This is a genomic window from Kitasatospora sp. NPDC053057, assembly GCF_044546945.1.
GTDB lineage: Bacteria > Actinomycetota > Actinomycetes > Streptomycetales > Streptomycetaceae > Kitasatospora.
The window spans coordinates 1-57671 of sequence record NZ_JBITZP010000046.1; the positions used below are offsets into that span (position 1 = coordinate 1).

Genomic DNA, 57671 nt, shown 5'->3' on the forward strand with positions numbered 1-57671 from the left:
CATCGCCCTCGTCATGCTCTGCCTCGGCGGCAACCGACCCACCCTGCCACGCCGCCAACCCGCATGATCACACCCACAGGTACATCAGAAGAGCCTCAAAACGCCCCTGTGTCGACGCGATGGACCCAGCTGTAACAGTGGAGGGCCGATCAGGGCGCCGTGTCCGGCGGGGTGTCGAGCGGGCTTCGGGCGGGTCGGGGGCGGCCGGGTGTCGAGCGGGTCGAGGTCGGCCGGGCCCGGGTGGGTCAGTGGGCTGCCGACGGCGGAGCGCCGTGCTCCCGGGCAGCCGCGTCCTCCTGCTGCCGCAGCCAGGCCGTGTACACCGGGTTGCGAGTCACCGCGTCCGCATGCACCGCCCTGGCGTAGCACAGCACTTCGTCCGCGAGCCTCCGCGTGAGCGCGCGCGGACGCCAGCAGATCAGCTGACGCCAGCTCAACTGGGCAGGTGTCAGCGGAATCACCACGACTCCCGGTGGCGGAGGGAACGTCGCCCGGCACAGCGCGGCGGCCCGGTTCGAGCGGACGAGGTGAAGGCAGGAGGCCGCGTCGGCCTCGTACACCGTCCGGGGCAGGAAGCCCGCGCGCACGCAGGCGGCCGCGAAGCACTCGCCGAAGCAGCCCTCACCGGGCGGCAAGGCCCAGCGCTCGCCCGCGAGTTGTTCGAGTCCAAGCTCCCGTTCCCGCGCCAGCGGATGATCCTCGGAGAGCAGGGCGAACACCGGGTCGACGGTGATCTCGCGCCATTCCAGTCGTTCGTCCCCCGTCGACTTGCGGTGCCCGCAGCGCCCGGTGAGGGCGACGTCCAACCGCCCGTCGACCACGCGAGTCACCAACTCCGAGGCCGAGGTGGACGACTGGGTGCTCACTGTCAGCTCGGGCCGGGCCGTCACCAGTCGGTCGACCAGCGCGCCCAGGAACGGACCGTGGGTCGCCCCCAGGCGTAGCTCGCTGTCCTCGCGCGCCGCGGTCGCGAAGCGCAGGGCGTCCTCCTGCAGTTGACGCATCGCGGGCAGCAGCACCCGGCTCCGCTCCAGGACCAGGACGCCCAGCGGGGTCGGTTGCACGCCCTCCCGGCCGCGCTCGAACAGCCGCCCACCCATGGCGGCTTCGATCCGTTTCAGCTGGGTGGAGAGCGCCGATTGGGCGAGTCCCAGGCGGTCCGCCGCTTTGGTCACGCTTCCGGCGTCGGCGATGGCCCGGATCATCCTGAGATGACGAAACTCCAGCTCCATGACGCAGAACCTATACGGCAGGAATGGCGGAGAATAGTCACCGAAGTGAAGATCCGACGGAAGTTCTGGATTGCGGCGAATTCCGGGGAAATGGTGGGACCCTTCCGGTCGCCGCCGGGAGGAGGGCGGCCGCCAGTGCCTTCTCACAACGGGGGAGTGCGGGAAGGGACTGTCAGAAGACCGGAAGGGGCCCGGATTCGGGCCCGGCGGCCGACTTCACGACCGGCAGTCCGGGGTCTTTTCGGAGCCGGACCGGAGTTTCCTCGGCAGTGGCATCCGGCCCCGACGATACCACGTTCGCCGAGACTGATGTTAGCGATAACATTGCGCTCGTCATTACCTTCGCCATACCTGGGGCCGACCGGCGGGAGGCGGAGTGCCGAACCCTGCTCCGGGGAGCTCGCGCCGCCTGCCGCGGCGACTCTCCGGCGACGCGTTCCAGCAGGATGCGGGCGGAGGTCTCGCCGGCCGTGCTGGTCATGTAGTCGGCGACGATCCGGCGGGCCTCCGCCTTGTCCTTCTCGGGTACGGCGTCCGGCATCACGAAGCCCGGATCGGCGCGCCGCATGTCCTCCAGCACCGCGTAGTACTCGTGTCGCAGCAATGACCAGATCACGGCGTCGTGGTGCTGTCCGTCCAGGTAGAAGTACTCGCGCAGGATGCCCTCCAGGACGAATCCGCCGGGTGCCCGCTACGCCCCGCCTGCGACGCGCGCGCAGCGGCGACCGCCTGCCGGTTCAGGCGGCGGCGGCCAGGTCGGCGCGGCCGAAGAGCAGGGCGTAGCCGCGCGGGAGGCGGGTGAGGAGGCGGTCGGTGAGGTCCTGGTCGGCGACGGTGGCGAGGGCGGTCAGCACGGAGGAGGCGTCCCAGCGGGCGGCCGTCAGGGTGGTGCCGAGGGTGCGGGCGAGGGCCTCGACGAAGGCGGGGGCGCTGACGGGTTCGGGCAGCGGGATCTGGGCGGCGAACACGGCTCGGGCCCGTTCGGGCAGGGCGGCGGCCAGGTCGCAGCGCTCCTCGCCGGTCAGCTGGGCCCCGAGCTGGGTCAGGACGGCGGTCAGGACGCGGTCGGCTTCCTCGTCGGTGCGGTAGCGGCCGTTGCTGCGGACCTGCTGGATCAGGCGGCGGTGCCGGGTCATGGGGCGTGGCCTTCCGGGGCGGGCCGCCGCGGTATGCGCGGCGGCGCGTGGCGGGAGCGGGGACGGGAGTCAGCGGTGGGGGTCAGGGGCGGTGGCCGGGAGCGGGACGGCCGAAGAGCAGCTCGTAGCCGGGCGGCAGTTGGAGCAGGACGCGTTCCATGAGTTCGTCACCGGCCGCGTCGGCGACCGTGGACAGCACGGCGCCGATGTCCCAGAGCGCGGTCTGTTCGGTGGCGCCCTCGATCCAGGCGGCGGCGGCGCGCACGAAGCGTTCCGGGCTGAGCGGCTCGGCCGCCTGCAGGGGGTTGAGCAGGACCAGGGCGAGGGCCTCGGGCAGGCGGGCCGCGAGCTGGGCCCGCACGTCGCCCACCAGGTGGGCGCCGAGCAGGGCCAGCACGACGCGGGCCGCGCGTTCGGCCTCGCCGGCGGTGTCGTATTCGCCGCGTTCGTGGATCTGTTCCAGGAACGTCTCCCATCGGAGCGTCACGGCGGATCCTCCCTTCGACGCCGGGCCGTCCGTTCGCGGGGTCGTGCGACGGTCTCGGTGGGCAGGTGATGGGGAGCAGGTGGTGATCAAGACCGGCGAGTTCGAACAGCCGGGCCACGGAGCGGCAGACACCCCGCAGAACGAGCTGTGAGCCCTGCCGGTCGGCCTGGTCGCGGGCCCGGACCAGGGCGCGCAGGCCCGAACAGTCCATGAACGTCACGCCCGACAGGTCGACCACCACCTCGCGGTGTGCGGCCAGCGCACGGGCCAGGTCACGGTACAGGCGGGGCGCGGTGTCGAGGTCGATCTCGCCGCGCGCCCGCACCACGAACGGAACGGGGACCTGGTCGTACATGGGGGTACTCGTTGTCCCGCCCGCCCGCGCACGGCGGGCGGGCTCGGAGGGGAACGGGCGAGGACCTCTCGCGTGCCCCGGGGGGTTCTCGGGGCGGCGCGGGTTGGTACCGGGGCCGGATCAGGCCTGGATCTGCTTGCGGGTACCGCTGTGACTGATCTCGACCTTGCGGGGCTTGGCCCGCTCGGCGACGGGGATGCGGAGGGTCAGGACGCCCTCATCGTAGTCCGCGGTGATTCCCTCGGGGTCGAGCGTGTCGGAGAGCATGACCTGCCGCGAGAACACGCCGAGCGGCCGTTCGGACAGCTCCCACTTCACGTCGTCGCCCTGGTGGCGGGGACGGCGCTCCGCCTTGACGGTCAGCATGTTCCGCTCGACGTCGATGTCGATCGCGTCCGGGTCCACCCCGGGCAGGTCGAAGCAGATCACGTACTGGTCGCCGGCGCGGTACGCGTCCAGCGGCATCGGCGTGGGCCGGGACCAGGTGCCGGTCGTGCCCAGGAACTGCTGGGTCAGCCGGTCCAGCTCGCGGAACGGGTCGGTGCGCAACAGCATCGCGAAACACCTCCACTCGGATCGATGGGTGCCAGTGCGCTTCACCTGGAACCGTTGTAGCACGTCGTCCGTCCGATGACAAATGGTAGATGTCATCGTTAGCATGACGGTATGAGCGAGAAGCCCCCGAAGTCCGCGACCGCCCCCGCCGAGCCCGTCTCCTTTCCCGCCGCCGCGGCGGCGCTGGCCGCCATCGACGACGCCGTCCGCACCGCCCAGGCCCCCGACGCCGCCCGGCCCCGTGCGGGCGCGCCGCGTCAGGCTCCCGAGGAAGCGGACGCGGCCCAGGCGCTGGCCGCCCTGGTGCTGCTGCGCGAACTCCGGACCCAGCTCGCCGGCTGGGAAGCCGGCCTGGTGGAGACCGCCCGGGCGGCCGGCGCCACCTGGGCCGACCTCGCGCACCCCATGGGCGTCGCCAGCCGGCAGGCCGCCGAGAACCGCTACCTGCGTCTGCGCCCCGCCGGAACCACTCGCCGCACCGCCACGGAGACCGGAGCGGAACGCGTCAAGGCCGTCCGCGACCGCCGCGCCGCCGACCGGGCCATCACCGCCTGGGCCCGGGCCAACGCCGCCGAGCTTCGCATCCTCGCCGCCCAGATCACCGCCGCCGGGCTGGCCTCCGACGCCCGCCTCGCCCAAGCCGCCCTGACCGCCGCCCTCGGCACCACGGACGCCGCCGACCTCATCACCCCGCTCACCGACATGCGCCCCCACATCGGCGCCGACCACGGCGATCTCACCACCCGCCTCGACGCCCTCGCCCGCCGCACCTCCCAGCTCCGCGATGACAGCAACCGGCGCCGCACCTGACCCCGCCACCGCCGCCCAGGAACGCTGGCAGCGGCTGCTGCACCGGCTGGACGCCGTCGGGGCGCAGCTCCAGGCGGAGATGAGCGGCGTCACGGCCTCCCTCGACACCTGCCTGACCCAGCTCGACGCGCTGCGCCACCGGCTCGCCGAGCGCTCTGTGGTCCCGCCGCCCGCCGAGGCCGCGCGCCGGGCCGTGGTGGCGTGACGGCCGGTGTCGATGAGGCGGGGAGGGAGGCCGCCCGCGGTCGTTACCGGGGGCCGTCCCGGGGCTGCCGGGTCCGCCCGCCGACCCGTGGGCACGGCAAATCCCCCGCCGGACCACGGCGGGGGCGAGCCGGCCCGGTCAAGGATGTCCGGGCGTGCCGATGGCGAGCGGAAGACTCAGGACCGCCTCGCCATGTGCCGGGCGCGCAGCCGGTCGGCCGTGATGGCCAGGCCCAGGACGCAGCCGAGCACGATGTTGGTGTAGTCGGAGTTGACCTGAAGGGTGGTCAGCCCGTTGTTGATCAGCTCCAGGAGGACGGCACCGGCCACGATCCCCAGGACACGCCCTTGACCCCCGGTCAGGCTGACCCCGCCGATGACCGCGGCTGCGATCGCCAGCAGCTCCCAGCCGACGCCGACGCCGCTGGCGGAGCCGACCCCCATCCGGCCCAGCACGAGCATCCCGGCGAAGGCCGACACCAGCGAGGAGGCCACGTACATGGACACCACCCGCCGGTCGCCGCGGATGCCGGCCAGCCTGGCCGCCTCGGGATTGCCGCCGACCGCGTAGACCTGCCGCCCGGCGTAGGTGCGCTCCAGGAAGAACCACGCGGCGACGGCGACCACCGCGAACAGCACCAGCGGCACCGGGACTTGGGCCAGGTAGCTCTGGCCGATGTCGCCGAAGAACGGGGAGATGCCGACGATCGAGGTGCCGGAGGTGATCGCCAGGGTCACGCCCTGCGCCACGGTGTAGGTGACCAGGGTGACGACGAACGGCGGCATCCGCAGCCGGGTGACGGCCAGTCCGTGGATCAGCCCGACCAGTCCGGCGACGGCCAGGGTGGCCAACACCGCCAGGCCGGCGGGCAGTCCGGCCCGCACGTTGAACCAGGACATCAGGATCACGCTGGTGCCCAGCAGGGCGCCCACCGACAGGTCGATGCCGCCGGTCAGGATGACCAGCGACTCGGCGATCGCGATCAGCCCGTACTGCGCCAGGTCGGCGCCCATGCCCTGGAGGTTGACCGCGCTCGCGAAGGTGTCCCGGGCCAGCGCCAGCGCCGCGAACACGGCGACGCAGGCGAGGACGACACCCACCTCGGGCGTGTCGACCAGCACGCGCAGCCGGCTCCGGGCCGGCGCCTGCGTCTTCTCCCGGGCGGGAGCGGTCCGGGTGGTCATATCGTCGCCTCCGTGCTTGCCGCCGGCTCCGGCCGGCTGGTGGCCGCTGTCATGATCCGTTCCTTGCTGAAGTGCTCGCGCGGCAGGTCGGCGACGATCCGTCCGTGGGCCATCACCAGGATCCGGTGGCAGATCCACAGCAGTTCCTCCAGTTCGGACGAGGCGGCCAGGACGGCGAGACCGTCCGCCGCGGCCCGGTCGACGAGCCGGTAGATCTCGGCCTTGGCGCCCACGTCGACGCCGCGGGTGGGCTCGTCGAGCAGCAGCACCTCGGGGGCGGCGTGCAGCCACCGCCCGAACACGACCTTCTGCTGGTTGCCGCCGGACAGGTCGCCGATCGGCTGCTCCTGGCTCCGTAGCCGCACCCCCAGGTCCTCGATGATCCGGCGCGAACGCGCCCGGTCGCCGCTCGGGGTGAGCACGCCGTGCCAGGAGTCGCGCCGCAGGGTGGCCAGCGTCGCGTTCCACCGCACCGGGTGGGAGAGCAGCAGGGACTGCTCCTTGCGGTCCTCCGGCACCAGGCCGATACCCGCGGCGACCGCGTCGGCGGGGTGGCGCGGGCGGAAGCGCCGCCCGCCCAACTCGACCTCGCCGCCGGTGCGGGGCTGCGCGCCCATCAGGGTGTGCAGCAGCCGGCTGCGGCCCGAGCCCATCAGCCCGGCCACCCCGACGATCTCACCGGCCCTCAGCTCCAGGTCGACCGGCCCGAGGCCGTGGGCGGTCAGCCCCCGGGCGGTCAGGACGGTGCGGGCCGCATCGGGGACGGGGCGTACGGCGACGTCGCGGGCGAGTTCGCCGCCGACCATCTCGCGGATCATCCGCGCCTCGGTGGCCTCGGCCGGGGTGAGGTCCGCGACCAGGCGGCCGCCGCGCAGCACCAGCACGCGGTCGGCGACGTCCCGCACCTCGTCCAGCCGGTGGCCGATGAACAGCACCGCGCCGCCGGTCGCGGCGTGCCGGCGCGCGAGGGCGAGGACCTTCCCGGCCTCGACCGGCCCGAGCGAGGAGGTCGGCTCGTCCAGGATCAGGACCAGCGGCCGGTTGCCCCAGGCCTTGGCGATCTCGATCATCTGCCGCAGCGGGACGGGCAGCCGCTCCACCGGCCGGTCGACGTCGACGCCCTCGACGCCGATGTCGGTCAGCAGTTCGCGGGCCTCACGCCGGGTGCCGGCGCGGTCGAACAGGGCCCGGCGCAGCGGCCCGGCGCCCTGGGCGGCCTGGGTGCGCCGGCCGAGCAGCAGGTTCTCGGCCACGCTCATCCGGCCGACCAGCGGGAACTCCTGCGCCACCAGGCTGACGCCGAGCGCCTTCGCGTGGTCGGGCCGGCCCGGCTGCAGGGGGCGGTCCGCGATCAGCACCTCACCGGCGGTGGGGGAGACGGTGCCGGACAGCACTCCCATCAGGGTCGACTTCCCGGCACCGTTCTCCCCGACCACACAGGTGATCTGACCGTGCATCAGATTCAGGTCGGGGATGTCCAGCACGGTGACCGGCCCGTAGCTCTTGCGCACCGCGCGCAGGGCCACGGCCGGCCGATCGGGGGTGCGGGCGCCTGTCCCGGTCATCCGGTGATGCCGAGCTGGGTCTGCTTGGCGCGGAAGGCGTCGAGGTTGTCCGGGGTCACCACGCCGACCCCGGAGCTCAAGGTGCTGCCGTCGGACTCCAGGAACGGCTTGACGATGGCCATCGTGGCGTCCTTGCCGAGCACCTTGAGCGCGGCCAGCAGGTAGGCGCCGGTGTAGCCCTGCTGGTAGGGCGACTGGACGACGGTCGCCTGGATGACGCCCTGCTGGATGAACGTCAGGGTCTGGGCGTCGCTGTCGTCCGAGACCACCTTGACCTTGCCGGCCCGGCCCGCGGCCTGCACGGCCTGCGCGGCGGAGGGGCCGTCGTAGGAGTAGACGCCGTACAGGCCGGTCACGCCCGGGTCGGTCTGGATGGCGGTCTGCGCATTGGTGAGGGCCTTGGCCGCGTCCATGTTGTCGGCGAGCTTGTTGGACACCTTGACGTCGGTGCCCTTCAGCGCGTCCTCGAAGCCCTGGATGCGCTCGACGGCGTTGGACGCGGTCAGCGAGCCGACCAGCACCACGACCTTGCCCCGACCGCCCAGCGCGGCCTTCATCGCCTCGCCGGCCCGCTTTCCGGCCTGGTAGTTGGGCGTGCCGAGGTAGAGCGCGGCGCCGTCCTCGGCGGGCAGCGGCGAGTCGATCGCCAGCACCGGAATGCCCGCCGAACCGGCGGACTGGATCGGCGACTTGACGGCCGTCGGATCGATCGCGGAGAGCGAGTAGGCGGAGATGTCCTGGCCGCGCAGGGTCTGGAGGATGGACAGCTGCTGGTCCAGCCGGCCGTTCGCCGGGGCCTGGAAGGTGCCCTTGACGCCGAGGTCGGCGAGACCCTTGGTGAAGCCGGCCTTTCCGGCGTTCCAGTAGTCCACGGCGACGTTGACCACCATGGCCAGGTCCAGCTGGGACAGGTCCTTGCCCTGGAGGGCCGCCTTGAGGGCGGCGTCGAGGCGGGTCAGGTTGTCGTCGTTGAAGGTGATGTCGCCCTGGATCGCGGGCGCGGCGGCCGGGGAGCCGCCGGCGGAGGGGCCGGAGTCACCGGCGCCCTGCTTGCTGCAGCCGACGGCCAGTGCCAGTACGACGATCGCGGCGGACGCGACGCGGGCGGCTCTGGAAAGCCGGGGCAGGGGAGCGCGCATGGGGTGGTTCCTCTCGATCGCTGCCGGTGGGTGGGGGGAGCAAGTGAAAGGTGCGGCGAACCGGCGCGGGTGCTCAGATGCGCCGGTGTTGGAGTGTGAGCGCTCACATTGCCCAGCGTCAACCACCTTGCGGCAATGGAAAAGTAGCAGGCCGACGGTCACTCAGGTCCGAACGGCGGGTTTTCTCGGTGCAGATGCGTCAGAAGTCTTGACGGGACACGGTCGGTGAGGGCACTGTCACCGGCCAGGAACCCCTCCACCTCCCGCCCCGGGCTGAAGTACGTCGCTGCGGGCGGGATTGTTAGCGCTCACTTTCCCCAAAGCCGCGCTCGACGACGAGCAGGGAGACACCATGAGTGACAACAACAGGACCCCCCGTGGAGGCGGCGCACTGCGTCGCCTCGCCCGGGCCGGGGCGGCCCTCGCCGTCCTGGTCGGCGCCCTGGCCGGCGCCACCGCGACGAGCGGTGTGGCCCAGGCAGCCACGCAGGGGCCGTGCGACATCTACGCCGCCGGCGGCACACCCTGCGTGGCCGCGCACAGCACCACCCGCGCGCTCTACGCCGGATACGGCGGGCCGCTGTACCAAGTCCGGCGGTCCTCGGACCAGGCGCTGCGGGACATCGGGGTGCTCGGCACCGGCGGCTACGCCGACGCCGCCGCCCAGGACTCCTTCTGCGCCGGCACCACCTGCGTGATCACCGTGATCTACGACCAGAGTGCTCGGCACAACCACCTCACCCAGGCCCCGGGCGGCGGGGCCGCGCCGGGCCCGGACAACCTCGCGGACGCGACGCTGGCGCCCACCACGCTGAACGGTCACCGGGCCTACGGCGTGTACGTCGCGCAAGGCACCGGCTACCGCAACAACCACACCTCAGGCGTCGCCACCGGCGACCAGCCCGAGGGGATGTACGCGATCCTCGACGGCACCCACTACAACGGCGGCTGCTGCTTCGACTACGGCAACGCCGAGACCAGCAGCAACGACACCGGCAACGGTCACATGGAGGCCATCTACTTCGGCAACATCAAGGTCTGGGGCTACGGCACCGGGCCCGGCCCCTGGGTGATGGCCGACCTGGAGAACGGCCTGTTCTCCGGCGCCAACGCGGGGTACAACGCCAACGACCCGACGGTGAACCACCGCTACCTGACGGCCATGGTCAAGGGCGCCCCGAACCAGTGGGCGATCCGCGCCGGCGACGCCCAGTCCGGCGGGCTGTCGACCTTCTACTTCGGTCCGCGCCCGAACGTGGCGGGCTACAACCCGATGCACAAGGAGGGCGCGATCATCCTCGGCATCGGCGGCGACAACAGCAAGGGCGCCCGCGGCACCTTCTACGAGGGCGTGATGACCTCCGGCTACCCGTCGGAGAGCACCGAGAACGCCGTCCAGGCGAACATCGTCGCGGCCGGCTACGCCAGCTCGCCGGCGACCGCCACGGGGGCGCTGCGCGGCGCCGGTTCGGGCAAGTGCCTGGACGTCCCGAACGCCTCCACCACCCCCGGGACCCAGGCGCAGATCTACAGCTGCTCCGGAGGGTCGAACCAGACCTGGACCCGCACCGCTGACGGACAGTTCACGGTGAACGTCTCCGGCACCACGCTCTGCCTGGACGCGTACGGCGGCGGGACGGCCGACGGCACCAAGGTGGTGACCTGGCCCTGCAACGGAGGGGCCAACCAGCAGTGGCGGTTCAACTCCGACGGCAGCGTCACCGGCGTCCAGTCCGGCCGCTGCCTGGACGTCGCCGGGGGGCTCACCGCCGACGCCACGCCCGTCCAGCTGTGGAACTGCTGGGGCGGCGACAACCAGAAGTGGAGCCTCGGCTGACAACCCGCTCCGGCCGGGTACCGGCTCCGCGCAGCCCGCGGAGCCGGTACCCGGCCGCAGGCGGTCAGGGGCGGCGGCCCGTGCGTGGCGAACGACCGCCGCTGCCGCAACCGGCCGGGCTGGAAGATCGATTCCGAGAGGTGGCAGGGAAATGAGTCGCCCCCGGCGCGCAGGGGTCCGTACCGTTGCGGGCATGAAGCTGCTCTCCGTCAATGTAGGCAGGCCCCGACCCAACCCGTGGAAGGGCCTCGGCGCGACGGGCATCGACAAGCAGCCTGTTGACGGTCCGGTCATGGTCACCGCCCCCGGTCCGAAGGGCACCGGTGAGGTGGGCCTCGCCGGCGACCGCGTCTACGACGTGCAGCACCACGGCGGTTCCGATCAGGCCGTCTATGCCTACGCCCGCGAGGATCTCGACGGTTGGGAGGTCGAACTGGGGACGCGGCTTGCCAACGGCGTCTTCGGAGAGAACCTCACGACCGTCGGCCTCGACGTCAACGGCGCCCTGATCGGTGAGCGTTGGCGGATCGGGTCGGTCGTGGTCCTGGAGGTCTCCTGCGCGCGGATCCCGTGCGCGACGTTCCAGGGCTGGCTGCAACGGGAGGGCTGGATCACGCGTTTCACCCAGGCCGCGGTGCCGGGTGCCTATCTGCGAGTGCTCGAACCAGGGTCCATCCGGGCCGGCGACCCAGTCGAGATCGTGCACCGGCCCGATCACGAGGTGACCGTCGAAGTCGTCTTCCGCGCGATGACACTCGAACCGGACCAGCTGCCGCGACTCCTGGTCGCCGACGCGCTGCCCGAGGCGGAGCGGGCACTGGTTCGCAGGCGCATCTCCGGATAGATGATCTTTCACGCCCGCTCGTGGTGATCGGAGGAGCGGAAGCGGTGAAGCGCCGGCGATCGGCGACGAGCCGGGCGTCATACGGGCCGGGGAGCGGGCACACCTTCACCGTCAGCAGACCGGTCTGGGCCGGGTGCGCGGCGCGTCGCTTCCCTCGACCCGATCCGCCCGACCTGAATGCGCTGCGTGCCGCAGGGATCACGGGCTGCTGTCGACTGTGAACAGGGGGACCGTGACATGGCAAGCGCCCCCGCGGCGGAGGTGTGAGCGTTAACTTGGTGACATTGGCACATGTCGGCGGCCCCCGGGCTGGTATGAAGGGGAGCCGCCGGTTGAACCGAGGGTGACGGATTGGCCTGGACCTGGTCGCGTACTGTGGTCCACAACCGAGGAGGGGACTGCGAGTGGGAACCGACAGCGCCGGGACGGAACAGCGCCAGCCCGTGATGGCGGACGTGGCGAAACTGGCGGGCGTGTCCCACCAGACGGTGTCCCGGGTGCTCAACGGCGCCCCGCACGTGAGGCCCGACACCCGGGACCGGGTGCTGGCCGCCATACGGGAGCTGGACTACCGGCCCAACTCCGCCGCCCGCGCCCTGGTCACCCGCCGCTCGCAGACGCTCGGGGTGGTCAGCTTCGACTCGACCCTCTACGGCCCGGCCTCGATGCTGGACGGAATCGAGCGGGCCGCGCGCAGCGCCGGGTACTTCGTGAGCGTGACCAGCCTGCGTTCCCTGGACGGCCGTTCGGTCCAGGAGGCCGTCGACCGACTGCGCGACCAGGGGGTGGAGGGCGTCGTGGTGATCGCGCCGCAGATCTCCGCCGTCAGCGCGGTGGCCCGGCTCTCCAGCTCCGTGCCACTGGTCGCGGTCGGGTCGGGCAACCAGACCCGGGTGCCCATGGTGTCGGTGGCCAATCGCTACGGTGCCGGCGAGGCCACCGGCCACCTGCTCGACCTCGGCCACCACACCGTCCACCACCTGGCGGGGCCGGCCAACTGGCTGGAGAGCCAGGACCGGGAGGAGGGCTGGCGCCTCACGCTGCGGGCGTCCGGGCGCCCCGTGCCGGAGGTGGAGCGCGGCGACTGGAGTGCCCGCTCGGGCTACCAGGCGGGCCTGCGGATCGCCCGACTGCGCGAGGTCACCGCCGTCTTCTGCGCCAACGACCACATGGCCCTCGGCCTGCTGCGCGCCCTCCACGAGGCCGGCCGGGCGGTCCCGGAGGAGATCAGCGTGATCGGCTTCGACGACATTCCGGAGGCCGCGTACTTCACCCCGCCGCTGAGCACGGTGCGGCAGGACTTCGGTGAACTCGGCAAGCGGGCCCTGGAACTGCTCGTCGCGGAGCTCGAGGGTGGCGCGCACTCCCCGACCCATGTGCAGATCTCCCCGGAGCTGGTGCTGCGACGCAGCGTGGGGCCGGCCATCCGCCGTTGAGCCGGTGGCCCGTCCCCGGCGGGTGACCGGCGTGCCCGCGTACCGGGGTTCACGGTTACGGGTTCTGCCTGTTGACTTCCCTTGACATGCCGTTTGTTAGCGCTAACAATCTCCGTGAGCGTTAACAACGACGCTCGCTCCCTCCCTCTCCGCCGGCCGGGCCACCGCATCCCGCTTCCGTGTGCCCGGCCGACGGCTCCGCGTTCCGCCGCCTCCTGAGGGTGGGGCGGCGGAATGAAGCTGTCGCCGGTGCGGTCCGCCCTGCCCCGGTCGAGGACCGCTCCGGCGACAGACCACAACGCAGGCCTCCCGTACGAAGGATGAGCACGTGACCGTGACCCCTGCCGCCCACGACGCCGACCGGTACGTCGTCGGCGTCGACTTCGGCACCCTCTCCGGCCGCGCCGTGGTGGTCCGGGTCCGGGACGGCGAGGAGATGGGCACCGCCGTCCACGACTACCCGCACGCCGTCATCGAGCGCGAGCTGCCCGGCACCGGCCGGCCGCTCCCGCCGGACTGGGCGCTCCAGCACCCCGCGGACTGGCGCGAGGTGCTGCGCACCGCCGTCCCGACCGCGCTCACCGCCGCCGACGTCGACCCCGCCCACGTCATCGGCATCGCCACCGACTTCACCGCCTGCACCGTCCTGCCGGTGCTCGCCGACGGCACCCCGCTGGCCGAGACGACCACCTGGGCGTCCCACCCGCACGCCTGGCCCAAGCTCTGGAAGCACCACGCCGCGCAGCCCCAGGCGGACCGGATCAACGCGCTGGCCCACGCCCGCGGCGAGAAGTGGATCTCCCGGTACGGCGGCCGGATCTCCGCCGAGTGGCAGTACGCCAAGGCGCTGCAACTGCTGGAGGAGGACCCGGCCGTCTACGCCGCCTGCGAGCGCTGGATCGAGGCCGCCGACTGGATCGTCTGGCAGCTCACCGGCGCCGAGAGCCGCAACACCTGCACGGCCGGCTACAAGGGCATCCACCAGGACGGGAGTTACCCGAGCGAGGACTACCTCGCCGCGCTCCACCCGGAGTTCGCCGACTTCGCCCGTACCCGCCTGGAGCACCCGCTCTCCCCGCTGGGCACCCGGGTCGGCGGGCTCACCGCGCAGGCCGCGGAGTGGACCGGCCTGCCCGCCGGCATCGCCGTCGCCGCCGGCAACGTCGACGCCCACGTGGCCGCACCGGCCGCCCGGGCCGTCGACAACGGCCGACTCCTCGCCATCATGGGCACGTCCACCTGTCACGTGGTCAACGGCGCCACCCTCGCCGACGTCCCCGGCATCTGCGGCGTGGTCGAGGACGGCATCGTGACCGGCTCCTACGGCTACGAGGCCGGCCAGAGCGCCGTCGGCGACATCTTCGCCTGGTGGCTGCGCCAAGGCGTGCCCGCGGACTACCTGGCCGAGGCCGAGGCGAACGGCGAGGACCTGCACCGGCTGCTCACCCGCAAGGCCGCCGACCAACCCGTGGGCGCGCACGGCCTGGTGGCACTCGACTGGATGAACGGCAACCGCTCCACCCTGGTCGACCACCACCTGTCCGGCGTGATCGTCGGCCTCACCCTGGCCACCCGCCCCGAGGAGATCTACCGGGCCCTGCTGGAGGCCACCGCCTTCGGTACCCGTGTCATCGTCGAGGCCCTGGAGCAGGGCGGCGTCCCCGTCACCGAGTTCATCGTCACCGGCGGGCTCAAGAAGAACGCCCTGCTGATGCAGATCTACGCCGACGTGCTGCGCCGCCCGGTCTCGGTCGCCGAGTCCGAGCAGGGCCCAGCTCTCGGCTCGGCGATCCACGCCGCCATCGCCGCCGGAGCCTACCCGGACGTCCGGACCGCGGCCGCCGCGATGGGCCGGGTGCACCAGGGCGCCTACCAGCCCGACCGGGCCGCCGCCGACACGTACGACCGGCTCTTCGCCGAGTACCGCGCCCTGCACGACCACTTCGGCCTCGGCGCCGACAAGCTCCTGCACCGTCTGCGTGACATCCGCAACGCCGCCCTCACCACCCCGAGCGAGGCTCTGTGAACGCGACCATCGACCGCATCCGCCGCCAGGTCAGCGACCTCCACCAGGAACTGGTCCGCTACAACCTGGTGGTCTGGACCGCCGGCAACGTCTCCGCCCGCGTCCCCGGCGAGGACCTGCTGGTCATCAAGCCCAGCGGCGTCTCCTACGACGAGCTGACGCCCGCGAACATGATCGTGTGCGACCTCGACGGCAGGGTCGTCGAGGGCGGGCACGCACCCTCCTCCGACACCGCCGCGCACGCCTACGTGTACCGCCACCTGCCCGCGGTCGGCGGCGTGGTCCACACCCACTCCACCTACGCCTGCGCCTGGGCGGCCCGCGGCGAGGCCGTCCCGTGCGTACTCACCGCGATGGCCGACGAGTTCGGCGCCGAGATCCCGGTCGGCCCGTTCGCCCTGATCGGTGACGACTCGATCGGCCGCGGCATCGTGGACACCCTCAAGGGCCACCGCTCGCCCGCCGTCCTGATGCAGAACCACGGCGTCTTCACCATCGGCAAGGACGCCAAGGCCGCCGTGAAGGCCGCCGTGATGTGCGAGGACGTGGCCCGCACCGTCCACCTCTCCCGGCAGCTCGGCGAGCCCCTGCCGATCGCCCAGGCCGACATCGACAGCCTCAACTTCCGTTACCAGAACGTCTACGGCCAGCCCCAGGCCCGGTAGTAAGGAGCCACCCCGTGAAGAAGCCACTGGACGGACGCCAGGTCTGGTTCCTGACCGGCAGCCAAGGGCTCTACGGCGAGCAGACGCTGCGCCAGGTCGCGGAGCAGTCCCGGCAGATCGCCGCGGCCCTGAACGACGACCCGGCCATGCCGGTCGAGGTGGTCTGGAAGCCCGTCCTCACCGACGCGAGCGCCATCCGCCGGGTCTGCCTGGAGGCCAACTCCGCGGACGACTGCATCGGCCTGGTCGCCTGGATGCACACCTTCTCGCCGGCCAAGATGTGGATCGCCGGACTGGACGCCCTGCAGAAGCCACTGCTCCACCTGCACACCCAGGCCAACGTCGAACTGCCCTGGGACTCCATCGACATGGACTTCATGAACCTGAACCAGGCCGCCCACGGCGACCGCGAGTTCGGCTACATCCAGTCCCGCCTCGGCGTCGCCCGCAAGACCGTCGCCGGACACGTCAGCGACCCGACCGTGGCCGCCAGGGTCGCCACCTGGGCCCGCGCCGCGGCCGGCCGCGCCGAACTGCGCAGCCTCAAGCTCGCCCGCTTCGGCGACAACATGCGCGACGTCGCCGTCACCGAGGGCGACAAGGTCGAGGCCCAGCGCCGGTTCGGGGTCTCCGTCAACACCTACGGTGTCAACGACCTGGTCGCCGCGGTGGACGCGGCGGACGACGGCGCCGTCACCGCGCTGGTCAAGGAGTACGAGGACAGCTACCGCCTCGTGCCCGAGCTGCGGGCCGGCGGGGAGCGGCACGACTCGCTGCGCTACGCGGCGCGCATCGAGCTCGGCCTGCGCGGCTTCCTGGAGCAGGGCGGCTTCAAGGCCTTCACCACCAACTTCGAGGACCTCGGCGGGCTGCGCCAGCTGCCCGGCCTCGCGGTGCAGCGGCTGATGGCCGACGGCTACGGCTTCGGCGGCGAGGGCGACTGGAAGACCGCCACCCTGCTGCGCACCCTCAAGGTGACCGCCGGCGGACTGGCCGGCGGCACCTCCTTCATGGAGGACTACACCTACCACCTGGAGTTCGGCAGCGAGCTGATCCTCGGCGCGCACATGCTGGAGGTCTGCCCGAGCATCGCGGCCGGCACCCCCTCCTGCGAGATCCACCCGCTGTCCATCGGCGGGCGGGAGGACCCGGTCCGTCTGGTCTTCGACGCCGAGCCCGGCCCGGCCGTGGTGGTCGGCCTCGCGGACCTCGGCGACCGGTTCCGGCTGGTCGCCAACGAGGTGGACGTGGTCGCGCCGTGGGCGCCGCTGCCCAACCTGCCGGTCGCCCGGGCGGTGTGGAAGCCGCGCCCGGACCTCCACACCTCCACCGAGGCGTGGCTGACGGCCGGCGGGCCCCACCACACCGTGCTCTCCGGCGCGATCGGCACCGAGGAGCTCGACGACCTCGCCGAGATGCTGGGGGTGGAACTCCTGGTGATCGACGACGACACGTCCATCCGCCGGTTCACCAAGGAACTGCGCTGGAACCAGGCCTACCACCGCCTGGCCCAGGGCCTGTGAGCCGTCCGTCCCGGACCGACGACGCCCGCCCTCGCGGCGGGCGTCGCCCGTTTCCCCACCGGCCCCGCAAGGAACGGAGCACCCCCGTGCCGAAAGACGCACTCGTGTCCCCGGGCGAACTGACGGTCTCCCAGGGAGTCGCCGCGACCCTGCCGGACGGGCGGTCCGTCACGCGCTGGACCATCGGTTCGCCGTCGGGCGTGCGGGCGGAGGTGCTCAGTCTGGGCGCCCGCCTCCAGGCCCTGCACGTGCCGGACCGGGAGGGGCGGCGGGCGAACGTCGTGCTCGGCTGCGAGCGCGTCGGTGACCTGCTGGGAGAAGGCGCGTACTTCGGTGCGACGGTCGGCCGCTACGCCAACCGGATCGCCGGCGGCGTCCTGCCGCTCGACGGCACGACGCACCGGCTCACCACCCAGCCGACAGGCCACACCCTGCACGGCGGGAGGGACGGTTTCGCCACCCGGCTCTGGGACGGCGTGCCGGTCCGGGAGGGCCGGCGGGCGGGGGTGCGCCTGCGCCTGCACAGCCCGGACGGCGACCAGGGCTTCCCGGGCGCGCTCACCGTCGAGGCGACCTACCTGCTCGACCCGGCGGGCCGGCTGTGGATCGGCTACCGGGCGACCACGGACGCGCCGACGGTGGTCAACCTCACCAACCACACGTACTTCAACCTGGCCGGTGAGGGCACCGGCACGGTGCTCGACCACCTGCTGCGCGTCGAGGCCCGCGGCTACCTCCCGGTCGATGCCGAGCTGATCCCGATCGGGCCCGTCGCGCGCGTCCTGGGCACGCCCTTCGACCTGCGCGAGGCCCGGCGGATCGGGGACCGCGTCGTCGACGGGGACCAGCAGATCCGCCGGGCCGGAGCCGGCTTCGACCACAACTGGGTGCTGGACGGGATCGGGTTCCGGCGGGTCGCCGTGCTGAGCCACCCGGCCAGCGGCCGGCGGGTCGAGTGCCTGACGACGGAACCGGGGCTGCAGGTGTACACGGGCAACCACTTCGACGGCACGCTGAGCGGGCCTTCCGGCCGCCCGTACGGCGCGTACGCGGGCATCGCGCTGGAGACCCAGCACTTCCCGGACTCGCCCAACCACCCCGAGTACCCCTCCACCGTCCTGCGCCCGGGGGAGGAGTTCCGCTCGATGACGGTCTACTGCTTCTCGGCCGAGTAGCGGAGCGGCCACCGGCGGAGAACGGGGCGGCGGAGAGCGGGGTGGGCGGAGAGCGGGGCGGCGGGCCCGGAGGAGCCCACCGCCCCCTTCGCGTTCAGTCCGCGACGAAGACGCGCACGTCCCAGGCGCCGAGCGGGACCGGCTGGCCTGCGGTCACCGAGGTGCCGGCCAGGACGTCCACGAGCGCCACGGGCGCCGGCACGTCGACGGGCTGCCAGCTCCAGTTGTGCACCACGTGGACGCGACGCCCGTCCGGGGCCGTCCCGGTGGTCGCGGTCACGGAGGCGGGCAGCTCGCGCCAGCCGCTCGCCGGGGAGGGGGCCAGCCAGGCGGCCAGTGCCCGGGCCAGGTCGCGCCCGGGCACGGTGCCGACGCAGGTCACCCGGCCCGCGCCGTGGGCCCGGGTGGTGACGGCGGGCCAGCGGCCGAAGTGCGGGTGGTCGTACCCGGCCAGCACCGTGGCGTCGGTGGTGGTGAGGCCCTCCACCCAGCGGGTCGCGGTGGCACCCGCCGTAAGCGACAGCGGGCTGTCGGGGGCGGCGCGCACTGGCAGGTCCGCGGGCAGGTTGCTGAACTCGTCGTACCAGACGCCCGCGGCGGCCGCGAGGCGCGGCGGGGCGGTCTGGTGGCGGGCCCGGGCCTCCTGGTCGGCGTAGCCGGTGCGGGGGCCGAGCACCAGGTGGCCGCCGGCCTCGGCGTAGGCCGCCAGCCAGTCGAGCAGGGAGTCCTCGGCGAGGTAGAGCCCGGGGACGACCAGCACGGGGTGGCGCCGCGCGGCCGCCTCGGGGGCCAGGCCCGCGCGCTCGCCCCGGGCGTCGTGCAGCTGGCGGGCGTGCAGGATCCGCACCTGGCGGCCGGTCTCGAACGCGCCGCGGTAGAAGGGGTCGAAGAGGCGGTGGTAGGAGGTCTGATCCGGGGCGCCGTCCGGCCTCGCCAGCGGCGGATACTTCTGCATCAGCCACTTGCTGGGCATCGAGTAGACCACCGCGATGTCGGCGTCGGGCTCGATCCCGGCGACCAGCGGCCCAGCGGTCTCGAACTCGGCTCCGAGCCGGGCGAGTTCGGCGTAGACCCGGCCGGGCTTGCCGCTGTGCGGGAGGATCCCGCCCCAGTACGTCTCGGTGCCGAAGTGCAGGGTGTGCCAGTGCCAGTACTCGATCATCCGCGCGCCGCGTGAGACGAGCGCCCAGGCGGCCTGCCGCCACTGGCCGTCGAAGGCCGGTCGGTTCTCCGAAGTGCCGCTGATGGCCTGGGCGTTGGTCTCGGTGACCAGGAACGGCTCCTGCCGGGAGGAGAAGATCCGGTCGGCGCTCTGGTACAGCGCCCACACGCCGGTGGTCTTCCACTGCTGCTCGTGGTCGTCCGGCGTGGGGTCGGGCAGCGCGAGGGCGTCCTGCATCTCGTAGTACGGGTTCCCCGCGGTGACGTCGAGGGCGTCGGTGATCTCGTCGTCCTCCAGCGCGGGGTGGTTGTAGGCGAGGCAGGTGGTCACGAACTGGTCGGGGCGGGCGTACTCCCGGGTGATCCCGGCCTGCCAGGCGATGAACTCGGTGGTCTGGCGGGCCTGGAACGCCCGCCAGGCGACGTCGTACTGCGGCTGCTGGTTGTCGTCGGGCGTCCAGAGGTCGGCCCAGGTGGAGAGGCGGTGCGACCAGTAGACCAGGCCCCACTCGCGGTTGAGAGTCTCCACGTCGCCGTAGGTGTGCCGCAGGTGGTCGACGAACCGCTGGAAGACGCCGTGGTTGTGCGGCAGGCGCAGGCCGGGCTCGTTGTCGACCTGGAAGCCGATGACGGCCGGGTGCGCGGCGTGCCGGGCGAGGATCGCCCGGGTGACGCGTTCGGCGTGGTGGCGGAACGCGGGATGGGAGAAGTCGGCCTCCTGGCGGGCGCCCCAGCCCGTCCGGCGGCCCGTCGCGTGGTCGGTGCCGATCTCCGGGTACTGCCGGGCCAGCCACGGCGGCACGGCGTAGGTGGGGGTGCCGAGCACGACGGCGATGCCGCGCTCGTGGGCGCCGTCGAGCACGGGGGACAGCCAGTCCAGTTCGAAGCGGCCGTTCTCGGGCTCCCAGGTGGACCAGACCGATTCGCCGACCCGGATGACGGTGAACTTCGCTTCCGCCATCAGGTCGAGGTCGGCCTTGAGCCGTTCGTACGGCTGGTACTCGTGGTAGTAGGCGGCGCCGAACAGGACGCGCGGGGGCAGCGGGACCATGGGTGCACCTCGGAGACGTGAAGGCGCCCCGGCTGCCGGGGAGGCAACCGGGGCGGGGCGGAACAGGGGTCAGGAGACGGTGCCGGTGACGGTGCTGCCGGACTTGGTGACGGTGTAGGTGACGGTGTCGCCGGTCCAGAAGCGGAAGGTGAACGTCGCCGGGACGCCGTCCTTGAGGGACTTGACGTAGTCGGGCTTGAGGGTCGTGGTGTTGGCGCCGTAGTCGGCACGGAGGTTGTCGAACGACTGGTAGGTGGTCCAGGAGGCGGGACCGGCGGCGGTGCCGTCGGCGTAGGTGGACTGGACGTTGGCCATCAGGGAGCCGTTGAACCGGGTGGGGATGGTGAGCCCGTCGAGCGTCCCGATGGCGTTGGCCATGGTCGGCTTGTCGTACGAGCGCACGAAGAGCTTCCACGGGACGCCGTCGGAGTACCGGACTTCGAGGGTGGCGTTGACCCCGGCGGCGCGGTCGCCGGCGAGCCGGGTGAGGGCGTCGGCGGTCAGGGTGAGCCGGTCGCCATCGACGGTGTAGTCGACGTACGGGATCAGCGGGCGGTCGCCCTGCCACAGGCCGGTGAACCAGAGCCCGTTGCGGTTCAGCGTGATGGTCTGCGCGGCGATGGGGCCGGACTTCGGCAGGAAGACGTTGTCGGTGGAGGCGGTGCCCGAGCGGGTCCGCCAGGAGCTCTGGATCAGGGCCTTCATCTCGGGGACCATCCACTGCATGGTGCCGCGGTTCAGGAAGTCGTTGTAGGCGTCCCAGACGGCGGAGGTCATGCCGTTGCGCCGCGCCTCGTAGTTGACGTGCTCGAAGTACTTGAGCATCTCGCCGCGCTCGACCACGCCGGAGTAGGGCGAGGTGAGCAGGCCGTACTCGCCGAGGTAGACGGGGATGCCCTTGGCGACGAAGGTGTCGTGCACCCGGGCGAAGCCTTCGGTCAGGTCCGACTGGGCCTTCGCGTCGTAGGTCGGGTCGTTCGCGATGTTCACGCTGAACGGGTACCAGCTGTAGTAGTGCACGGTGGCGACCAGATTGCGGTCGTGCAGCGAGTTCATCGTGGTGGACAGGTCGTCCAGCAGGTTCTGGGCGTTGCCGGTCTGCTCCGAGGGCAGGACGAGCAGGCGGTCCTTGTTCTTGCCGCCGGAGTTGCGCACGATGTTGTGGAACGAGGTGTTGAGCTCGCGCAGGTACTGGGTCTTCTGGGCGTCGGTCGCGGCGTCGAACTGCGGTTCGTTGATGCTCTCCATGAGCAGGGTGCGCGGCTCGTCCTTGAAGGCGGTGGCGATCTGCTGCCAGGTGGAGTTGAACCTGGCCACGATGTTGTCGTGGTTGGTGGACATGTACTTGATCCACTGCCACGAGTCGTGGTGGACGTTGATCTCGACGTAGAGGCCGTCCTCCAGGGCGAGGTCGACCACCTGCTTCACCCGCTTCATCCACGTCTGGTCGATGGTGTACGGGGCGGTGGCGGACTGGTGCGGGTACCAGCTGACCGGGATCCGGACGCTGCGGAAGCCCTGGGCCTTGAGGCCGTCGAAGGTGGCCTTGGTGGTGAGCGGGTTGCCCCAGGACGTCTCGTCGGGGAGGGCGTCGAGGGTGTTGCCGAGGTTCCAGCTGGGCTGCATCTGCGCCACGGCGGTCATCGGGTTGTTGGGGACCCTGAGCCCGGCGGCCTCGGCCGCCGACGGGGCCTTCTCGGCGGGGGCGGCGACGGCGGTGCCGGCGCAGAGGGCGCCGGTGGTGACCAGGGCCACCACGAGGCCGGCCGTGCGCTGGAGGCGGCGGTTGCGGGGGCGTGCGGTCTGCGGTGCGTCGTTCACGGGATTGTCCCTTCGGGTGAACGGGGTGAGGGAGCCCCTGACGGGTGGTCAGGGGAGCGGGAGGGGCTCGTAGTCGAACCGGTCGAAGTGGACGGTGCCTTCGGCGGCGTACATGCCGATGACCCGGCCGGTGAAGCCGCCGGCCACTTCGGTGGAGAGGTAGCGGCCGTCGAGGCTCGCGAGCGCGGTGAAGGTGCCGTCGGGCTCCTCGACGCCGAGGACGATGTCGTCGGGGCCGGTGCGCGGGCCTCGCGTCTCGCGCGGGACGACGTCCACGCCGAGCACCACGGCCCCGGCGGGCACGGGGCGGGAGGCGACCTCGGTGCGGATCGAGCCGATCCGGGCGATCACCTTCACCTCGCCGTCGGCCGCCTCGATCTCGTAGTGGTGGTCCTCGTCCATGCGGACGGCGAGGCCGCCGCGTCCCCCGGCGGGGTCGATCAGGGTGCGGGCCCGGCAGCCGAGGTGCTGCTGGCGCCGGCCGACGAACACCACGTCGTTCTCGTCGAGGGAGGCGCCGGCGGCGCGCAGGGTGAGCCAGCCGGAACGTTCCTTCGTGGTGACCAGATTCTCCGGACGGCTCCGTACCGAGATCCACTGCGGGTGCAGGTCGCTCTGGTCGAAGTCGTCCCGGGCCGGGACGGCGGGCACGGGGTGCAGCGGCCAGGCGGGGGTGGGCAGTTCGGGGGTGACCTGGCCGACCACCGGCCAGCCGTCGACCCACTCGACCGGGGCGAGGAAGGTCTCCCGGCCGAGCACGTACCAGGCGGGGGTGCCGCCGCGCGGCCGGACGGCGAGCAGCACCATCCACCAGGAGCCGTCGGGCGCCTGGACGAGGTCGGCGTGCCCGGTGTTCTGGATGGGATGGTTGATGCCGCGGTGGGTCAGGACCGGGTTGGCCGGGCACGGCTCGAACGGGCCGGAGGGCGAGGTGCCACGGGCGATGGAGACGGCGTGGCCGCGCTCGGTGCCGCCCTCGGCGATCATCAGGTACCAGAACTCGCCGATCCGGTACAGGTGCGGGGCCTCGGGAGCCATCGCGCCGGGCGCGCCGGACCAGATGCGCTGCGGCTCGCCGATGGTCTCGCCGGTGGCCGGGTCGAGGCGGACCTGGGAGACGCCCGCGACGGTGCAGTAGCAGGTGCCGTCCTCGTCCCAGGCGAGGTCGGGGTCGATGCCGGGGACGCCGGGCAGCCGGATCGGGTCGGACCAGGGGCCGGCCGGGTCGGTGGCGGTGAAGAGCATGTTCCCGTCGCCGCTGACGTTGGTGACGATCAGCCAGAAGCGGCCGTCGTGGTGGCGCAGCGTCGGGGCGTAGATCCCGGCGGAGGACGGGGACTCGCGAGGCAGGCGCAGCTGGCTCGGTCGGTCGAGGGCGTTGCCGATCTGCGTCCAGTTGAACAGGTCGCGGCTGTGGAAGACGGGGATGCCGGGGAAGTACTCCATGGTGGAACAGACGAGGTAGTAGTCGTCGCCCACGCGGCAGATGCTGGGGTCGGGGTGGAAGCCGGGGATCACCGGGTTGGGGACTGTGGTGGCGGGATCGGGCTGGACTGACACGCGGTCGGTTCCTTTCGGTGTTTCGTGTGGCGGGGTGGTGCCCCGGGCCCCGGGGAGCTCGGGGCACCACCGGTTCATCGGGTTCAGCCGATCGCGCAGGAGGCGCCGTTGAACCAGAAGGCGGAGGGGTTGGCGTCGCTGCCGGACCAGGTGGCCTTGAAGCCCCACTGGACGCTGCCGCCCTGCGGGACGGCGGCGTTGTAGGACACGTTCCCGGCGTTGACGCTGGGGCCGCTCTGCGACACCGAGGCGTTCCAGCTATTGGTGATGCTGTCGTCGCCGGGGAAGGTGAAGCCGAGCGACCAGCCGTTGACCTGGCCGAGGCCGTTGTTGACGACGGTCACGTTGCCGACCATGACGCCCGACCACTCGTTCTTGTTGTAGACGACCCGGCAGGCCGCGCTGGTCGGGTGCATCTGGACGACCGTGATGCCGTAGGCGGGCACGGTCTGGGTGGTCGGGCTGCCGCTCTGGGCGGTGCCGATCGAGTTGGCGTTCTTGAGGTAGGAGTGGACGGTCGGGGTGGCGGAGGAGGGGGTGAACCCGGTGTAGGAGAGGTTCACCGTGGCGTCGTTGTTCGGGTCCTTGTTGATCAGCATGACGTCCACGTCGCCGTTGGCGCGGCGGACGGCGTGCGCGGAGAGCAGCGAGGACGAGCTGGCGGCCTTGACCAGGGTGTCCCCGGGCGAGCCCAGCCTGCTGATCATCTGGGTGCCGTAGTAGGCGGGGAAGGGCGTGTTGGCGGGCGGCTCGCAGGAGGAGCCGCTGGAGACCATGCCGCCGTCGTTGTAGTCGGTGGCGCCCTCGACGGTGGTCACCTTGGTGCAGTCGGTGCCGTTGCGCAGGTCCCACCAGTCCACGTTGAACGCGCCGTTCTCCAGCCAGGTGAGGTAGTTGTCCGGCGCGAACAGTCCGTTGGGGGAGGTGTCCAGGTAGGCCTGGGCGTTCGCCTCGGTCACCGCGATGCCGACGTTGGGGGCGTTGGATCCGGCGTACTGGTTGATCAGTGAGCGCACGGCGCCGGCGATGTTCGCGTTCTGGGCCTGCGGCTTGGTGAGCAGGTCGGCCGGGCTGGTGCTGGTGGGGTAGGCGTGCACGATGGCGAAGTCGATCTTCGAGCCGGCGATCGACAGGACGGTGTGGTTCCAGTCCATGGTGTCGCCCGGGCCGACGATGCCGTCCGGCCAGTAGCCGGGGGTGGTCAGCACGGCGCCGATCTTGATGCTCGGGTCGGCCGCCTTCATCGCCGAGACGTACTGCACCAGGTTGTTCGCGTAGGTCGTGGCGCTCTTGCTGCTGTGGGTGTCGTACTCCCAGGTGGCGTTGTACTCGCCGTTGCCGTAGACCTCGTTGCCGACCTCCCAGTACTTGATGCCGTAGCCCTTGGTGACGTTGGCGTACTGGACCCAGGCGGCGGCCTCCTGCGGGGTGCCGGAGCCGTAGTTGGCGGTGATGATCGGCTGCGCTCCGGCGGCGCGCACGGTGCCCATGAAGGCGTCGAAGCCGGTGTTCGGGGCGACGTAGGCGCCGTTCTCGGCGGTGCCGGTCTGCCAGTGGTAGACGTCGGAGTGGCTGCCGCCGGGGTAGCGGACGGTGTTGATGCCGGCCGTGCTGAGCAGGCCGGTGGTGGCGGCGGAGTTCATGTTGGCGTCGTAGACCGGGATGTTCACGCCGACGCCGGTGGCGGGGACGGTGGCGAGCTGCAGGGCGGCGTCGACCGACACCGACACGGAGCTCGCGGCTTGGGCGGGCGGCGCGGCGATGGCGATCGCGCCGGTGACCGCGAGCGACAGCGCCGCAGCGGCAGCGATGACGCGATCATGACATTGACTGACTGACCTTCTCATGCGTCCCTCCAGGGGGGTGGGGGTGCGTGGTGTTCGAGTGGGGGTCGAACTCCCGCGTTCTGGACGGTGGGGCCCGGCGCGGCTGCTTGGGGTCGGGCCCGGACGCGAAGCGTGTTCCGTTCGGGATGCGGGCCGGCGCGGTGGAGCGCGCGCGGTCGCACGGCGCATGGTCAACTCCCTTCGGGAGCGGTCCTGGTGAGGCGGAGCAGGACGGCGGACGGAGCCGCCGGCAGGGTCAGGGTGAGTTCGGCGGTGTCCGGGTGCCAGGCGGCGCAGGCCTGGCCGGCAGCCGGGTAGAGCATCTCGACGCGGACACCGGCACCGGCCAGGTGGGGCAGGTCGAGATCCCGGACGGCCTCCTCGCCGGAGCGCCGCCAGGCCGTGACGTAGGTGGTGGCCGGGGTGTGCAGCGCCAGGGCGATCCACGGGTCCTCCCAACCCGGGAGCCCGAGCGGCCAGGAGGGCAGCGCCTGTGGCAGGTCGGCGCGGATCGACTTGTGGACGGCCACCGCCTCGTGGACCAAGTCCCGGGCCTCCGGGGAGAGTTCGGTGAGCCGGCCGGAGAGGTGGATGCGGCCGAGGAGCGCGTTGGCCATGGTGAGGGCGACTTCGTCGGGGGAGTCACCGGGCAGCGGGTACGCCCAGACGGCGCCCTGTTCGGGCGTGACGGCGGTGGGGGCCGCCGCCGCGATGGGCGGGTAGCGCAGCAGGTCCTGCTGGTCGCTGGTGGACTGCAGCTGGAGCCGGGAGAGCAGGGCGTGGTCCATCCGCATGCCGCCGGACGCGCAGTTCTCGATCACCAGGTCCGGGTACCGGTCCAGGATGCCGTCCAGCCAGTCGAGTTGGGCCCGGTTGTGGCCGAGCAGGCCGGCCGCCGGAGCCTCTCCCGGGTGACTGCTGGTGCCGGAGCCCGGGTCGGTGTTGTGGTCGAGCTTGAGGTAGCCGACGCCCCACTCACCGACCAGGCGGTCCACCACACCGTCCAGGTGGGCGCGGGCCGCCGGGTGGCGCAGGTCCAGGTGGTACCGGCCGCCGCCCTCCTCCACCCGCCGGCCGTCGCGGCGGAAGAACGCCTCCTCGGGCAGGGACCCGGCGACCGGACTGTTCACCCCGACCGCCTCCGGCTCCAGCCACAGGCCGGGGACCATGCCCCGCTCCCGGATGCGGTCCAGGACTTCGTGGATCCCCTTCGGCCCGGGGAAGCGCGAGGCCGACGGCTCCCAGGCCCCGACGGAACTCCACCAGTTGTCGCCGTCGTCGTACCAGCCGGCGTCGATGACGAAGTACTCCGCGCCGGCTTCGGCGGCCGCGTCGACCAGCGGCAGCAGCTTGGCCGTGGTCGGGTCGCCCATCAGGCAGTTCATGTAGTCGTTGAAGATGACCGGTAGCCGGCGGTGGTCGGGGTGCGGCCGGCGGGTGGCCCTGCGGTAGCGGGTGAGGGCGGCGAAGGCACCGTCCGGGCCGCCGTCCGGGGCGAATGCGAGCGCCACCGGCACGGTGCGGAACTCGGCGCCCGGCTCCAGCGGGTGCCGCCAGCCGTGGTCGGCGTCGTCGGGGCCGTACAGCGCCGCGTACGCGGTGTCGTCGCGCACGCCGCACTCCCAGCGCCAGCCGCCGCCGTTGTGTTCGATCTGCCACACCCAGGTGCGGCCGGACTCACGGTCCGTCAGACCGCCCATCGGTAGGTGGCCGCAGCTGGACCACACGCCCTGCCCGGCCAGGACCTGGGTGCTGCGGCCGGCGGTGGTGGGGAAGCGGCCGCCCCGCTCGGGCGAGGACACCCGCAGCGGGCGGCGCTGCCACCGGCACTCGGCGAACCAGTCGTTCTCCGCCCACAGCACCTCGGCGTCGTCCAGGGCCGCCGGGTCGCCCCCGGTGAGGCAGCCCGCCACGAGCGAGCCGACCGACTCCAGGTGCAGCGTCCGCGGCCCGTCGTTGCGCAGCAGCACCTCGCTGCGCAGCACCGGCAGGCCGTCCATCGACCGGTAGACCGCCTCGGCGGTCAGACCGGTCTCCGGCTCGTGGAGTTCGACGGTGAGCACGTGCCAGTCACCGTCCCGGGTCGCCCGGTGGGAGCGGTGGCGCAGCCGCCCGCCGAGGACGGAGTTGACGAGGTGGCGGCCCGACCAGTAGCGGCCGAGGCCGGCGGTCGTCACCTCCACCAGCGGCAGCGGTGCGGCGGGGCGGGGCGTGCCGGTCTTCTCGCCGGGCGCGCCGATGCGGACCAGGCAGGGAGGGCCCTGCTCGCCCAGGGCGATCTCCAGCTCCAGGGCGTCGTGGCCCCAGCGGATCGTCTCGTGCGGGTCGGTCATGATGCCTTCCTCGGTCGGGAGACGCGGCGGGAGGTCAGTGCGTGCGCAGGACCGCGCAGCCCCCGGGCGGCAGCTCACTCAGCGGCCCGTCGGTGAGCAGGTCGTGGCCCGGCTGCGGCAGCGGTACGGCCTCGGCACGGTGGTTGAACAGCAGGTGCCAGCCGCGGCCGTCCGGGGCGTGCCGGGTGACCGCTTCGACACCGGGCGGCAGGCCCGGCAGCTCCGGGGCGACCCCGGCATCCGTCAGGAGCCGCCCGATCAGGGCGGCGTAGCCGGGGTCGTCGAGGCGGGTGGAGAGGTACCAGCCGTGGCCGGAGCCGAAGTCGTGGCGGGTGAGCGCAGGGCTGCCGGCGAGCATGCCGTGGGTGTAGGCGGCGAGCGCCTCGGCGCCCTCGGTGCGCAGGGACTCGCTCCAGGAGGTGGCCGTCGAGCCGTCGGAGAGCGCGATCTCCTCGTCCTGCGGCAGCGGGCGGTACTCCTCGACCCGGATGCCGAGCGCCTCGCGCAGCGGTGCGGCCGGGTAGCCGCCGAGCCGGGTGTGGAGGCGCTCGTCGACCATGCCGCTGAAGTGCTGGACGAGCAGGGTGCCGCCGTCGGCGACGTAGCGGCGCAGATTCTCGGCGCCCGCGTCGGTGAGCAGGAACAGGGCCGGGGCGATGACCACCCGGTAGCGGCTCAGCTCGTGCTCGGGGTGGGCGAAGTCGACCGTCCGGCCGGCGTCCCAGAGCGCCCGGTGGGCGCGGCGCAGTGCGGCGTAGCAGTCGAGTTCGGAGGACGGGAGTCCGTCGACCAGCATCGCCCACCAGGCGTCGGAGTCGTGCAGGACGGCGGCCTCGGCCCGGACGGTGGAGCCGGCGAGTTCGCCGAGCCGGGCGACGGCCTCCCCGGTGGCCGTGACCTCGCGGAAGATGCGGCTGTCCGGCCCGGCGTGCGGGACCATCGCCGAGTGCCACTGTTCGGCGCCGGCCCGGGACTGGCGCCACTGGAAGAACAGCGCGCCCTCCGAGCCACGGGCGATGTGGGCGAGCGAGTGGCGCAGGATGTCCTCCGGCTCCTTGGGGAGGACGCGCCCGCCGGTGTAGACGGTGCTGGTGCCCTGTTCCATCAGCAGCCAGGGCGCGCCGCCGGCGATCGAGCGGGCCCGGTCGGCGTCGAAGGCGGCGTGGGCGGCGGCGTCGACGCCGGGGGCGCCGGGGTAGTGGTTGACGGAGACCACGTCGACCTCACGGCCGAAGGCCCACAGGTCGAGGTTCTGGTAGCCGGGCACCATGAGGTTGGTGGTCACCGGGCGGTCGCTGTGGGCGCGGATCGCATCGCGCTGCTCGCGGTAGGCGGCGAGGGTCTCGTCGGACCAGAAGCGGCTGAAGTCCAGCGTCTGGCCGGGGTTGTGGTGCCACTGGGTGGCGCGGGGCGGCAGGATCTGTTCCCACGAGGTGTAGTGCTGGCTCCAGAAGGCCGTGCCCCAGGCCTCGTTGAGGGCGTCGAGGGAGCCGTGGCGGGCGCGCAGCCAGACCCGGAAGGCGGCGGCGGTGTGGTCGCACAGGCAGAGGGTCACGTACTCGTTGTGGACGTGCCACAGGGCGAGCGCCGGGTGGTCGCCGTAGCGTTCGGCGAGGGCGGCGGCGATGCGGCGGGCGGCCCGGCGGTAGGCGGGGGCGGTGAGGCAGTAGGTGTCCCGGCTGCCGTGGGTCAGGCGGGTGCCGTCGGGGCGGACCGGCAGGGCGTCCGGGTGGGCCAGGGTGAACCAGGGCGGTGGGGAGGCGGTGGGGGTGGCCAGGTCGACGGCGACGCCGGCCGCGTGGAGGCGGTCGAGGTGGGCGTCGAGCCATTCGAAGTCGTACCGGCCCTCCTCGGGCTCCATCAGGGCCCAGGAGAAGACACCGACGGTGGCGAGGTTGACCCGCGCCCGGCGCATCAGTTCGTCGTCCTGCTTCCACACCTCGGCGTCCCACTGCTCGGGGTTGTAGTCCCCGCCGAAGGCGAGGCCGCCGAGGCGGTCGGTGAGCCGGCGGATATCCATCTGCGAACCGTCCTTCTGGGAGTGGGGTCAACTGCGGCGCGGGGCCGGGGCGGTGCTCTCCCGGACCACCAGTTCCGGTGGCATCAGGAGGAGTTGGTCCTGCGGCTCGGCGCCGGCGGCGGTCGCGGCGATCCTCGCCATGACCTGCTCGACGGCGACCTGCCCGAGGTCCTTCTTCGCGCTGGTCACGGAGGTGAGCCGGGGGGAGTGCTGTTCGGCCATCGGGTCGGGGCAGATGGCGATGACGGAAGCGTCCTCCGGCACGGTCCGCCCGCTGGCGCGCAGCAGGCTGAGCAGCGGGCCGATCGCGGCCTCGTTCTGCACCACGAACCCGGTGGTGTCGGGGCGGTCCGCGAGGATGCGGGCCAGGGTGCCGGCGGTGCTCTCGTAGGTGCCCTCGCAGGGCCGGTGGAGGAAGCGCAGGTCGCGCCGCTCGGCGCGGGCGCGGAAGCCGTTGAGGGTGCGTTCGGCGTAGCCGGCGTGCCGCCGGTAGACGCCGCTGCTGTAGCCGATGAAGGCGATGTCGTGGTGGCCGAGGTCGGCCAGGTGGTCGGCGCACAGGGCGCCCGCGGTGGCGAAGTCGTGGTCGACGCAGGAGAGTCCGGCGGGGTCGTCGGGCAGGCCGATGAGTGCGGCCGGGATCTCCTCGGCGCGCAGGACCGGGATGCGGTCGTCGTCCAGCCGGACGTCCATCAGGATGACGCCGTCGGCGAGTCCGGTGGCGGCGACCCGGCGGACGCCTTCGGGCCCTTCGTCGTTGGTGAGCAGCAGGACGTCGTAGCCGTGTTCGCGGGCCGCCACGGTGACGGCTATGGCGATCTCCATCATGGTGGGCACGTGCACTTCGGGGTGGAGCGGTACCACCAGGGCGATGATGTGGGAGCGCTTGCCGGCCAGCGCCCGGGCACCCGCGTGGGGGTGGTAGCCGAGGTCCGTGATGGCCTGCTCGATGCGGGTCCTGGTCTCGTCGGAGATCGGCCGCTTGCCGCTGAGGGCGTAGCTGACCGTGCTGGACGAGACGCCGGCGTGCCTGGCCACATCGGCGAGTGTCACCATCGCTGTGCTTCCTTCGTGTCGGTTCCGGTGGGGAGCGGTCCCGGTCGTGCGACGGGGACGTCCGCGGGGGACCGCTCCCGGTCCGTGGGGCCCGTCGGGCCCGGTGCGGACGGCTCAGCCCTTGATCGCGCCGGTGAGGACACCGGTACGCAGGTGCTTCTGCACGAACGGGTACACGATCACCAGTGGTACCAGGGTGAGGACCACGACCGCCATCTGCAGCGACAGCGGCGCGGTCTGCGCGTGGGTCTCCCCGAAGCCCGAGTTGACGGAGCCGGGCAGGCCGTTCGCCCGGTTGACGTAGGTGAGCAACACGTACTGCAGGGGCCACTTCTGACTGTCCGTCGGCAGGTAGAGCATGACGTTGAAGAAGGAGTTCCAGTACCCGACGGCGTAGAACAGAGCGGTGACGGCGGTGACGGCGCGTGAGGTGGGCAGCACGACGGACCACAGGATCCGCCAGTCCCCGGCGCCGTCCATCCGGGCGGCGTCGATCAGTTCGGAGGAGGTCTCCTGGTAGAAGGCGCGCAGCACCAGGATGTTGAAGACGGAGACCGCGCTCGGCAGGATCAGCGCCCAGTACTGGCCGTAGCCGCCGAGGCCGGTGACGACCAGGAAACTCGGGATGAGGCCGCCGCTGATGAACATCGTGACGATCAGCAGCAGCAGGACGAAGCGGTGCCCGAGGGAGCGCGGCCGGGAGAGGCCGTAGGCGCACAGGATGGAGACGGCCATGGACAGCGCGGTACCGACCAGGGTGATGCCCAGGCTCACCCACAGCGCGGTGACGACCGTCGGGTCGCTGAGCATCTGGCGGTACGTCTCGGTGGACAGGCCGTCCGGCCAGAGCACCAGGCCGCCGGCCCGGTTGATCGCGCCGGGGGTGGAGAAGCTGGTCAGGACGATGATCCAGAGCGGGACCAGGATGACGGCGAGCGTTCCGCCGAGCGTGAGTCCCTTGGCTGCCTGGCCGACGGCCGTGGGCGGCTCCTCCCAGGGCGGGCGGGCGGAGCCGGCCCGGCGGCGGGTGGCCGCCGCCGTGCGGCGCTTCTCGCGGCGGGAACCGATGGTGAGTGCGTTGGTCATTTGCGATACAGCCCGTCCTCGCCGAAGGCGTGCGCCAGCCGGTTGGCACCCCAGATGAGCAGCAGGGAGACCACGCTCTTGAAGAGCCCGGCCGCCGCGCCGTAGCTGTAGCCGCCGGTGGAGATGCCGTAGTAGAAGGAGAAGGTGTCCAGGACGTCCGCGGACTCGTGGCCGACGGCGTCCCGCTGGATCAGGAACTGCTCGAAGCCGACGGACAGCGCGTTGCCGAGGCGCAGGACCAGCATCAGCACGATCACCCCGCGCAGGCCCGGCAGCGTGATGTGCCACATCCGCCGCATCCGCCCCGCGCCGTCCGCCGCCGCGGCCTCGTACAGCTCGCTGTTGATCGCGCTCAGCGCCGCCAGGAAGACGATGATCCCCCAGCCCGCCTCCTTCCAGACCGCCTGGGAGGTGACCAGCAGCGCGAAGGTGTGCGGGTTGGTCATGATGTCCCAGGTGCCGATGTCGTGCTGGCGCAGGAACTGGTTGAGCACGCCGGCGCCGCCCAGCATCTGCTGGAAGATCGTGATCGCCAGCACCCACGAGAAGAAGTGCGGCAGGTAGACGACGGACTGGAAGAAGTTGCGGATCCGCTCGCTCACCACCGAGTTGAGCAGCAGGGCCAGGGCGATCGGGACCGGGAAGAACAGGATCAGCTGGACGAAGCTCAGGTACAGCGTGTTCTTCAGTGCGGCCCAGAACGCCGGGTCGCCGAACAGCTGCTGGAACTGGTCGAAGCCGACCCATTCGCTGTGCCAGACCCCGACCAGCGGGTCGTACTCCTGGAAGGCGGTGACGATGCCGAACAGCGGCACGTAGTTGAACACCAGGAGCAGGACGACGGCGGGCACCGTCATCAGCAGGAGCGACTTGTCGCGCCGCAGTCTGATCCGCCAGCCGAGCCGCGCGTGGCCGGCCGGGCGCTTCGGTGCCGCGGTGCTCACTGGCCGGTGCCGTACTTGTTGAGGACGTTGTCGGTCATCCACTGCTTGAGCCGCTCCCCGGGCCCGGACCGCCAGCTCGCGATGGCGTCCTGCACGTCGGAGACCTTCTTCTTGCCGTGGTAGCAGTCCTTGAGGGTGTCGTTGACGTTCGGCGCGGCCGTGGCGGTGGCGAGCGCCTGCGGCATGCTGAAGTTCATGCCCCAGAAGGGCGGTTTGGTGAGGTACTGGACGTTGGCGGCGGACCAGGACGCGTAGTCCTTGGTGATCTGCTCGCCGCCCGGGTTGCTGAGCACGGAGCCGGCAGCGGCCAGGAACGGGAAGGTCGTCGCCTGGACGTCCTTTTTGCCCTCGTCGGTGAAGGTCGGCACGCCGTTCACCCGGGTGTGGTGGACGCCCTCGACGCCGTAGGTGACCAGGGTGTACTCGGCCGTGCCGTAGGGGGCGGCGAGGTAGTTGGCGACGGCGAGCAGTTCCTCGATCTGCGCGGGCTTCAGATTGGCGTTGAGGTAGCTGATCATGCTGGCGGCGGCGCCCATGTAGGCCACCGGTGTGCCCTTGCCGTCGGCGGTGATGGCGTTGAAAGCGCCGCGCCGGTAGTTCGGGTCCGCGGCGACGCCGGACTGGTGGTCGGACAGGTTCCAGGCGCCGAGTCCGCCGCCCCCGATGAGCGTCTTTCCGCTGTAGAAGCGGGTGGCCCCGTTGGCGACGTCACCGGCGAGCGTGTCCGGGTGCATGTAGCCCGAGGTGGCCAGACGGTAGTGCCAGTCGAGGGCCTCCAGGAACTCCTGGGTCTCGAACATGTGGACCAGCTTGCCGTTGTCGATCCGCCAGGTCATGGGGACGTTCCAGGTGAACTGGAGGTAGGTCCACACGTCGTCGAAGGCCCACACGCCCCGCTTGGCGTCGGTCAGTTCCTTGCCGAGGTTCATCAGGTCGTCGGCGGACTTCACCTGGTCGGCGGTGATGCCCCGGGCTTCGAGGATGTCCCGGCGGTAGAAGGTGGCACCGGGCATGCCGAAGCTGCTGGAGAAGCAGGGGATCCCGTAGAGCTTGTCACCCCAGACCCCCATCTGCCAGGCACCGGTGGGGAGGGCGGCCAGGTTGGGGTACTTCTTGACGTTGTCGCCGGACAGGTAGGGGGTCAGGTCCGCGAGCTGGGTACCGGTCAGCCCGCCGGTGTTGAAGTTGGAGTTCCACCAGGAGGGCAGGTTGATCCAGTCCGGCAGCTTCTGGGCGGCGGTCATCGTCGGGACGATGGTGTTGTAGTTGATCCCGTCCGCCGGCTTCATGGTCAGCTCGACCCCGAGCGCCTTGTTCATCGCCTGGTAGAAGGAGTTGCCGACCGGCGGGGCGGTGCCCCACAGCGGGGTGACCGCCGTGTAGCTGCCGCCCTTGCCCGGAACGCCGGAGACGGTGACGGGCGGGGAGGCCGGGTAGGAGAGGTAGGCGGGGTCGGTCGCGATGTCGGCTCCGCCCTGCACGGGGGCTATGTCCGGCTTGACCGCGTTGGCGTTCGGCACGTAGGCGGGCAGGGCCGCCTTCAGGCCCTCCTTGGTGTTCGCACCGGCCTTCTTGGCCGAGCCGCCGCCGCAGGCGGACAGCAGCGGTGCCATCGCGGCGGCTCCCGCGACCGTGGCGGCGGTACTCAGAAAGCTCCTGCGGTTCATCCCGGATCTCATGGTGGCGCGGCCCCTCTCCGTCGAAGCGCGGTCGAAGCACCGAAGCGTCGAAGCGCTTGGATGTTTCGGCGAGACTAACGACGCGTTACCGGTTGAGCAAGAGTCTGAACAAATGCAAAATCGTTTGTGTCCTGGGGAGTTGACAGCCCTGTCGGAGCGTGCCAGCGTCGAAGCGCTTCGACGAACGACCACCGAGTCCAGCCCGTCCGAGGGGTGTTCCCACGTGAGTTCCGTGCCCGCGTCCACAGCCGGCCTGCCCGACTTCCGCAACCCCACGCTGCCGCTGCGCAAGCGTGTCGACGACCTGCTCCACCGGCTCACGCTCGACGAACGGCTCGCGATGCTGCACCAGTACGCGCCGGCCGTCCCGCGCCTGGGCGTCGCCCCCTTCCGCACCGGCAGCGAGGGCCTGCACGGCGTCTCCTGGCTCGGCGAGGCGACCGTCTTCCCGCAGGCCGTGGGCCTCGGCGCCAGCTGGGACGAGGACCTGGTGCGCGAGGTCGCCGAGGCGGTCTCGACCGAGCTGCGGGCCTTCCACTACCACCGCCCGCCGGCGGTCGGCACCACCGAGGAGCGCGGACCCAACTCCCTCCAGGCCTGGGCCCCCGTGCTCAACCTGCTGCGCGACCCGCGCTGGGGACGCAACGAGGAGGGCTACTCCGAGGACCCGGTGCACACCGCGCGGGTCGGCGAGGCCTTCTGCCACGGCCTCACCGGCGACCACCCGACCTACCTTCGGACCGCCCCCGTGCTCAAGCACTTCCTCGCCTACAACAACGAGGACGACCGCTGCACCACCTCCTCCGGACTGCGCCCGCGCGTGCTCCAGGAGTACGACCTGGCCGCCTTCCGCCCCGTCGTCGCCTCCGGCGCCGCGACCGGCGCGATGGCCGCCTACAACCTGGTCAACGGCCGCCCCTGCCACGTCAGTCCGCTGATCGAGGCGGAGCTGCGCCGCTGGGCGAAGCCGACCGGCCACGAGCTGTTCGTGGTCAGTGACGCCGAGGCCCCCTCCAACCTGGTCGACCCGGAGCACTACTTCGACGACCACGCCGAGTCCCACGCGGCCGCGCTCAAGGCCGGCATCGACAACTTCACCGACCACGGCGAGGACAGCGGGACCCCGGTCGGCCGGCTGCGCGAGGCGCTGGAACGCGGCCTGATCGACGAGGCCGACGTGGACCGCGCTGTCCGCCGACAGCTCGAAGTGCGCTTCCGTCTGGGCGAGTTCGACCCCGAACTGGACCCGTACGCGGGCACCGGCCCCGAGGTGGTCGACAGCCCCGAGCACCGCGCCCTGGCCCGCAAGGCCGCGACCGAGTCCACCGTGCTGCTCAAGAACGACGGCCTGCTGCCGCTCGACCCGGCCCGCACGCCGCGGATCGCCGTCATCGGCCCGCTCGCCGACAGCCTCTTCGAGGACTGGTACAGCGGCACCCTGCCGTACCAGGTGACCATCGCCACCGGCCTGGCCGCGGCCCTCGAAGCCCACGGCGGCGAGATCGTCCACGTGGAGGGCTCCGACCGGATCACCCTGCGCTCGCGGACCACCGGCGAACTGCTCGGCAAGTCCGCCTTCGACGTGACCGACTGGGGCGGTGGCGCCTCCACCCTGCGCGAGGCCGACACCGGCCGCTACCTCAGCCTCCAGGACGACGACGCCCTGGCCGCCGACCGGGACGTGATCAAGAGCTGGTTCGTCAAGGAGACCTTCCGGCTCGAACCGGCCGGCCCGGACAGCGTGCTGCTGCGCTCCGTGTTCACCGGACGCTACGCCGCCGTGGACCCGACCGACGGCCGGGTGGCCGTCACCGCCGAGACCGCGGAGGACGCCGAGCACTGGCAGCGCGAGCTGGTCCGCGACGGCGCCGCCGAGGCCCGGGCGGCCGCCGCGTCGGCGGACGTCGCCGTCGTCGTCCTCGGCAACCACCCGTTGATCAACGGCCGCGAGACCGAGGACCGCGCGGACATCGACCTGCCCGAGGGCCAGGAGGAACTGCTGCGCGCCGTCGCGGCCGTCCGCCCGGACACCGCCCTGGTCGTGATGAGCAGTTACCCGTACGCCCTCGACTGGGCCGACGAACACCTGCCCGCCGTGGTGTGGACCTCCCACGGCGGGCAGGAAACAGGACACGCGCTGGCCGCCGTGCTGCTCGGCGGGGCCGAGCCGGCCGGCCGCCTGCCGCAGACCTGGTACCGGGGCGACGACCCGCTGCCCGCCCCGCTCGACTACGACATCATCAAGGCCGGCTGGACCTACCAGTACCACCGCTCCGCCCCGCTCTACTCCTTCGGCCACGGGCTCTCCTACACCGACTTCGCCTACCGCGACCTGCGGCTGTCCCGGCCGTCGATCGGCCAGGACGGCTCGGCCGAACTCACCGTGACCCTGGAGAACACCGGAGCGCGGCCCGGCAGCGAGGTGCTCCAGATCTACGTCCGCGCCCTGGAAGCCCGTTACGAGGCACCCCGGCTGCGCCTGGCCGACTTCCGCAAGGTCCGGCTGGAGCCGGGGGAGAGCCGCGAACTGGCCTTCCGGCTGTCGGCCGAGCAGCTCGCCCACTGGTCCGTCGCCACCGGCGGCTTCGCCGTCGACCCCGGCGGTTACGAGGTGATCGTCGCCCGCAGCGCCGACCACCCCGTGCTCACCGCGCCGCTCACCGTGACCGGGGCGCCCGCCGCACCCCGGGCGGGCGTCGAACGGCGGATCCTGGCCGTCGACTTCGACGACTACGAGGACGCCACCATCGTCGACGCCACCCGCACCGACGGCGACGCCGTCACGCCCACCGACCCGGGGCAGCCCGCGACGCTCCTCTTCCGCGAGGTCGACCTCTCCGGCGCCCGCGCGATCGAGGTCGAGACCGCCCGTGAGGGCGTCGGCACTGGCGGGGCGCGGCTCGAAGTCCGGGCGGGCGGACGGGTGTTGGCCGATATCGACGTCCCCGTGACCGGCGACCGCTACGCCTGGACCAGCACCACCGTGGAGCTCCCCACCCCGCTCCACGGCGTGCACGACCTGAGCCTGACCCTGCACGGCGACTTCCGGCTCTCCGCCTTCCGTTTCGGCGCGGCCGGCTGAGGCCGCCCGCCCCACAGACCGGCGGCCCGCCCATGGGGGGCGGGCCGCCACCCCTCCCTGCCCGGTTCTCCGGCCGGGCGATCGAGCCCGCCGCATCCGTTCCGACCCCGCAGTCACCCGCCGCCCGGAGGCGGCCCGCATGTCAGTGCTCGCGCCCCACCACCTGACCTCGAACTCGCGACACCCGGAGGAAGCGCCCATGCCGTTCACCGACTTCGGAGTCGACGAACTCGGCGACTACCAGCCCGAGTCGACCATCCCGCACGACTTCGACGAGTTCTGGCAGCGCACCCTCGCCGAGGCCCGCTCGCACGGCGGGGTGGTCAAGGCCGAACGCGTCACCGCGCAGTACGGCCTGCGCACCGTCGAGGTCGACGACGTACGGTTCCCCGGCTGGAACGGCGAGCCGGTGGCCGCCTGGCTGCTGCGCCCGCGCGGCGTGGCGGGCCCGCTGCCGGTCGTCGTCACCTACATCGGCTACTCCGGCGGCCGAGGGCTGCCCACCGAGCACCTCCTCTGGTCCGCCGCCGGCTACGCCCAGCTCGTCGTGGACAGCCGGGGACAGGGCCACGACACCCCGGACCGGACCATGGGCGACGGCACCCAGTGGGTCGGGGGCTTCATGACCCTCGGCATCGACTCCCCGGAGAACTACTACTACCGGCGGCTGATGACCGACTGCGTGCGCGCCGTGGACGCCGTCGCGGAACTGCCCGGTCTCGACGCCAACCGGATCGTCGTGGCCGGCGGCAGCCAGGGCGGCGGCCTGGCCCTCGCCGTCGCCGGGCTCACCGGGGACCGGGTGGCCGCGGTGATGCCCGACGTCCCGTTCCTGTGCCACTACCGCGAGGCCGTGCAGCTCGCCCTGGACGGGCCGTACCAGGAGCTCGTCAACTACCTGCGCTGGCACAGCCGGCACCGCGTGCAGCCGGCCTTCGCCACCCTCGACTACTTCGACGGCGTCAACTTCGCCCAGCGGGCCACCGCGCCGGCCCTGTTCAGCGTCGGCCTGATGGACCCGGTCTGCCCGCCGCGGACGGTCTACGCCGCCTTCAACCACTACGCGGGCGAGGACCGCACCATGACCGTCTGGCCCTTCGCCGACCACGCCGGCGGCTGCGGTTCCAACCCGCCCGTCCAGCTGTCCTGGCTGCGCGACCGCGGGCTGGCGCCGGAGCTGTGACCACCGTGCCCGATCACGAGAGACATGAGGTGCGCCGCATGAACAGTTCGGCATACCCGGACCTGCCCCCCGGCTTCCGGTTAGGCGCCGCCACCGCCGCCTACCAGATCGAGGGCGCCCACGACGAGGACGGCCGCGGCCCGTCCATCTGGGACACCTACAGCCACACCCCGGGCCGCACCCACGGCGGAGCCACCGGCGACACCGCCTGCGACCACTACCACCGCTACCGCGAGGACGTCGCCCTGCTCCGCGGGCTCGGCGTCGACGGCTACCGGTTCTCGATCTCCTGGTCGCGACTGCTGCCGCAGGGGACCGGTGTGGTCAACGCGAAGGGCCTCGACTTCTACGACCGGCTGATCGACGAACTGCTGGCCGCCGGGATCGCGCCCGCGGCCACCCTCTACCACTGGGACCTGCCGCAGGCCCTGGAGGACCGAGGCGGCTGGCGGGTGCGCCAGACGGCCGAGGCCTTCGCCGAGTACGCGAACGTCGCCGCCGACCGCTACGGGGACCGGGTCGAGCGCTGGATCACCTTGAACGAGCCCTTCTGCTCCGCCTTCGTCGGCTACGCCGAGGGCCGGCACGCGCCCGGCGCCCGGGAGGGCCGTGGCGCCCTGGCGGCCGCCCACCACCTGCTGGTCGGCCACGGCCTCGCCGTCCGGGAACTGCGCGCCGCCGGCGCCCGCGAGGTCGGCATCACGCTCAACCTCGACCGCCTGCACGCCGCCTCCGACCGGCCCGAGGACCTCGCCGCCCTGCGCCGGGCCGAGGTGCTGCACAACGAGGTGTGGACCGACCCGCTGTTCGCCGGACGCTACCCCGAGCACGAGGCCGAGACCTGGGAGGGCCTGGCCGACGGCCCCTGGCGCCGGCCGGGAGACCTCCAACTCATCGGCACGCCAATGGATTTCGTCGGCATCAACTTCTACCGGCCGATCACCGTCGAGGCCGCCCCGCACCGCGCGGACGACCCCGAGCTGCGCACCGCCATGGACATCGGCGTGGCCGAGCCGATCCCGTACGGCACCCGGCTCACCACCATGGGCTGGCCCGTCGTCCCGTCCGCGTTCACCGAACTGCTCTGCGACCTCGACGCCCGCTATCCGCGGCTCCCGCCGGTCTGGATCACCGAGAACGGCTCCGCCGAGGCCGACAGCCTCACCCCCGACGGCCTGGTGCACGACGAGGAACGGATCGACTACCTGGCCGGCCACCTCGGCGCCGTCGCCGACGCCATCGCGGCCGGTGTCGACGTGCGCGGCTACTACGTCTGGTCCCTGCTGGACAACTTCGAGTGGGCCCGCGGCTACGAGCAGCGCTTCGGCCTGGTCCGCGTCGACTACGACACCCTGACCCGAACCCCCAAGGACAGCTACCACTGGTACCGGGGCCTGATCACCGCGCACCGTGCGCGGACGGAGGAATCTGCCCGATGAAGTTCACCGACGGCTACTGGCTGATGCGCCCGGGCGTCACCGCGCGCTACGCCACCGAGGTCGCCGACGTCCGCACCGGCGAGGACCGGATGACCCTCTACGCGCCCGTCAGACACGTGCGCGGCCGTGGTGACACCCTCAACAGCCCACTGCTGACCGTCGAGTGCTGGTCCCCGGCCGAGGGCGTGATCGGGGTGCGCGCCACCCACCACGCCGGCTCGGTGCGGCGCGGGCCGGAGTTCGCGCTGCCCGGCGCCGAGCAGGGCAGCGGGAAGGTGCGCCGGGACGGCGACGTGGTGGAACTCTGCGCCGGCGAACTGACGCTGCGGGTGGACACCTCCAAGCCGTGGCAGCTGGAGTTCACCGCCGGCGGCCGGGTACTGACCACGGTGGGTGAGCGCGGCACCGGCTTCGTCACCGACGCCGACGGCCGCCACCACATGCTCGGACAACTCGCGCTGGGCGTCGGCGAGCTGGTCTACGGCCTGGGGGAGCGATTCACCCCGTTCGTCCGCAACGGACAGGTGGTGGACATCTGGCAGGCGGACGGCGGCACCAGCAGCGAACAGGCGTACAAGAACGTCCCGTTCCACCTGACCAACCGCGGCTACGGCGTCCTCGTCAACCACCCCGGCAGAGTCAGCTACGAGATCGGCTCCGAGTCCGTCGGCCAGGTGCAGTTCAGCGTCGAGGACCAGTCGCTGGAGTACTTCGTCGTCCACGGCCCCACCCCCAAGCAGATCCTGGAGCGCTACACCGCCCTCACCGGCCGGCCCGCGCTGCCCCCGGCCTGGGCGCTCGGCCTGTGGCTGACCACCTCCTTCACCACCGACTACGACGAGGCGACCGTCAACCGCTTCGTCGGCGGCATGGCCGAACGCGGCATCCCGCTGAGCGTGTTCCACCTCGACTGCTTCTGGATGCGCGAGTACCAGTGGTGCGACTTCGTGTGGGACCCGGACACCTTCCCGGACCCGGCCGGCATGCTGGCCCGGCTCAAGCGGCAGGGCCTGCGCATCTCCGCCTGGATCAACCCGTACGTCGCGCAGAAGTCGGAGCTGTTCGCCGAGGGCATGCGCAGGGGCTACCTGGTCCGACGCCCGGACGGCAGCGTCTGGCAGTGGGACCTGTGGCAGCCCGGCATGGCCCTGGTGGACTTCACCAACCCCGCCGCCCGCGACTGGTACACCGGCAAGCTGCGCACCCTGCTCGACGTCGGCGTGGACTGCTTCAAGACCGACTTCGGCGAGCGCATCCCCACCGACGTGGTCTGGCACGACGGCTCCGACCCGGAGCGGATGCACAACTACTACACCCAGCTCTACAACCAGGCGGTGTTCGAGCTGCTCCGCGAGGAGCGCGGGGAGGGGGAGGCGCTGCTGTTCGCCCGGTCCGCCACCGTGGGCGGCCAGCAGTACCCGGTGCACTGGGGCGGCGACTGCGAATCGCACTTCAACGCCATGGCGGAGTCGCTGCGCGGGGGCCTGTCCCTGGGGCTGTCCGGCTTCGGCTTCTGGAGCCACGACATCGGCGGCTTCGAGGGCACCCCCACCCCCGCCGTCTTCAAGCGCTGGACGCAGTTCGGCCTGCTCTCCTCGCACAGCCGGCTGCACGGCAGCAAGTCCTACCGGGTGCCGTGGGAGTTCGGAGAGGAGGCCGTCGAGGTCACCCGCGAGTTCACCCTGCTCAAGCACCGCCTGGCGCCCTACCTCCAGCGCGCGGCCCAGCAGGCGCACGCCACCGGCCTGCCGGTGATGCGCGCCATGGTGCTGGAGTTCCCGGACGACCCGGCCGCCGCCGCACTCGACCGGCAGTACCTGCTCGGCGACGACCTGCTCGTCGCCCCGGTCTTCACCGAGGACGGCACGGTCGAGTACTACGTGCCCGAGGGGACGTGGACCAACATCCTGACCGGCGATCAGGTGACCGGCCCGCGCTGGGTGCGTGAACAGCACGGCTTCCACACCCTGCCGCTGCTCGCCCGCCCCGACTCCGTCATCCCGCTCGGCGCGGACGACCAGCGCCCGGTCTCCGCCTGGGCGGAGGGCGTGGAACTGCGCGTCCACGCCTTCGCCGACGGCGCCGAGCGCACCGTCGTCCTCCCGCGCACCGACGGCCCCGGGGAGACCGCCCGCTTCCAGCTGCGCCGCACCGGCGACCGCCTCCGGGTGACCACCGACAGCCCGCACCCCTGGCAGCTGCGCATCGGCGGCCCGGACGGCGCCCTGCACGTCAGCCCGGCGGGCACTCTTGAGGCCGAGCTGGCCTACCCGGCCTGAGGCCGGCCCGCTACACGGGGCCCCGCACGCCACCGCATGGGCGTGCGGGGCCCCGCCCACTCGGGCATCCGCCCGCACACACCCGTCACTTGAGAAGAACAGAGGAGCCTTTCGTGTCCTACAGCATCCGCGCGGGCGGTCTGGAGCGGCACACCGCCGCAGAGATCCTCCGCATCGAACCCTGGGGGCCGGACGCCGTCCGGGTGCGCGCCTCGGCCGGGACCATCGACCCCACCGCCCCCGGCGCGCTGGAGAACCCCTCGCCCTGCCCGCACGCCGAACTGTCCGTCTCGGACGACGGCTGTGCCCGCCTGGTCAACGGTCGTATCGCCGTCGAGGCCTCGGCGGACGGCCAGCTGAGCTTCCGCCACGCCGCATCGGGCCGTGAACTCCTCGCCGAGCGCAGCCCGTACGCCCACCACGCCGGCTCCCGCGTCCACGCGGCGGGCGGCCGGACGGAACAGTCCTTCGAGGCCTACGACGGGGAACGGCTGCACGGCCTGGGGCAGCACCTGCACGGGCGCCTGGACCAGAAGGGCTGTGTGATCGACCTCGTCCAGGCCAACACCGTGGCGGCCATCCCCTTCCTGCACTCCTCGCGCGGCTACGGGCTGCTGTGGAACAACCCCGCCACCGGCCGCGTCGAACTGGGCGCCGACACCACCCGGTGGACCGCCGACGGCGGCGGGCGCATCGACTACTGGATCACCGCCGGCGACACCCCGGCCCAGATCCTGGACTCCTACACCCGGGCCACCGGACGCCCGCCCCTGCTCCCCGAGTGGGCCTCCGGCTTCTGGCAGTCAAGGCTGCGCTACCGCACCCAGGACGAACTCCTGGCGGTGGCACGGGAGTACAAGGAGCGTGGACTGCCGCTGTCCGTCATCGTCTGCGACTTCTTCCACTGGCCGAGGATGGGCGACTGGCGTTTCGAGGAGAGCGAGTGGCCCGATCCCGCCGCCATGGTCAAGGAGCTGTCGGACCTCGGGGTGAAGCTCGCCGTCTCGGTGTGGCCCACCGTCGAGCCCGGAAGTGACACGTACGACGGGTTGCGCTCGGCCGGGCACCTCGTACGGGATGCGGGCGGCGGCCTGCTCACCTTCCCGTGGCCGTCCCGGTACAGCGGGGACGCGCTGATCCGCCCGATGGCGTACTACGACGCCACCCACCCCGGAGCCCGGGCCGCGCTGTGGCAGCGGCTGAACGACAACTACCGTTCGCTGGGCGTGGCGTGCTTCTGGCTGGACGCCTGCGAGCCCGACGTGCCCCGGGGCGTCGCCGAGCGCGCCGTCTACGCGGCCGGGCCGGCGGCGGAGGCGGCGAACCTCTACCCGCTGGAGCACACCCGAGGGGTGGCCGACGGGCTGCGCGCGGCGGGCGAGGACCGGCCGTTGTCGCTGGTCCGCTCCGCGTGGGCGGGCAGCCAGCGTCACGGGGCCCTGCTGTGGTCCGGCGACATCCCCACCACCTTCGACTCCCTCGGGCGCCAGATCAGGGCGGGGCTGAACGTCGCGATGAGCGGCATCCCCTGGTGGAACACCGACATCGGCGGCTTCTTCGGCGGCGACCCGGACGACCCCGCGTACCGCGAGCTGCTGATCCGGTGGTTCCAGTACGGCACCTTCAGCCCCGTCATGCGGCTGCACGGTGACCGGCAGCCCAATCACCCCACCTTCTCCGCGGACATGACCGGCGGGCCGAACGAGGTCTGGTCGTACGGGGAGGAGGCGTACGGCATCCTGCGCGACCACCTGTCGCTGCGCGAGCGCCTGCGGCCGTACCTGCGGAGGCTGTCCGAGGAAGCCCACCGTACCGGCGCGCCGCCGATGCGCCCGCTGTTCTTCGACTTCCCCGAGGACGAACGCGCGTGGGACGTGGACGACCAGTTCCTGCTCGGCCCCGACGTGCTGGTGGCACCCGTGTACGAGGCGGGCGCCCGGGCCCGCCGGGTGTACCTGCCGTCCGGCGCCCGCTGGGTCGACCCGGTCACCGGACGCGCGGTGGAGGGGGGAAGGACGCTCGACGCGGACGCCCCGCTGGAGCGCCTGCCGGTCTTCGTGCGGGAAGGGTCCGACGTCGCGGACCGGCTCGGCTGACTCCGCGTCCGTCAGCGGAGCTGTGAGAAGACGAAGGAGAATCGGGCCCCTTCCGCCCGTAGCCGGTACTGGGGCAGCGGGCCGGGCCCGCAGGAGGCGGTGCCGATGCCGTGCAGGGCGTGGTCGAGGTTGACCCACACGGCGTCGCCAGGCGTGAGGTCGGTGAGGTGGGCCGCCGCGTCCAGCTGCTCGGTGGTCCAGCGGCGGGCGGTGAAGTAGAAGGCCGGGTCGCCCTCGATGCGCAGGCCGCCGATCTCGGCCCAGCGGACGTCGGCCCGTGCGCCGTTCTCCTGCGGGCGCAGGTAGGGCGTCTGCAGCCCGTCGACCGTGGACTCGTAGCGGCCGAGTCTGGCGGCGGCTTTGGTGTCCGGGTACCCCTCGTCGGGGCCGGCGCCGAACCAGCGCACCTCGTCCGCCTCGGCGAGCGCGAGCCGCACGCCGAGGCGGGGCAGCGGCACGGGCCATTCGCCGTCGGGCCGCACCGAAACGGTCAGCCGCAGACGGTCACCGTCGCTGGTCCAGCGGTAGCCCGTGTCGAGGCCGAACTCCCGGGCGGCCGGGGCCACTCGGGTCCGTACGGTCAGCGTGTTCTCGCCGAGTTCCACCGCGTCCAGCCGGTGCCGCATGCGGTGCAGACCGAAGTCGCGCCACAGCGTGGCGGTTCGAGTGCCGGTCAGCCATTCGGTGCCCTCGTCGTTGTCGGTGGGCGCCCGCCACACGTCCAGCCGCGGGCCGCTGACCTCGACGGTGCCGATGGCCTTGAGCGCACCGGTACGGGGGTCGAAGCGGGCCGGGCCGAGGGTGATCGCGCCGTCGTCGGCGAGGGGTCCGAAGGTCGGGCGCAGGACCGTCCGCGGCCGTGCGGTCACCGGGAACTGGCCCCACGCGACCTCGTGGCCCTTGGGCGCCCACGCGGCGTCGGCCGCCAGCACCGCCCGGACCGTCCACTGCGTCTCACCGGCTTGCTGGCCGGCGGGCTGCGGCGGCAGCTTCAACTCCGCCGATTCGGCGGGCGCGAGCTCCGGCACGAACAGTGGGCCGGTCTCGACCGTTTCGCCGTCCACCTGGTACGACCACTCGAAGGCCAGCGCGGCGAGGTCGGCGAAGTCGTAGCCGTTGGTGACCGTTACGGTGCCGTTGGTGCCGTCGCCGTGGATGCGGACGGGCTCGATGACCTTCTTGTACTCCAGCAGACCGGGGGAAGGCTTCCGGTCGGGGAAGATCAGGCCGTCGCAGACGAAATTGCCGTCGTGCAGTTCCTCGCCGAAGTCGCCGCCGTAGGCATAGCCGAGCTCGGGGTGGGTGATGCCGTGGTCGATCCACTCCCAGACGAATCCGCCCTGCAGCCGGTCGTAGGTCTCGAACAGCCGCTGGTAGTCGGCGAGTCCGCCGGGGCCGTTGCCCATGGCGTGGCCGTACTCGCAGAGGATGAAAGGGAGTCGGCGGCGTTTGTGGGTGCCGCCGTCCAGTTCCCGGCCGATCCGCTCGACCTCGGCGTGGTCGGCGTACATCCGTGAGTACATGTCGGTGTCGCGGCTGTTCCAGTCGCCCTCGTAGTGCACGAGGCGGGAAGGGTCGCGGTGGTGGATCCATTCGGCCATCGCGGTCAGGCCCCGTCCGGTGCCGGCCTCGTTGCCCAGCGACCAGATGACGACCGAGGGGTGGTTCTTGTCGCGTTCGACCATGCGGGCGGCGCGGTCGAGCAGAGCGGGGGTCCAGCGGTCGTCGTCGACGGGGTTGTCGCGCCAGTTCTGTTCGGTGAAGCCGTGGGTCTCCAGGTCGCACTCGTCGATGACCCACAGGCCGTACTCGTCGCACAGGTCGAGGAAGGCCGGGTGGGGCGGGTAGTGCGAGGTGCGGACGGCGTTGATGTTGTGCTGCTTCATCAGCAGGACGTCTCGGCGCATGGTCTCCGGGTCGAGGGCACGCCCGGTCTCGGGGTGCCACTCGTGGCGGTTGACGCCCTTGAAGAGCACCGCCGTGCCGTTGACCTTGATCAGGCCGTCGGCCAGCTCCACGGTGCGGAAGCCGATCCGCAGGGGCACGCGCTCGCCGGCGGTGACCAGCTCGCCGTCGTACAGCGTCGGCACCTCGGCGGACCACGGCCGCACCGGCACGGTGACCGTGGCTCCCGTCGCGACGTCGATGCCCAGGGCCGGCACGGACACTCGCCCGTCGATGTCGGATTCGACGAGGAGGGTGCCCTCACCCGTGCGGTGGTCGAAGGAGGCGTGCACGAAGAAGTCGCCCGCGCAGCCTTCGGGGCGGTGTCGCAGGGTGACATCGCGGAAGATGCCGGGTAGCCACCACTGGTCCTGGTCCTCCAGGTAGGAGCCCGCCGACCACTGGTGGACGCGTACGGCGAGCACGTTGCCGCTTCGCTTGAGCAGGTGACCGATGGCGAACTCGTGCGGCAGGCGGGAGCCCTTGAACTCGCCGAGCCGGGTGCCGTTGAGCCAGACGCGGGCGCAGGACTCGACACCCTCGAAGCGCAGCACCGCGCCGCCGTCGACCGGCCAGTCCTCGGGCAGGTCGAAGCGGTGCAGGTGGTCGCCGGTCGGGTTCTCCGTCGGCACGCGCGGCGGGTCGACCGGGAAGGGGTACTGGTGGTTGGTGTACGCGGGCCGGCCGAAGGCGCCGTCGCCTTGAAGGACCCAGTGCCCCGGGACGGTCACCTCCGCCCAGTCGGCGGCGTCGAATCCGGGCTCGGCGAAGGACTCGTCCTGGGCATCGGCCGTCGGCGAGACCCGCAGCAGCCAACTGCCGTTCAGTGACAGGCTCTGGGCGCTCGATGAGGCGTACCAGGCGCGGGGCGCCATGGCTCCGCGGCCCGGGGAGTAGTCCTCGACGTAGTGGTTCGTCATCCCGTTAGCGCTCCCTGCGTGATCCGTGTAGACGGGCGATGTGGACGATCGGGTTGACCACAGCCTGCTTCACCTCCTGGCTCTGCCGGGCGGTCGCGCCGGCACACGCTCCCGGCACTGCTGGTGCCCCTCGCGCCGGGCCGGCGGTTCGTCGGCGGGAGCACGGGTCCGGCCGCGTGCCCGACGAGTCGATCAGCATGACCGACACGCTACTCGGGAACGGCGCTCAACCGGGGGCCCGGCGCCGCAATCCGCCAAGGGCGGCGATCATCCCGTGACGACGGCCGTACCGGTAACGCGTCCACTCGACCGCGACGGAGCGAGCCGGGTCGTACGGCCTGCACGACCCGGCCGGAGCCCGGCACTGATCAGCGGGCGCCGAGGAGGTGTTCGAGGGCGAGCTGGTCCAGCTGCTCGAAGGCCATGCCGCGCTGGGCGGCGGCGTCCACGTCGAACTCCTCGAAGGCGGAGCGGTCCGCCAGCAGCCCGGTCAGGCCGTCCTCGGCCGTGGGGAGGGCGAGTTCGGGCAGTCGGGAGGCGGTGAGCGCGGCCTGGACCTCCGGGTCGGCCCGGAAGGCGCGGGAACGCTCTGCCAGCAGCAGGTAGTTGCGCATGCAGCCGGCCGCCGAGGCCCAGACGCCGTCGAAGTCCTCGGTGCGCGGCGGCTTGAAGTCGAAGTGCCGGGGGCCGTCGTAGCCGGCCGACTCCAGCAGGTCGACCAGCCAGAAGGCCTGCCGGAGGTCGCCCGCGCCGAAGCGCAGGTCCTGGTCGTACTTGATGCCGGACTGGCCGTTGAGGTCGATGTGGAACAGCTTGTCGTGCCACAGGGCCTGGGCGATGCCGTGGGGGAAGTTGAGCCCGGCCATCTGCTCGTGGCCGACCTCCGGGTTGAGGCCGACCCGCTCGGGGCGCTCCAGCTGGTTGATGAACGCCAGGGCGTGGCCGACGGTGGGCAGCAGGATGTCGCCGCGCGGCTCGTTGGGCTTGGGCTCGATCGCGAAGCGCAGGTCGTAGCCCTGCTGCTCGACGTACTCGCCGAGCAGGTCGAAGGCCTCCTTGAGCCGGTCGAGCGCGGTGCGCACGTCCTTGGCCGCGCCGGACTCGGCGCCCTCGCGACCGCCCCAGGCGACGTAGACCGAGGCACCGAGTTCGACGGCCAGGTCGATGTTGCGGATGGTCTTGCGCAGCGCGTAGCGGCGGACGTCGCGGTCGTTGGCGGTGAAGGCGCCGTCCTTGAAGACCGGGTGGGTGAACAGGTTGGTGGTCGCCATCGGGACCTTCAGCCCGGCGGCGTCCAGCGCGGCGCGGAAGCGCTTGACGGTCTGCTCGCGGGTGGCGCCGTCCGATCCGAAGGGGATCAGGTCGTCGTCGTGGAAGGTGACGCCGTGGGCGCCGAGTTCGGCCAGGCGCTGCACGGTCTCGACCGGGTCGAGGGCGGGGCGGGTCGCGTCGCCGAAGGGGTCGCGCCCCTGCCAGCCGACGGTCCACAGGCCGAAGGTGAACTTGTGCGCCGGGGTGGGGGCGAGCGGGTCGCTGGACATGGAGCGGCTCCGGATCAGTGCCAGGGGGTGTTTGTCAGGACTCTCAACAAATTAGTATGCCGGAACGTCAGAAGGAACCCCTCGCACCGGAGGAACGCATGGCTGAGCAGCGTGTCGTGATCGGCTTCGACAGCTCGACCCAGTCCACCAAGGCCCTCGCCGTCGACATCGACACCGGCACCGTCCTGGGCCAGGGCCGCGCCCCGCACACCGTCAGCACGGGCGCCGGCCGCGAGAGCGACCCCGACCAGTGGTGGCAGGCGCTCGGCGCGGCCGCGGCGGCAACGGGCTGGGCGGACCGCGCGGCCGCGGTCTCGATCGCCGGCCAGCAGCACGGCCTGGTCACCCTCGACGCGAGCGGGGCGCCGGTCCGCCCGGCGCTGCTCTGGAACGACGTCCGCTCCGCGCCCCAGGCCGCCGGGCTGTCGGCCGCGATCGGTGCGGCGGAACTCGCCCGCCGCACCGGCAGCGTCCCCACCGCCGCCTTCACCGCCGCCAAATGGGCCTGGCTGCGCGCCGACGAACCCGCCGCCGCCGACCGGGTCGCGGCCGTCCGCCTCCCCCACGACTTCCTGACCGAGCGGCTGACCGGCGAGGCGGTCACCGACCGCGGCGACGCCTCGGGAACCGGCTGGTGGGGGCCGGACGGCTACGACACGGACATCCTCGCCCGCATCGGCCTCGACCCGGGCCTGCTGCCCGAGGTCCTGCCACCGGGCACGCGGGCCGGCGTCGTCCGCCCCGGGACGCCGCTGCGCGAAGGCGCACTGGTGGCCACCGGCACCGGCGACAACATGGCCGCGGCCCTCGGACTCGGCCTGCTCCCCGGGCAGCCGGTGCTCAGCCTCGGCACCTCCGGCACCGTCTACGCCGTCGGCCGCACCAGGCCCGCCGACCCGACCGGCACCGTCGCGGGCTTCGCCGACGCGCTCGGCGGCTGGCTGCCGCTGGCCTGCACGCTCAACTGCACCCTCGCCGTCGACCGCTTCGCCGTTCTCCTCGGACGCGGCCGGGACGAGGTCGAGGAGGGTGGCACCGCCGTCGTCCTGCCCTATCTGGACGGCGAGCGCACACCGGACCTCCCGGGCGCCTCCGGCCTGGTCCACGGGCTGCGCCATGACACCACTCCGGGGCAGCTCCTGCAGGCCGCCTACGACGGGGCCGCCCACGCCCTGCTCGCCGCCCTGGACGGCGTGCTGGGTGCGGGCGGCGCGGACCCGGCGGGCGAGGAGCCGCTGCTGCTGATCGGCGGCGGCGCCCGCGGCCGGGCCTGGCAGCGGACCGTGCTGCGGCTCTCCGGCCGGGCCGTCCAGGTGCCCGACGCGCAGGAACTGGTCGCGCTCGGCGCCGCCGCCCAGGCCGCCACACTGCTCACGGGTGAGCCGGCCGACGCGGTGGCCCGCCGCTGGCGGACGGCCCACGGCCCGGTGCTGGAGCCCGTGAAGAAGGACGAGGACGCGCTGACGCGGATCAGCGATACCCTGCGTCGGGCCGGGGCCTTGCAGGGTGCCCCGGTCGAGGACCGGTAGGCAGGAGGGCGGCGCGTGACAGTGGCCGGCAAGACGGCGAGCAGGAGCGCGGAGCACGGGCCCGCGTCGCTACAGGACATGCGGCGGCAGAACCTGGCGGTCGTCCTCGCCGCGGTCGCCGCGCACAGCCCGCTCTCCCGCGCGGACGTCTCCGGGCGCGTCGGTCTGACCAGGGCGGCCGTCTCCTCGCTGGTCGACGAGCTGATCGGCCGCGGAGCCGTGACCGAGGCGGCGGCCACCGCCAGCGGGCGGGTCGGCCGACCCGGGCGAGCGCTGGCCGTGAGCGGCGAAGGCCCGGCGGGCCTCGGCCTGGAGATCGGCGTCACCCACCTCGGCGCGTGCGTGGCGGACCTGCGCGGCGAGCCGCGGGTGTGGCGCCGGGTGGAACGGGCCAACGCGGGCCGGCCCGCCGGGAAAGTACTGGCGGAACTCGCCGCGCTGGCCGCCGAGGCGGAGGACGAGGCCGCCGCCCTCGGGTTGCGCGTCGGGGGCCGCGTCCTGGCCGTGCCCGGCGTGGTGCCGAACGAACTCCCCGGACTGGTCGAGCGCGCGCCCAACCTCGGCTGGCACGGCGTCCGGCTCACCGAGCACTGGCCCGACCCGGACACCGTGCCCGAGCCGGAGAACGAGGCCAACCTCGGGGCGCTGGCCGAGTACTGGAACGCCGGAAACCCCGTGGAGACCTTCGTGCACGTCTCCGCCGAGGCCGGCATCGGTGCCGCCCTGGTCATCGACGGGCGACTGTTCCGGGGTGCCCGCGGCTTCGCCGGCGAACTCGGCCACATCCCCGTCCACCCGGACGGCCCCGGCTGCGCCTGCGGCGCCCGCGGTTGCCTTGAGCAGTACGCGGGCGAGGCGGCCGTGCTGCGCGAGGCCGGTCTGGCCAAGGAGGGCCAGGGCGACCCGGTCGCCCTGCTGGCAGAGCGGGCAGCCGACGGACACGCGCCCACCCTGGCGGCCCTCGACCGTGCGGGCCGCGCCCTCGGCCTCGCCCTCACCTCTGCCGTCGACCTCATCGACCCGGACGGCCTCGTCCTCGGCGGCGCCTACGCCGAACTCGCCGACTGGCTGCTGCCGTCCGTGCGAGCCGAGTTGGCCGCCCGGGTCACCGTCCGCCCCTGGGCCCTGGAGGCCCTGCGCCCCTCCGTCCTGGGCCGGCGCGGACCGTTGCTGGGCGCGGCGCTGACGACGGTCCGCCGGATCATGGCGGATCCGACCCTGCTACCCGCCGGGTGATCAGGAGCCCGTAGCGCACGGTCCGTACCGTCAGTCGTGCTCGACCACGACCATCGCGTGCCCGTCCACGGTGGTGACCCGCACGTGGACGTACTCGCCGTCGTGCTGCCAGTCGAGTTCCAGTCCGGCGGGCTGCAGCCGCACCGAGCGCGGCGCGGCGGTGAGCCGGACGGCGACGGGCACGTCGACCAGCGGGAACGGGTCGTGCACCAGGTCCAGCTCCGGGGTCTCCCGGGACGGCACGAAGCTGATCAGGTGCACGACGGTGGCGGTGGCGGTCCGGACCACGGTGGTCTCCAGGTGGACCGGCCCGCCGGCGCGGACGAGCGGGTCCGGCAGGAGCTGGTCCAGGGCGGCACCGAGCAGCCGGCGGTACGTCTCCAGGCCGTGGCCGTGGAAGGCCTCCAGCAGCGGAACGGTCACCGCGGCCACCCCGTCGCCGACGGCGACGGCCACCTCCTCGGTCGGGTCGGCCGGGGGAGTGTAGGAGTGGCCGCAGAAGCGGTCCCAGGAGCGCGGGAAGTAGGGCGCGACGACCCGGGCCAGTACCTCGGCGCCGGGCAGCGCACGGGCGGTCAGCCGGGAGCCGTGGCTGATCACCGGGAAGTCCTCCGGGACGCCGGGGACGCCCTGGCAGGCGAGGAAGACCTCACCGGACGGGGCTGGGGCCAGGTCCTCGACCGGGAGGTCGGGCAGGGCCGGCTCCGTGCCGTTCCTGAGCAGGGCGGGCCCGACCAGCAGCACGGCGCCACCGGCCCGGCGGTACGCGCTCAGGCGCTCGGCCAGGCCGTTGTCGACGGGGGTGGTCTCGGGCACCACGACGGCCCGGTACCGGCCCAGGTCGGCCGTCGGCGGGACCACGTCGAACTGGACGCGGAGCTGCTGCAGCGCCCGTACGGCGCCGATGTTGCTCGCGCCGGGGTTGTCGCCGCGAGCGGGGTCGACGACCAGGGCGACCTCGCTGACGACCCGTCCGCCCTCGACGAACGGCTCGCACTCCTCGATGTGCCCGTAGGCCGAGCCGATCAGCTCGTACACCGCCGGAGCGGGCACGCCCCGCGGGTGCAGCACGTCCCCCACGCCGCTGGTCAGGCCGTGGCTCAGCATCTGGCTGGTCTCGTAGAGCAGCGCCGCCCGAGGCTTGAGAGCGGCGTTGTCCCCCCAGCTCTCGTGGAACCGCCCGGTGTGGCTGAGGGTCGGCAGCCCCAGCGGGCGGACGAAGCGGGCCACGTACGGGAGGAAGGCGTAGCCCCAGCCGCCGGTGGGCAGCCCCTCGATCTCGACGTGCCGCATGAACTGCCGCTCCTTCGGCAGCCCGGTCTTCGGGCGGCCGTTGAACCAGACACCCTGGGCGGCGTCCGGCGGCAGGGCCTTCTCCACCATCGCCGAGTAGCGGGCCATGTAGCGCTGGGCCACCAGGTCCGCGTAGCGCGCCCGGTGGTCGGCGTCGGCCGGGTCCAGGCCCTCCCGGCGCATCCCGTCGACCGCCCACCGGCTAAGGCTCGGCTGGCTCCAGCACATGTCGATGAAGATCCCGTCGACCGGGGCGAAGCGCCGCAGCACCTCGTCCAGCTGGTCGGCGAAGTAGTCGGCGTAGGGGCTGGACAGGTCGAGGACGTTCCAGCCGGCCTCGAAGGCCGAGGGGGTCCAGCGGGTGATCTTCAGGTTCTCGTCGTGCGCGACCCACTCGGGGTGTTCCCGGGCGGCGTACTCGTCGACCTGGAGGGACAGGTAGATCGGCGCGCGGATGCCGGCGGAGTGCAGGGCGTCGACCTGCTCGGCGAGCAGGTCCAGGTCGGGGGCGAGGCCGGGGTGGCGCTCGGGCCGGTCGGTCCCGTAGTAGAGGTGGCCGTGGTGGCACTTGGCGAAGACGGTGACGCTGTCCACGTGGGCGTCCCGGAAGGGCTGCGCGAAGGTCGCCGGGTCGAAGTCCCGGCCCACGTCGGGGATGTCGGGGCTGGTGTGGAAGTCCAGGTGCACGGTGCGCCGGGGGAAGCGGAGCAGGTTGTGAGCGCTCACATCATCTGGGGTCATGGGATGGATTTATAGGAGGCGCGCGCCCGGGCGTCCAGGGGGTTCGGCAGGTGATTTGCAAAACGCCTTGTCAGAGCGGTGAATTCAGGAGCGTGCCGCGTTCGAATCTCGGGGTGGATGATCCGCTCGCTTTCATGACATGGGATGAGTCGCGCCGGTCGGGTGGGTGACGCCCGTGCCGTGGCGCGGGCGTCACCCACCGGGCCGGTCAGACGGCGGCAGCGGTGGAGGCCGGCACGGTCGGGTCCACGAACGGGCGGTCGTAGACCTCCAGCGAGCGGATCGACGCCCAGGCACCGGCGTCCAGGCCGGTGACGGTCACCCGGACGTAGCGGGTCCGGGCCGTGAAGGCCACGGTCTGCACCTGCGCGGCGGCGGCGTTCCCGGTCAGATCGGCGAGCGTCGACCAGGCGGCGCCGTCGGTCGAGCCGTCGATCCGGAAGCGGTAGGCCTTCCCGGCCAGCTCCCAGGCGATCCGGGCTCCGGTGACCGGGCGCACCGAGCCGAGGTCGGCCTGCAGCCAGTGGCCGGTGCCGCCGTCGGCCGCGCACCAGCGGCTGGAGGTGTCCCCGTCCACCGCGTTGGCCGGCACGTTGCCGTGCGCGGTCTCCACGCTGTCGGCCGTGGCCGGGCAGCCGCGGGCGATGTCCGTCGGGACCACCGGGCGGTCGAGCACGATCGCCACGATCGTGTCGTCGGGGAAGCGGGTGCGGTCGACACCGGTGATGGTGACGCCGTTCCCGCCGTTCCCGCCGGTCGCGCTGAAGGACAGCGGGCTCCTGGAGACCACGTCGTAGACCGCGGTGACCTTCGCGTCGCCCAGCGAGGGCGTGGTGAAGCTGCCGCCGCCGCTGTACCCGGCCAGCAGGTGCGCGTAGACGGTCCGATCGGCGAAGGTGAAGCCGTACTGGCCGTCCACCGGGTTCCACGGGCCGCCGCGGGTGCCGTAGAGGGCCTCCCGGTTGGCGCTCATGAAACCGCCGAGCCGGCGCAGCAGCGCCGCCTGGGTGCTCGGGACGGCACCGGTCGCGTCCGGGCCGACGTTGACGATCACGCACATGTCGCGGACGAAGGAGTTGACGAGCACGGCCATCGCCGAGGGGAAGGACATGGCGTTGTCGCCGCTGTACCCCCAGGCGCCGCCGACGCTGAACGCCTTCTGGACCAGGCGGCCGAAGCGGATGGGTCCGCTCGGTACGCCGGCGCCCTCCTCCACGTCGTAGTCGCCAATCCACCCGGAACGCGGGGTGGCCACGGCGTTCGGCTGGTGCCGGCGCACCAGGCCGGTGAGCCCGAGCGGCCTGCCGGTGCCCGGCTCGGTGTCGCCGTACGCGGCGTCCACCGGCCAGCCGTTGCCCGGGTCGCGGTACTGACCGGGCTCCCAGAAGAAGGACCCGGACGCGTCGGAGCCCTGCTGCGCCAGCCAGCCGCCGTCCCACCAGACGTCGTCGACCGCGCCGTAGTCGGTGACCAGTTCCTTAACGGACTGGTACACCTCGTTCTTCATGGTCCTGGCGTTCTCGTGGTAGTCGAAGCCGGCGGGGTCGGAGCCCTCGTAGTTCCACGGGTACGGGCTGCCCGGCAGCACGCAGTCGGAGGTGAGCGCGGGGTTCGGGGGCTTCGCCCCGGTCACGTCGTAGTAGCCGGGGTAGCGCCAGTCGATCGGCGAGTAGTAGAGCCCGACCCGCAGGCCGGCCGCGCGCACGGCGTTCACGTAGCCCTTGACGAAGTCCGTGCCGGCCGGGAAGGGTGTAGCGGTCGTGGACCAGGCGTTGGGGTGGCCGGTGGGCCACAGGGCGAAGCCGTCGTGGTGACGGGTGGTCAGGACGACGTGGCCGGCGCCGAGGTCACGTGCCAACTGGGCCCAGGCGGTGGGGTCATAGGACTGGGACTGGGTGGCGAAGGGGCCGAGGTACTGTGACCGGTAGGCGGTCGGCTTGGTCTTCGAGGCGAACATGTACCACTCGCCCTGGGCCGGGACCGCGTAGACGCCCCAGTGGATGAACATGGCCAGCTTGTTGTCGCGCATCCACTGGATGCGGCTGTCCGGCTGCTGCCAGGTCCCCTGGTCGAGCTTCGGGATGCGCAGCGGGACGAGGGGCAGCGCGGCACTGCTGCCGGCCACGGCGGCCTCGGCGGCCACGGCCGGGACGCCGCCAGGCCCGATGGCGGCGGCGACGGTGGAGACTGCCAGACCGGTGAGCACACTTCTCCGACTGATGGATCCTGACATGGATGCTCCATATGTCCTGGAATGCCCGCTCTGGGGTGGACTCGTCGAGTCAGGTACATGTATCGCGGCGAGCGGAGCGGCCTGTCAAGGCACCTGCCGGTGAAATATCCGATGATTGCTGGCAGTTGGCCCGAGCCGTCAGCCCTGAGTCAACCTCGGTCGAGGGCGGTCCGCCTGACCGTCAATCCGGCGAACCCGCACGTCATGGCAATGCTTCTGTACTTCCTCCGCGCACCTCGGGGGCCTGTACCGTCCCGTCGCCGGTCCGGTATCGAGCTCCACAGTCGCCCGGCGGCTGCTCATTCATCGGATCGATTCGCGCAACTGCGGGTGCTGTGCGGCGACTTGCCCATACACTGACAACCGTCGGGCCGTCGATCGCCTTCGCGTCGTCCGACCGTTCAGGCCGCACGTCCCCGCTCCGCCGGTCCGCTACGGCAGCGGCTGCCGCCCGACACCCTTCCCAGCAGAGCCAGCAGCACGTACCCACCCCCGTCTCCTTGGAGCTGCCATGGCGAAAATGGCGAAACCACCCATGCACCGCGCCGGTTTGCCCGCGGTCCTCGTCCTGCTCCTGAGCGCGCTGACCAGCCTGGTCTGGCCCGCCACGGGCACCGCCGCCACCGCCGCCACCCCCACGACCGCCATCACCGTCGACGGCACCCAGCCGGGCCTGACCTTCGACGGCGTCGGCGCGATCTCCGGCGGCGGCGGCAACACCCGCCTGCTGATCGACTATCCGGAGCCGCAGCGCAGCCAGCTGCTGGACTACCTGTTCAAGCCCGGCTACGGCGCCAGCCTGCAGCTGCTGAAGATCGAGATCGGCGGCGACACCAACTCGACCGACGGCGCCGAGGCCAGCCACGAGCACACCCGGGGTGCGGTGGACTGCAACCAGGGCTACGAGTGGTGGCTCGCCGCCCAGGCCAAGGCGCGCAATCCCGCCATCAAGCTCTACGGCCTCTCCTGGGGCGCGCCGAGCTGGGTCGGCGGCGGCAGGAACACCTTCTTCACCACCAACGCGATCGGGTACCTGACGGACTGGATGGGCTGCGCCAAGCAGCACGGCCTGACCATCGACTACCTGGGCGGCTGGAACGAGCGCGGCTTCGACGCCTCCTGGTACGAGAACCTCAAGTCCACACTGGTGTCGAACGGTTACGGCGGCACCAAGGTGGTCGCAGCGGACGACGGCTGGTCGGTGGCCGACGCGATGAGCACCGATCCGGCGTTCAGGAACGCGGTGGACATCGTCGGCGTCCACTATCCCTGCGGCTACCTCGGGCCCTTCAAGTCCTGCCCGAGCACGGCGAACGCGCGCGGCCTCGGCAAGCCGCTGTGGGCGAGCGAGAACGGCTCCGAGGACGCCACCGAGGGAGCGCCGGCGGTGGCCCGAGCCATCAACCGGGACTACATCGACGGCCGGATGACCAGCTTCATCAAC

General features: G+C 72.3%; 39 protein-coding genes and 1 pseudogene (1 of these 40 running past the window's edge). 17 read left to right on the plus strand and 23 right to left on the minus strand.

Translation table 11 applies throughout. The features are described 5' to 3' along the window. Positions 1 to 245: 245 nt before the first annotated feature. The 6 genes and pseudogenes from ACIG5E_RS32850 to ACIG5E_RS32875 form a co-directional block, all read right to left on the minus strand. The gene (locus ACIG5E_RS32850; RefSeq protein WP_396539727.1) at positions 246 to 1232 is read right to left on the minus strand and encodes a LysR substrate-binding domain-containing protein; all 987 of its coding nucleotides are present in this window, start codon (positions 1230 to 1232) and stop codon (positions 246 to 248) included. Between the two features lie 172 nt (positions 1233 to 1404). Next, positions 1405 to 1848, minus strand: a complete 444-nt coding sequence (locus ACIG5E_RS32855) for a hypothetical protein (protein WP_396539729.1) — start codon at positions 1846 to 1848, stop codon at positions 1405 to 1407. A 121-nt stretch (positions 1849 to 1969) separates the two neighbouring features. Then, the gene (locus ACIG5E_RS32860) at positions 1970 to 2368 is read right to left on the minus strand and encodes a DUF2267 domain-containing protein (RefSeq protein WP_396539731.1); all 399 of its coding nucleotides are present in this window, start codon (positions 2366 to 2368) and stop codon (positions 1970 to 1972) included. A gap of 82 nt (positions 2369 to 2450) precedes the next feature. Next, positions 2451 to 2855, minus strand: a complete 405-nt coding sequence (locus ACIG5E_RS32865) for a DUF2267 domain-containing protein (RefSeq protein ID WP_396539733.1) — start codon at positions 2853 to 2855, stop codon at positions 2451 to 2453. 88 nt (positions 2856 to 2943) lie between these two features. Continuing rightward, positions 2944 to 3210: pseudogene (locus tag ACIG5E_RS32870) on the minus strand (STAS domain-containing protein); the annotation flags it as partial. 120 nt (positions 3211 to 3330) lie between these two features. Further along, a complete protein-coding gene (locus tag ACIG5E_RS32875; RefSeq protein ID WP_396539735.1) occupies positions 3331 to 3765 on the minus strand; it encodes an Hsp20/alpha crystallin family protein in 435 nt (144 codons plus the stop codon). Positions 3766 to 3876: 111 nt separating this feature from the next. Between ACIG5E_RS32875 and ACIG5E_RS32880 the strand changes: the two genes are divergently transcribed. Together ACIG5E_RS32880 and ACIG5E_RS32885 are read left to right on the plus strand one after the other, a co-directional pair. Further along, positions 3877 to 4575 (plus strand): hypothetical protein, encoded by a 699-nt coding sequence (locus tag ACIG5E_RS32880; protein WP_396539737.1) that lies wholly within the window; start codon positions 3877 to 3879, stop codon positions 4573 to 4575. Then, a complete protein-coding gene (locus ACIG5E_RS32885; protein WP_396539739.1) occupies positions 4550 to 4780 on the plus strand; it encodes a hypothetical protein in 231 nt (76 codons plus the stop codon). Before ACIG5E_RS32880 ends, ACIG5E_RS32885 begins: the two co-directional genes overlap by 26 nt. 176 nt (positions 4781 to 4956) lie before the next feature. On the opposite strand, the gene ACIG5E_RS32890 is transcribed toward ACIG5E_RS32885, so the two are convergent. The 3 genes from ACIG5E_RS32890 to ACIG5E_RS32900 are packed head-to-tail and all read right to left on the minus strand — an operon-like array spanning position 4957 to position 8668. Beyond that, on the minus strand, positions 4957 to 5964 hold the full coding sequence (locus ACIG5E_RS32890) for an ABC transporter permease (protein WP_396539741.1): 1008 nt from the start codon (positions 5962 to 5964) through the stop codon (positions 4957 to 4959). Continuing rightward, a complete protein-coding gene (locus ACIG5E_RS32895; protein WP_396539743.1) occupies positions 5961 to 7529 on the minus strand; it encodes a sugar ABC transporter ATP-binding protein in 1569 nt (522 codons plus the stop codon). The genes ACIG5E_RS32890 and ACIG5E_RS32895 overlap by 4 nt, the downstream gene beginning before the upstream one ends. Further along, positions 7526 to 8668 carry a substrate-binding domain-containing protein gene (locus tag ACIG5E_RS32900; RefSeq protein WP_396539745.1) on the minus strand — a complete coding sequence of 381 codons (1143 nt, stop codon included), beginning with the start codon at positions 8666 to 8668 and terminating at the stop codon, positions 7526 to 7528. The genes ACIG5E_RS32895 and ACIG5E_RS32900 overlap by 4 nt, the downstream gene beginning before the upstream one ends. Positions 8669 to 9020: 352 nt before the next feature. Between ACIG5E_RS32900 and ACIG5E_RS32905 the strand changes: the two genes are divergently transcribed. The 7 genes from ACIG5E_RS32905 to ACIG5E_RS32935 all read left to right on the plus strand — a co-directional run bounded on the left by ACIG5E_RS32905 (position 9021) and on the right by ACIG5E_RS32935 (position 18174). Further along, positions 9021 to 10505 carry an arabinofuranosidase catalytic domain-containing protein gene (locus ACIG5E_RS32905; RefSeq protein WP_396539748.1) on the plus strand — a complete coding sequence of 495 codons (1485 nt, stop codon included), beginning with the start codon at positions 9021 to 9023 and terminating at the stop codon, positions 10503 to 10505. Between the two features lie 193 nt (positions 10506 to 10698). After that, positions 10699 to 11349, plus strand: a complete 651-nt coding sequence (locus ACIG5E_RS32910; protein WP_396539750.1) for an MOSC domain-containing protein — start codon at positions 10699 to 10701, stop codon at positions 11347 to 11349. Between the two features lie 404 nt (positions 11350 to 11753). Then, the gene (locus tag ACIG5E_RS32915; RefSeq protein WP_396539752.1) at positions 11754 to 12785 is read left to right on the plus strand and encodes a LacI family DNA-binding transcriptional regulator; all 1032 of its coding nucleotides are present in this window, start codon (positions 11754 to 11756) and stop codon (positions 12783 to 12785) included. 328 nt (positions 12786 to 13113) lie between these two features. After that, positions 13114 to 14811, plus strand: coding sequence for a ribulokinase (locus tag ACIG5E_RS32920; RefSeq protein WP_396539754.1), 1698 nt, complete (start codon positions 13114 to 13116; stop codon positions 14809 to 14811). Beyond that, a complete protein-coding gene (locus tag ACIG5E_RS32925) occupies positions 14808 to 15476 on the plus strand; it encodes an L-ribulose-5-phosphate 4-epimerase (protein ID WP_396539756.1) in 669 nt (222 codons plus the stop codon). The genes ACIG5E_RS32920 and ACIG5E_RS32925 overlap by 4 nt, the downstream gene beginning before the upstream one ends. Before the next feature lie 14 nt (positions 15477 to 15490). Continuing rightward, positions 15491 to 16999 (plus strand): L-arabinose isomerase, encoded by a 1509-nt coding sequence (araA, locus tag ACIG5E_RS32930; RefSeq protein WP_396539758.1) that lies wholly within the window; start codon positions 15491 to 15493, stop codon positions 16997 to 16999. Positions 17000 to 17085: 86 nt separating this feature from the next. Next, complete coding sequence (locus tag ACIG5E_RS32935) at positions 17086 to 18174, plus strand: aldose epimerase family protein (protein WP_396539760.1); 1089 nt, start codon at positions 17086 to 17088, stop codon at positions 18172 to 18174. 94 nt (positions 18175 to 18268) lie between these two features. Here ACIG5E_RS32935 and ACIG5E_RS32940 read toward each other — a convergent pair whose 3' ends face one another. The 10 genes from ACIG5E_RS32940 to ACIG5E_RS32985 all read right to left on the minus strand — a co-directional run bounded on the left by ACIG5E_RS32940 (position 18269) and on the right by ACIG5E_RS32985 (position 34699). Then, entirely contained in the window at positions 18269 to 20386 is a 2118-nt protein-coding gene (locus ACIG5E_RS32940) for a beta-galactosidase (protein ID WP_396539762.1), read from the minus strand. 69 nt (positions 20387 to 20455) lie between these two features. Further along, entirely contained in the window at positions 20456 to 22207 is a 1752-nt protein-coding gene (locus tag ACIG5E_RS32945) for a cellulase family glycosylhydrolase (RefSeq protein WP_396539764.1), read from the minus strand. Positions 22208 to 22255: 48 nt separating this feature from the next. Further along, on the minus strand, positions 22256 to 23767 hold the full coding sequence (locus ACIG5E_RS32950) for a glycoside hydrolase family 43 protein (RefSeq protein WP_396539766.1): 1512 nt from the start codon (positions 23765 to 23767) through the stop codon (positions 22256 to 22258). Between the two features lie 83 nt (positions 23768 to 23850). Next, entirely contained in the window at positions 23851 to 25614 is a 1764-nt protein-coding gene (locus ACIG5E_RS32955; protein WP_396539768.1) for a cellulose binding domain-containing protein, read from the minus strand. A gap of 170 nt (positions 25615 to 25784) precedes the next feature. Continuing rightward, positions 25785 to 27926, minus strand: a complete 2142-nt coding sequence (locus tag ACIG5E_RS32960; protein ID WP_396539770.1) for a glycoside hydrolase family 36 protein — start codon at positions 27924 to 27926, stop codon at positions 25785 to 25787. Between the two features lie 34 nt (positions 27927 to 27960). Beyond that, entirely contained in the window at positions 27961 to 29946 is a 1986-nt protein-coding gene (locus ACIG5E_RS32965) for a beta-galactosidase (RefSeq protein WP_396539772.1), read from the minus strand. Between the two features lie 27 nt (positions 29947 to 29973). After that, positions 29974 to 31002, minus strand: a complete 1029-nt coding sequence (locus ACIG5E_RS32970) for a LacI family DNA-binding transcriptional regulator (protein ID WP_396539774.1) — start codon at positions 31000 to 31002, stop codon at positions 29974 to 29976. 114 nt (positions 31003 to 31116) lie between these two features. Next, positions 31117 to 32088 (minus strand): carbohydrate ABC transporter permease, encoded by a 972-nt coding sequence (locus ACIG5E_RS32975; protein ID WP_396539776.1) that lies wholly within the window; start codon positions 32086 to 32088, stop codon positions 31117 to 31119. After that, positions 32085 to 33032 (minus strand): ABC transporter permease, encoded by a 948-nt coding sequence (locus ACIG5E_RS32980; RefSeq protein WP_396539778.1) that lies wholly within the window; start codon positions 33030 to 33032, stop codon positions 32085 to 32087. The genes ACIG5E_RS32975 and ACIG5E_RS32980 overlap by 4 nt, the downstream gene beginning before the upstream one ends. Beyond that, positions 33029 to 34699, minus strand: coding sequence for an ABC transporter substrate-binding protein (locus tag ACIG5E_RS32985; protein WP_396539780.1), 1671 nt, complete (start codon positions 34697 to 34699; stop codon positions 33029 to 33031). Before ACIG5E_RS32985 ends, ACIG5E_RS32980 begins: the two co-directional genes overlap by 4 nt. 244 nt (positions 34700 to 34943) lie before the next feature. Here ACIG5E_RS32985 and ACIG5E_RS32990 point away from each other — a divergent pair, with 244 nt between their 5' ends. The 5 genes from ACIG5E_RS32990 (at position 34944) to ACIG5E_RS33010 (ending at position 44790) form a co-directional block, all read left to right on the plus strand. Beyond that, a complete protein-coding gene (locus ACIG5E_RS32990; protein WP_396539803.1) occupies positions 34944 to 37793 on the plus strand; it encodes a glycoside hydrolase family 3 C-terminal domain-containing protein in 2850 nt (949 codons plus the stop codon). Between the two features lie 199 nt (positions 37794 to 37992). Continuing rightward, positions 37993 to 38976, plus strand: coding sequence for an acetylxylan esterase (locus tag ACIG5E_RS32995; protein WP_396539782.1), 984 nt, complete (start codon positions 37993 to 37995; stop codon positions 38974 to 38976). Positions 38977 to 39014: 38 nt separating this feature from the next. Beyond that, positions 39015 to 40415 carry a GH1 family beta-glucosidase gene (locus tag ACIG5E_RS33000; RefSeq protein WP_396539784.1) on the plus strand — a complete coding sequence of 467 codons (1401 nt, stop codon included), beginning with the start codon at positions 39015 to 39017 and terminating at the stop codon, positions 40413 to 40415. Then, positions 40412 to 42694: an alpha-xylosidase gene (yicI, locus tag ACIG5E_RS33005; protein WP_396539786.1), complete on the plus strand. Its 2283-nt coding sequence runs from the start codon at positions 40412 to 40414 to the stop codon at positions 42692 to 42694. The genes ACIG5E_RS33000 and yicI overlap by 4 nt, the downstream gene beginning before the upstream one ends. Positions 42695 to 42807: 113 nt before the next feature. Next, entirely contained in the window at positions 42808 to 44790 is a 1983-nt protein-coding gene (locus tag ACIG5E_RS33010) for a TIM-barrel domain-containing protein (RefSeq protein WP_396539789.1), read from the plus strand. A gap of 11 nt (positions 44791 to 44801) precedes the next feature. On the opposite strand, the gene ACIG5E_RS33015 is transcribed toward ACIG5E_RS33010, so the two are convergent. Then, positions 44802 to 47654 (minus strand): glycoside hydrolase family 2 TIM barrel-domain containing protein, encoded by a 2853-nt coding sequence (locus ACIG5E_RS33015; RefSeq protein ID WP_396539791.1) that lies wholly within the window; start codon positions 47652 to 47654, stop codon positions 44802 to 44804. 368 nt (positions 47655 to 48022) lie between these two features. Continuing rightward, entirely contained in the window at positions 48023 to 49195 is a 1173-nt protein-coding gene (gene xylA / locus ACIG5E_RS33020; RefSeq protein ID WP_396539793.1) for a xylose isomerase, read from the minus strand. A gap of 98 nt (positions 49196 to 49293) precedes the next feature. On the opposite strand from xylA, the gene xylB reads away from it, so the two are divergent. Next, positions 49294 to 50724 (plus strand): xylulokinase, encoded by a 1431-nt coding sequence (gene xylB, locus ACIG5E_RS33025; protein WP_396539795.1) that lies wholly within the window; start codon positions 49294 to 49296, stop codon positions 50722 to 50724. Between the two features lie 78 nt (positions 50725 to 50802). Beyond that, positions 50803 to 51960, plus strand: coding sequence for an ROK family protein (locus ACIG5E_RS33030; protein WP_396539805.1), 1158 nt, complete (start codon positions 50803 to 50805; stop codon positions 51958 to 51960). Between the two features lie 30 nt (positions 51961 to 51990). Here ACIG5E_RS33030 and ACIG5E_RS33035 read toward each other — a convergent pair whose 3' ends face one another. Both ACIG5E_RS33035 and ACIG5E_RS33040 read right to left on the minus strand, forming a co-directional pair. Continuing rightward, positions 51991 to 53979, minus strand: a complete 1989-nt coding sequence (locus tag ACIG5E_RS33035) for a beta-galactosidase trimerization domain-containing protein (protein WP_396539797.1) — start codon at positions 53977 to 53979, stop codon at positions 51991 to 51993. 223 nt (positions 53980 to 54202) lie between these two features. Next, positions 54203 to 56227, minus strand: coding sequence for an alpha-L-fucosidase (locus tag ACIG5E_RS33040; protein WP_396539799.1), 2025 nt, complete (start codon positions 56225 to 56227; stop codon positions 54203 to 54205). Positions 56228 to 56747: 520 nt separating this feature from the next. Between ACIG5E_RS33040 and ACIG5E_RS33045 the strand changes: the two genes are divergently transcribed. Further along, on the plus strand, positions 56748 to 57671 hold the start of the coding sequence (locus tag ACIG5E_RS33045) for a ricin-type beta-trefoil lectin domain protein (RefSeq protein ID WP_396539801.1). It continues 1917 nt past the right edge of the window; only the first 924 of its 2841 coding nucleotides appear in the window; the start codon lies at positions 56748 to 56750; the stop codon falls past the right edge of the window.

Coding starts and splice junctions, on each gene's coding strand:
- ACIG5E_RS32850 (WP_396539727.1), bottom strand. CDS start 1,232: ATGGAGCTGGAGTTTCGTCATCTCAGGATGATCCGGGCCATCGCCGAC.
- ACIG5E_RS32860 (WP_396539731.1), bottom strand. CDS start 2,368: ATGACCCGGCACCGCCGCCTGATCCAGCAGGTCCGCAGCAACGGCCGC.
- ACIG5E_RS32875 (WP_396539735.1), bottom strand. CDS start 3,765: ATGCTGTTGCGCACCGACCCGTTCCGCGAGCTGGACCGGCTGACCCAG.
- ACIG5E_RS32880 (WP_396539737.1), top strand. CDS start 3,877: ATGAGCGAGAAGCCCCCGAAGTCCGCGACCGCCCCCGCCGAGCCCGTC.
- ACIG5E_RS32885 (WP_396539739.1), top strand. CDS start 4,550: ATGACAGCAACCGGCGCCGCACCTGACCCCGCCACCGCCGCCCAGGAA.
- ACIG5E_RS32890 (WP_396539741.1), bottom strand. CDS start 5,964: ATGACCACCCGGACCGCTCCCGCCCGGGAGAAGACGCAGGCGCCGGCC.
- ACIG5E_RS32895 (WP_396539743.1), bottom strand. CDS start 7,529: ATGACCGGGACAGGCGCCCGCACCCCCGATCGGCCGGCCGTGGCCCTG.
- ACIG5E_RS32900 (WP_396539745.1), bottom strand. CDS start 8,668: ATGCGCGCTCCCCTGCCCCGGCTTTCCAGAGCCGCCCGCGTCGCGTCC.
- ACIG5E_RS32905 (WP_396539748.1), top strand. CDS start 9,021: ATGAGTGACAACAACAGGACCCCCCGTGGAGGCGGCGCACTGCGTCGC.
- ACIG5E_RS32910 (WP_396539750.1), top strand. CDS start 10,699: ATGAAGCTGCTCTCCGTCAATGTAGGCAGGCCCCGACCCAACCCGTGG.
- ACIG5E_RS32940 (WP_396539762.1), bottom strand. CDS start 20,386: ATGGTCCCGCTGCCCCCGCGCGTCCTGTTCGGCGCCGCCTACTACCAC.
- ACIG5E_RS32955 (WP_396539768.1), bottom strand. CDS start 25,614: ATGAGAAGGTCAGTCAGTCAATGTCATGATCGCGTCATCGCTGCCGCT.
- ACIG5E_RS32960 (WP_396539770.1), bottom strand. CDS start 27,926: ATGACCGACCCGCACGAGACGATCCGCTGGGGCCACGACGCCCTGGAG.
- ACIG5E_RS32965 (WP_396539772.1), bottom strand. CDS start 29,946: ATGGATATCCGCCGGCTCACCGACCGCCTCGGCGGCCTCGCCTTCGGC.
- ACIG5E_RS32970 (WP_396539774.1), bottom strand. CDS start 31,002: ATGGTGACACTCGCCGATGTGGCCAGGCACGCCGGCGTCTCGTCCAGC.
- ACIG5E_RS32975 (WP_396539776.1), bottom strand. CDS start 32,088: ATGACCAACGCACTCACCATCGGTTCCCGCCGCGAGAAGCGCCGCACG.
- ACIG5E_RS32985 (WP_396539780.1), bottom strand. CDS start 34,699: ATGAACCGCAGGAGCTTTCTGAGTACCGCCGCCACGGTCGCGGGAGCC.
- ACIG5E_RS32995 (WP_396539782.1), top strand. CDS start 37,993: ATGCCGTTCACCGACTTCGGAGTCGACGAACTCGGCGACTACCAGCCC.
- ACIG5E_RS33000 (WP_396539784.1), top strand. CDS start 39,015: ATGAACAGTTCGGCATACCCGGACCTGCCCCCCGGCTTCCGGTTAGGC.
- yicI (WP_396539786.1), top strand. CDS start 40,412: ATGAAGTTCACCGACGGCTACTGGCTGATGCGCCCGGGCGTCACCGCG.
- ACIG5E_RS33015 (WP_396539791.1), bottom strand. CDS start 47,654: ATGACGAACCACTACGTCGAGGACTACTCCCCGGGCCGCGGAGCCATG.
- xylA (WP_396539793.1), bottom strand. CDS start 49,195: ATGTCCAGCGACCCGCTCGCCCCCACCCCGGCGCACAAGTTCACCTTC.
- xylB (WP_396539795.1), top strand. CDS start 49,294: ATGGCTGAGCAGCGTGTCGTGATCGGCTTCGACAGCTCGACCCAGTCC.
- ACIG5E_RS33030 (WP_396539805.1), top strand. CDS start 50,803: ATGCGGCGGCAGAACCTGGCGGTCGTCCTCGCCGCGGTCGCCGCGCAC.
- ACIG5E_RS33040 (WP_396539799.1), bottom strand. CDS start 56,227: ATGTCAGGATCCATCAGTCGGAGAAGTGTGCTCACCGGTCTGGCAGTC.